The 52,146-nt window shown below is 72.0% G+C and carries 45 protein-coding genes, 1 tRNA gene and 3 pseudogenes; 27 read left to right on the forward strand and 22 right to left on the reverse strand.

Annotation, left to right across the window (positions count from 1 at the left end):
* Positions 1 to 501: 501 nt before the first annotated feature.
* Both ABVB68_RS25860 and ABVB68_RS25865 read right to left on the reverse strand, forming a co-directional pair.
* Positions 502 to 575: transfer RNA gene (locus ABVB68_RS25860), tRNA-Met, on the reverse strand.
* Between the two features lie 141 nt (positions 576 to 716).
* Positions 717 to 821 (reverse strand): annotated as a pseudogene (locus ABVB68_RS25865) (cold-shock protein); the annotation flags it as partial.
* Between the two features lie 391 nt (positions 822 to 1,212).
* Here ABVB68_RS25865 and ABVB68_RS25870 point away from each other — a divergent pair.
* Positions 1,213 to 2,439, forward strand: a complete 1,227-nt coding sequence (locus ABVB68_RS25870) for a PP2C family protein-serine/threonine phosphatase (RefSeq protein ID WP_353603525.1) — start codon at positions 1,213 to 1,215, stop codon at positions 2,437 to 2,439.
* A gap of 58 nt (positions 2,440 to 2,497) precedes the next feature.
* Here the strand turns inward: ABVB68_RS25870 and ABVB68_RS25875 are convergent.
* Together ABVB68_RS25875 and ABVB68_RS25880 are read right to left on the reverse strand one after the other, a co-directional pair.
* Positions 2,498 to 2,644 (reverse strand): annotated as a pseudogene (locus ABVB68_RS25875) (STAS domain-containing protein); the annotation flags it as partial.
* Positions 2,645 to 2,775: 131 nt separating this feature from the next.
* Entirely contained in the window at positions 2,776 to 3,681 is a 906-nt protein-coding gene (locus tag ABVB68_RS25880; RefSeq protein WP_353603526.1) for a LysR family transcriptional regulator, read from the reverse strand.
* A 137-nt stretch (positions 3,682 to 3,818) separates the two neighbouring features.
* Here ABVB68_RS25880 and ABVB68_RS25885 point away from each other — a divergent pair, with 137 nt between their 5' ends.
* The 7 genes from ABVB68_RS25885 (at position 3,819) to ABVB68_RS25920 (ending at position 12,345) form a co-directional block, all read left to right on the forward strand.
* Positions 3,819 to 4,637 (forward strand): 3'(2'),5'-bisphosphate nucleotidase CysQ, encoded by an 819-nt coding sequence (locus ABVB68_RS25885; protein WP_353603527.1) that lies wholly within the window; start codon positions 3,819 to 3,821, stop codon positions 4,635 to 4,637.
* A 42-nt stretch (positions 4,638 to 4,679) separates the two neighbouring features.
* Positions 4,680 to 5,276, forward strand: a complete 597-nt coding sequence (locus tag ABVB68_RS25890) for an NADPH-dependent F420 reductase (protein ID WP_353603528.1) — start codon at positions 4,680 to 4,682, stop codon at positions 5,274 to 5,276.
* Between the two features lie 726 nt (positions 5,277 to 6,002).
* On the forward strand, positions 6,003 to 6,527 hold the full coding sequence (locus tag ABVB68_RS25900) for a PadR family transcriptional regulator (protein ID WP_353603529.1): 525 nt from the start codon (positions 6,003 to 6,005) through the stop codon (positions 6,525 to 6,527).
* The gene (locus tag ABVB68_RS25905; protein WP_353603530.1) at positions 6,524 to 7,216 is read left to right on the forward strand and encodes an ABC transporter ATP-binding protein; all 693 of its coding nucleotides are present in this window, start codon (positions 6,524 to 6,526) and stop codon (positions 7,214 to 7,216) included. Before ABVB68_RS25900 ends, ABVB68_RS25905 begins: the two co-directional genes overlap by 4 nt.
* On the forward strand, positions 7,213 to 9,558 hold the full coding sequence (locus tag ABVB68_RS25910) for an ABC transporter permease (protein WP_353603531.1): 2,346 nt from the start codon (positions 7,213 to 7,215) through the stop codon (positions 9,556 to 9,558). Before ABVB68_RS25905 ends, ABVB68_RS25910 begins: the two co-directional genes overlap by 4 nt.
* 973 nt (positions 9,559 to 10,531) lie before the next feature.
* Entirely contained in the window at positions 10,532 to 10,711 is a 180-nt protein-coding gene (locus ABVB68_RS25915; RefSeq protein ID WP_353603532.1) for a hypothetical protein, read from the forward strand.
* Between the two features lie 74 nt (positions 10,712 to 10,785).
* Positions 10,786 to 12,345 (forward strand): AfsR/SARP family transcriptional regulator, encoded by a 1,560-nt coding sequence (locus ABVB68_RS25920; protein WP_353603533.1) that lies wholly within the window; start codon positions 10,786 to 10,788, stop codon positions 12,343 to 12,345.
* On the opposite strand, the gene ABVB68_RS25925 is transcribed toward ABVB68_RS25920, so the two are convergent.
* From ABVB68_RS25925 to ABVB68_RS25945, 5 genes are all read right to left on the reverse strand, one after another.
* Positions 12,305 to 13,699: a methylaspartate mutase gene (locus tag ABVB68_RS25925; protein WP_353603534.1), complete on the reverse strand. Its 1,395-nt coding sequence runs from the start codon at positions 13,697 to 13,699 to the stop codon at positions 12,305 to 12,307. The genes ABVB68_RS25920 and ABVB68_RS25925 overlap by 41 nt on opposite strands.
* Positions 13,696 to 14,163, reverse strand: coding sequence for a cobalamin-dependent protein (locus ABVB68_RS25930; RefSeq protein ID WP_353603535.1), 468 nt, complete (start codon positions 14,161 to 14,163; stop codon positions 13,696 to 13,698). Before ABVB68_RS25930 ends, ABVB68_RS25925 begins: the two co-directional genes overlap by 4 nt.
* 49 nt (positions 14,164 to 14,212) lie before the next feature.
* A complete protein-coding gene (locus ABVB68_RS25935) occupies positions 14,213 to 15,799 on the reverse strand; it encodes an amino acid adenylation domain-containing protein (RefSeq protein WP_353603536.1) in 1,587 nt (528 codons plus the stop codon).
* 213 nt (positions 15,800 to 16,012) lie between these two features.
* Positions 16,013 to 17,077, reverse strand: coding sequence for a hypothetical protein (locus tag ABVB68_RS25940; RefSeq protein ID WP_353603537.1), 1,065 nt, complete (start codon positions 17,075 to 17,077; stop codon positions 16,013 to 16,015).
* A 1-nt stretch (position 17,078) separates the two neighbouring features.
* Positions 17,079 to 17,345, reverse strand: a complete 267-nt coding sequence (locus tag ABVB68_RS25945) for a phosphopantetheine-binding protein (protein WP_353603538.1) — start codon at positions 17,343 to 17,345, stop codon at positions 17,079 to 17,081.
* 301 nt (positions 17,346 to 17,646) lie between these two features.
* On the opposite strand from ABVB68_RS25945, the gene ABVB68_RS25950 reads away from it, so the two are divergent.
* The gene (locus tag ABVB68_RS25950) at positions 17,647 to 18,657 is read left to right on the forward strand and encodes an aldose epimerase family protein (protein ID WP_353603539.1); all 1,011 of its coding nucleotides are present in this window, start codon (positions 17,647 to 17,649) and stop codon (positions 18,655 to 18,657) included.
* Between the two features lie 3 nt (positions 18,658 to 18,660).
* Here ABVB68_RS25950 and ABVB68_RS25955 read toward each other — a convergent pair whose 3' ends face one another.
* Positions 18,661 to 19,164, reverse strand: a complete 504-nt coding sequence (locus ABVB68_RS25955) for a hypothetical protein (RefSeq protein WP_353603540.1) — start codon at positions 19,162 to 19,164, stop codon at positions 18,661 to 18,663.
* A gap of 237 nt (positions 19,165 to 19,401) precedes the next feature.
* Between ABVB68_RS25955 and gltX the strand changes: the two genes are divergently transcribed.
* The 4 genes from gltX to ABVB68_RS25975 all read left to right on the forward strand — a co-directional run bounded on the left by gltX (position 19,402) and on the right by ABVB68_RS25975 (position 25,731).
* On the forward strand, positions 19,402 to 20,889 hold the full coding sequence (gltX, locus tag ABVB68_RS25960; RefSeq protein WP_353603541.1) for a glutamate--tRNA ligase: 1,488 nt from the start codon (positions 19,402 to 19,404) through the stop codon (positions 20,887 to 20,889).
* Between the two features lie 69 nt (positions 20,890 to 20,958).
* Positions 20,959 to 22,809: an asparagine synthase (glutamine-hydrolyzing) gene (gene asnB, locus ABVB68_RS25965; RefSeq protein ID WP_353603542.1), complete on the forward strand. Its 1,851-nt coding sequence runs from the start codon at positions 20,959 to 20,961 to the stop codon at positions 22,807 to 22,809.
* A 40-nt stretch (positions 22,810 to 22,849) separates the two neighbouring features.
* Positions 22,850 to 24,076, forward strand: a complete 1,227-nt coding sequence (locus ABVB68_RS25970) for an MFS transporter (RefSeq protein WP_353603543.1) — start codon at positions 22,850 to 22,852, stop codon at positions 24,074 to 24,076.
* Positions 24,077 to 24,141: 65 nt separating this feature from the next.
* Positions 24,142 to 25,731, forward strand: a complete 1,590-nt coding sequence (locus ABVB68_RS25975; protein ID WP_353603544.1) for a class I adenylate-forming enzyme family protein — start codon at positions 24,142 to 24,144, stop codon at positions 25,729 to 25,731.
* A 36-nt stretch (positions 25,732 to 25,767) separates the two neighbouring features.
* On the opposite strand, the gene ABVB68_RS25980 is transcribed toward ABVB68_RS25975, so the two are convergent.
* Complete coding sequence (locus ABVB68_RS25980; protein WP_353603545.1) at positions 25,768 to 28,836, reverse strand: AfsR/SARP family transcriptional regulator; 3,069 nt, start codon at positions 28,834 to 28,836, stop codon at positions 25,768 to 25,770.
* Between the two features lie 300 nt (positions 28,837 to 29,136).
* On the opposite strand from ABVB68_RS25980, the gene ABVB68_RS25985 reads away from it, so the two are divergent.
* Positions 29,137 to 29,559 (forward strand): nuclear transport factor 2 family protein, encoded by a 423-nt coding sequence (locus tag ABVB68_RS25985; protein WP_353603546.1) that lies wholly within the window; start codon positions 29,137 to 29,139, stop codon positions 29,557 to 29,559.
* On the opposite strand, the gene ABVB68_RS25990 is transcribed toward ABVB68_RS25985, so the two are convergent.
* Positions 29,514 to 30,182 (reverse strand): NUDIX domain-containing protein, encoded by a 669-nt coding sequence (locus tag ABVB68_RS25990; protein WP_353603547.1) that lies wholly within the window; start codon positions 30,180 to 30,182, stop codon positions 29,514 to 29,516. The two genes, ABVB68_RS25985 and ABVB68_RS25990, sit on opposite strands and share 46 nt — an antisense overlap.
* A 257-nt stretch (positions 30,183 to 30,439) precedes the next feature.
* Between ABVB68_RS25990 and ABVB68_RS25995 the strand changes: the two genes are divergently transcribed.
* From ABVB68_RS25995 to ABVB68_RS26035, 9 genes are all read left to right on the forward strand, one after another.
* Positions 30,440 to 31,351 (forward strand): TauD/TfdA family dioxygenase, encoded by a 912-nt coding sequence (locus ABVB68_RS25995; protein ID WP_353603548.1) that lies wholly within the window; start codon positions 30,440 to 30,442, stop codon positions 31,349 to 31,351.
* 67 nt (positions 31,352 to 31,418) lie between these two features.
* The gene (locus ABVB68_RS26000; RefSeq protein WP_353603549.1) at positions 31,419 to 32,984 is read left to right on the forward strand and encodes a pyridoxal phosphate-dependent aminotransferase; all 1,566 of its coding nucleotides are present in this window, start codon (positions 31,419 to 31,421) and stop codon (positions 32,982 to 32,984) included.
* Positions 32,981 to 33,790 carry a BtpA/SgcQ family protein gene (locus ABVB68_RS26005; protein WP_353603550.1) on the forward strand — a complete coding sequence of 270 codons (810 nt, stop codon included), beginning with the start codon at positions 32,981 to 32,983 and terminating at the stop codon, positions 33,788 to 33,790. The genes ABVB68_RS26000 and ABVB68_RS26005 overlap by 4 nt, the downstream gene beginning before the upstream one ends.
* Positions 33,787 to 34,890 carry an SIS domain-containing protein gene (locus tag ABVB68_RS26010; RefSeq protein ID WP_353603551.1) on the forward strand — a complete coding sequence of 368 codons (1,104 nt, stop codon included), beginning with the start codon at positions 33,787 to 33,789 and terminating at the stop codon, positions 34,888 to 34,890. Before ABVB68_RS26005 ends, ABVB68_RS26010 begins: the two co-directional genes overlap by 4 nt.
* A gap of 90 nt (positions 34,891 to 34,980) precedes the next feature.
* Positions 34,981 to 35,682 carry a cupin domain-containing protein gene (locus ABVB68_RS26015; RefSeq protein WP_353603552.1) on the forward strand — a complete coding sequence of 234 codons (702 nt, stop codon included), beginning with the start codon at positions 34,981 to 34,983 and terminating at the stop codon, positions 35,680 to 35,682.
* Positions 35,683 to 35,726: 44 nt separating this feature from the next.
* Complete coding sequence (locus tag ABVB68_RS26020) at positions 35,727 to 37,091, forward strand: aldehyde dehydrogenase family protein (protein ID WP_353603553.1); 1,365 nt, start codon at positions 35,727 to 35,729, stop codon at positions 37,089 to 37,091.
* A 40-nt stretch (positions 37,092 to 37,131) separates the two neighbouring features.
* Complete coding sequence (locus tag ABVB68_RS26025) at positions 37,132 to 37,458, forward strand: phosphopantetheine-binding protein (protein WP_353603554.1); 327 nt, start codon at positions 37,132 to 37,134, stop codon at positions 37,456 to 37,458.
* Positions 37,442 to 38,407: an LLM class flavin-dependent oxidoreductase gene (locus tag ABVB68_RS26030; RefSeq protein WP_353603555.1), complete on the forward strand. Its 966-nt coding sequence runs from the start codon at positions 37,442 to 37,444 to the stop codon at positions 38,405 to 38,407. Before ABVB68_RS26025 ends, ABVB68_RS26030 begins: the two co-directional genes overlap by 17 nt.
* A gap of 44 nt (positions 38,408 to 38,451) precedes the next feature.
* Positions 38,452 to 39,219, forward strand: a complete 768-nt coding sequence (locus ABVB68_RS26035; protein WP_353603556.1) for a methyltransferase domain-containing protein — start codon at positions 38,452 to 38,454, stop codon at positions 39,217 to 39,219.
* Positions 39,220 to 39,507: 288 nt separating this feature from the next.
* Here the strand turns inward: ABVB68_RS26035 and ABVB68_RS26040 are convergent, their stop codons facing one another.
* Positions 39,508 to 40,026, reverse strand: coding sequence for a peptidylprolyl isomerase (locus tag ABVB68_RS26040; RefSeq protein ID WP_353603557.1), 519 nt, complete (start codon positions 40,024 to 40,026; stop codon positions 39,508 to 39,510).
* 754 nt (positions 40,027 to 40,780) lie between these two features.
* Between ABVB68_RS26040 and ABVB68_RS26045 the strand changes: the two genes are divergently transcribed.
* On the forward strand, positions 40,781 to 41,365 hold the full coding sequence (locus tag ABVB68_RS26045) for a sigma-70 family RNA polymerase sigma factor (RefSeq protein WP_353603558.1): 585 nt from the start codon (positions 40,781 to 40,783) through the stop codon (positions 41,363 to 41,365).
* Positions 41,362 to 42,111 (forward strand): anti-sigma factor, encoded by a 750-nt coding sequence (locus ABVB68_RS26050; RefSeq protein ID WP_353603559.1) that lies wholly within the window; start codon positions 41,362 to 41,364, stop codon positions 42,109 to 42,111. Before ABVB68_RS26045 ends, ABVB68_RS26050 begins: the two co-directional genes overlap by 4 nt.
* Positions 42,112 to 42,199: 88 nt before the next feature.
* Here ABVB68_RS26050 and ABVB68_RS26055 read toward each other — a convergent pair.
* The 6 genes and pseudogenes from ABVB68_RS26055 to ABVB68_RS26080 all read right to left on the reverse strand — a co-directional run.
* Positions 42,200 to 42,460, reverse strand: a pseudogene (locus tag ABVB68_RS26055) (DUF1295 domain-containing protein); the annotation flags it as partial.
* A gap of 189 nt (positions 42,461 to 42,649) precedes the next feature.
* Positions 42,650 to 43,312, reverse strand: coding sequence for a fasciclin domain-containing protein (locus tag ABVB68_RS26060; RefSeq protein ID WP_353603571.1), 663 nt, complete (start codon positions 43,310 to 43,312; stop codon positions 42,650 to 42,652).
* Between the two features lie 103 nt (positions 43,313 to 43,415).
* On the reverse strand, positions 43,416 to 45,047 hold the full coding sequence (locus ABVB68_RS26065) for a molybdopterin-dependent oxidoreductase (RefSeq protein ID WP_353603560.1): 1,632 nt from the start codon (positions 45,045 to 45,047) through the stop codon (positions 43,416 to 43,418).
* A gap of 229 nt (positions 45,048 to 45,276) precedes the next feature.
* On the reverse strand, positions 45,277 to 45,531 hold the full coding sequence (locus ABVB68_RS26070) for a chaplin (RefSeq protein WP_353603572.1): 255 nt from the start codon (positions 45,529 to 45,531) through the stop codon (positions 45,277 to 45,279).
* Between the two features lie 312 nt (positions 45,532 to 45,843).
* Positions 45,844 to 47,022, reverse strand: a complete 1,179-nt coding sequence (locus tag ABVB68_RS26075; protein WP_353603561.1) for an MFS transporter — start codon at positions 47,020 to 47,022, stop codon at positions 45,844 to 45,846.
* The gene (locus ABVB68_RS26080) at positions 47,019 to 47,303 is read right to left on the reverse strand and encodes a Chromate resistance protein ChrB (RefSeq protein ID WP_353603562.1); all 285 of its coding nucleotides are present in this window, start codon (positions 47,301 to 47,303) and stop codon (positions 47,019 to 47,021) included. Before ABVB68_RS26080 ends, ABVB68_RS26075 begins: the two co-directional genes overlap by 4 nt.
* Positions 47,304 to 47,614: 311 nt before the next feature.
* Here ABVB68_RS26080 and ABVB68_RS26085 point away from each other — a divergent pair, with 311 nt between their 5' ends.
* Positions 47,615 to 48,820 (forward strand): permease, encoded by a 1,206-nt coding sequence (locus ABVB68_RS26085; RefSeq protein WP_353603563.1) that lies wholly within the window; start codon positions 47,615 to 47,617, stop codon positions 48,818 to 48,820.
* Between the two features lie 185 nt (positions 48,821 to 49,005).
* Here ABVB68_RS26085 and ABVB68_RS26090 read toward each other — a convergent pair whose 3' ends face one another.
* A complete protein-coding gene (locus ABVB68_RS26090; RefSeq protein ID WP_353603564.1) occupies positions 49,006 to 50,190 on the reverse strand; it encodes a CapA family protein in 1,185 nt (394 codons plus the stop codon).
* A gap of 487 nt (positions 50,191 to 50,677) precedes the next feature.
* On the opposite strand from ABVB68_RS26090, the gene ABVB68_RS26095 reads away from it, so the two are divergent.
* Entirely contained in the window at positions 50,678 to 50,851 is a 174-nt protein-coding gene (locus ABVB68_RS26095) for a CsbD family protein (protein ID WP_353603565.1), read from the forward strand.
* 133 nt (positions 50,852 to 50,984) lie between these two features.
* Here the strand turns inward: ABVB68_RS26095 and ABVB68_RS26100 are convergent, their stop codons facing one another.
* Together ABVB68_RS26100 and ABVB68_RS26110 are read right to left on the reverse strand one after the other, a co-directional pair.
* Positions 50,985 to 51,323, reverse strand: coding sequence for an STAS domain-containing protein (locus ABVB68_RS26100; RefSeq protein WP_353603566.1), 339 nt, complete (start codon positions 51,321 to 51,323; stop codon positions 50,985 to 50,987).
* A 722-nt stretch (positions 51,324 to 52,045) separates the two neighbouring features.
* On the reverse strand, positions 52,046 to 52,146 hold a 101-nt coding region (locus ABVB68_RS26110; RefSeq protein WP_353603573.1), incomplete at its 5' end, for a sigma factor-like helix-turn-helix DNA-binding protein.

A 52,146-nucleotide genomic window follows, 5' to 3' on the forward strand; every position in this document is an offset into this window, starting at 1 on the left:
CCGTGCTCGTGACCGTCTGGCATCGCATCAAGGCCGTCGGCTGTTCCTTCCGCCTCACCAACTACTGACGGCACTCTTGTCGTCCTCCGCTGTCGGGGACGCTTGAAACGTTTCAGCCGTCGCCGACACTCCGCTACTGAGCGCGGGCACCGCATCGGCGCGAGGCGGCCAGCTACTGGGATCGCGCCACTGATCGGGACGACCGAAAACCAGCCAGGAAACCAGCGATGCCCATGTCCCTGCTGTCTGTCCATGGTCGGCGGGGTCTGATCCGTCGGAGCAGCCTGCCGGCAGGACGGCAGGCTGTGCCGTGTAAACGGATTGCCGCCTTGTGTCAGACCCACGATTCCGTGAGCACGGTGGCTGAGGCGGCGTACGGCCTCGGTGCAGCCCAGTGCGTTGACGCCTTCTGCGACCGCGGTGCCCTGTTCGCCGAGAGCCAGGTCCGAACCGGCACACACGCAGTGAAGGCCCGGTGGATGCCGGGCCTTCACGTTTGAGTAGCGGGGACAGGATTTGAACCTGCGACCTCTGGGTTATGAGCCCAGCGAGCTACCGAGCTGCTCCACCCCGCGTCGGTACGGTGAACTGTACGGCACCGATCGGAATCGACCCAATCGACTTTCGCCTGTGCTCGTCGCGCTGGTCGTCATCCGCCTGCAAGGGCGGCGGCCACCTGACGCGGCGTGCGCAACCTCTCGGGCAGGTCTGCGAGGTCAGACCAGGTTGATGTTCTCGGCCTGCGGACCCTTCTGGCCCTGGGTGACGTCGAACGTCACGGCCTGGCCCTCCTGGAGCTCACGAAAGCCGGTGATCCGCAGGCCGCACGAGGCCGGTGCGCCCCACTCAGCCCGGTCGGTTGTCGTCGCAAGGCTGCCCGGCGACAACCGCCCGTCCGAGCCGGTGCCATCCCTTCCTCCGGCATCGGGACCACCTGGCAGGAAGCCCCAGGTCAGCGCCCCGCCTCTCCCCAATCGCTACATGAGGGTACGACGTCTCCCGCCAACCGGCGGATAGCGCTGGTAGCCACCTCGCGGAGTACGGATCCAGCACGCGCGAGGTCGGGAAACCCCGTGAACGTTCCCGCCGCCTGACGGTCCCGGGGCCTGCTCGTACCGATCTGGCCCGCTGTCCTGACCAGGCAGAACAGGCAGATCAGGTGAGGTTGCGCAGACTCGGGGAAGAAGGTGGGGCAACCGACAGGAGGTTGCTGTGAAGGGTGGAGACCTGGAACTGGGCGAGTTGCTGGCCGCGGCGGAAGCAGCCCCGCCCGGTGAGTCCGTCGACGTCGTGGCACACGACCTGCAGAAGCGGTTCGGTGCCGAGACCGTGTCCTTCCTGTTCGTCGACCTCATCGGCCAGCGGCTGGTACGCCTCGCCGCGGCCGGCGATGAGCCCGCCGACCCTGGCGAGCCGATCGACCTGCAGGGCAGCGTCTACGACAGCGTTCTGCAGAGCCAGCGTCAGCATGTGGAGCCGGACGGGCAGGGCGGACGGCGCGTCATCACGCCGGTCACCAACCGCGGCGACTGCATCGGCGTCCTGGAGGTGAGCCTGCAGTCCGCAGACGACACCGTGCTGCGCCAGGTCCGCGACGCGGCCCACGCGCTGGCCTACATCATCGTCACGGACCGCCGCTTCACCGATCTGTACCACCTGGGCGGGCGCACCACCGAGACCAGCCTGGCCGCGGAGATCCAGCACCAACTCCTGCCCTCGGCCCCCTGCTGCGAGGCCGCCCAGTTCACTCTGGCCGCCGGGCTGGTACCGGCCGACGACATCGGTGGGGACACCTACGACTACACCCTCGACCGCGACACCCTGCACCTGTCGATCACCGACGCGATGGGTCACGACACGAACTCCGCGCTGCTGGCCAGCTTGCTGGTCGGTGCGCTGCGGCGGGCACGTCGCAGCGGCTGTGACGCCCTCCATCAGGCCCGCCACGCGCACGAGGCCCTGCTGAGCCACGGCCGCGGCCTGGCCACCGGACAGCTGCTGTGCGTCGACCTCGAAACGGGCCTGTGCGAACTGGTCAACGCCGGCCACCCTCGGCCGCTGCTGCTGCGTGACAACGCCGTCGAAGAGGTGGAACTCGCCGTCAATCTGCCCTTCGGTGTGGCCGCGCCCACCACCTACCGCCTACAGGAACTGCACTTGCGTCCCGGGGACCGCCTGGTCCTGCTCACCGACGGCATGCAGGAGCGCGGTGCCGCGGCCGTCGACCTGGCCTCGGTTGTTCACGACACCCGCGCGCTGCACCCGCGAGAAGCCGTCCGGAGCCTGACCGCCGCGGTGCTCGACGCCTGCCATGGCAGCCTCAAGGACGACGCCACGGTCCTGCTACTGGACTGGCACGGCAATCGCAGCCGGCCGCCCGAAACCAGACCCGACCCGCAGCGAAGAGCCGCAACGGCCTACCCCCCGAGTCCCTCCTGAGAGCGCCGCCCGGTGACGCACCGCACCCCGGAGAGTGTCCTGAACGCGGCCGTTGGCCGATGCCGACCAGTCGCGTCAGACGCACCACGGACCCTTGAGCTCCCGCGATACGCAGCCACCCCTGAGCGTCGCTCACGCACCGGTGGGCGGCGACGAAGACGTTGATCCCGCTGGAGTCCATGAATGTCACGCCGCTGAGGCACGCGGGCTTCGCGACCCCGTTCAGTTTGGTCGTGCCTACCGCCGGGGGCCGGTGATCTGACGCGGGTGCACCGGCCGGCCTGCGGCGTCGAGGTGGTCGCGTGACGCATGGGTGAAGCGGCCGGACGGCGCCGCCTACGACGCTCCTCGCAGGGCGAGCGCGGTTCGCGCCAGCCCGCGCAGCCAGGCGTGGGCCTGGTCGGTGTCGTAGCGCTGATGCCACGACAGATATATGGGTGCCGACGGCAGTTCGAGCGGGAGGGGGAGCACGACGAGGCCGAGGTCGGCGACCGCGGACCGCGCGGTGGCTTCGGGGACGCTGATCAGGAGATCGGAGCCGCACGCGAACTCCAACGCGGCAGCTTCCGTGGGCGCGGTCGCCACCACGCGGCGGGTGAGGCCGAGCCGCGCGAGGGCGTCGTCGAGGGCATTGCTGAGGTTTCCGCGTCGCGAGACGGTGACGTGCTCAGCGGCGGCGTACCGCTTCGCGGTGACGGTCCTGACACGAGTGAGCGGGTGCCCCTGCCTCACCACGACGACGAGGTGGGTCTCGCCCACTTTCTCGGCACGAATGTCCGGTGCGCTCGGCCGGTTGGCGTTCGCCTCCAGATCGACCTCTCCACGCCGCAACTCGGGTGTGTCGATGCTCGATTCCGCGACGAAGCGCAACCGCACGCCCGGCGCCTGTCCGCGCACGGCCGAGAGCAGCGCGGGGCCGCCCAGGGCGACCAGGGAATCGTGCCAGCGGAGTGTGAAGGTGCGCTCCAGCGTTGCCAGATCGAGTTCACGGCTCGGTGCCAGCACCCCCTGGACCTGGTGCAGCAGCTCGTGCACCTGTTCCCGGACGGCGATCGCGTACGGCGTCGGGGTCATCGTGCGGCCGGTGCGCACCAGGATTTGATCCCCGGTGGTGCGACGGATTCGGCCCAGGCTCCGACTCATCGCGGGGGCGGTGACATGCATGCGTGCGGCCGCCCCGGCCACACTGCCCTCCTCCAGCAGCGCGTCGAGCGCGGCCAGCAGATTCAAATCCAATTGCACGCGAGTAATCCTAGCCGTGCCTGACATGCATTTGAAGTCAATCAAGGGGCTCTATACCTTCGAGACCAGGGCGCTGAACCGAGCGCACAGTCCGGCTCGAACGGCTCCATCTCCTCCTACTCACAAGGGAGTTCACCATGTCCGAAACGCTTCAGACCACTGACGTCGCCGCCTCCGACGCCGACCTGCTCGCCCAGACCGCGATCGCCGTGCGTGAGGCCGGTTCGGCGCTGCGCGAGCGCTTCGGCGAGGTGGTCCGCTACCAGACCCGCGAAGAGCTGATGCGCGCCCTTGCCGCCAACGACGACACGGCCCTCGACATCCTGCGCCCCCGCCTCACGGGCCTGCGCCCGGACGCCGGCTGGGTGGAGGACGAGCTCGACGGCGGGGCGCTGCCGCCCGGCGAATGGTGGGTCGTGGATCCGGCCGAAGGCAACGTCAACCACCTGCACGCCCTGCCGGAGTGGGCGGTGACCGCCACCCTCGTGCGAGACAACCAGCCGGTGCTCACCGCGGTCCACCTGCCGTTGACCGGCGAGACCTACACCGCGCTCACCGGCGCGGGCGCCCACCTCGACGGCCGGCCGCTGCACGTCTCCCAGACCGCGGACCTCGGCCTGAGCATCGTGGCCACCAGCCAGGCCCGGCCCGACGAGGACGAGAAAGTCGTGCGACGCGTCGGCTCCTCGATCACCGCGATGCTCTTCGACGCGCTCGTCGTGCGCACCGCCGTGCCCGCAACCCTGCACCTGACCAACGTGGCCGCCGGCCGCATCGACGCCTTCTGGCAGTTCGCCGGCGCCCGCGCGGACCTGCTCCCCGGCGCACTGCTCGTCACCGAGGCCGGCGGACAGATCTCCGACGCCCAGGGCCGCCCCTGGACCCCACAGAGCGAAAGCCTCTTGGCCGCCGCCCCGGGCGTCCACGCCCAGGCCGTCGCCACGCTCTCACGCTGACCGCGCGTCACAACCCGCGCCCACGAAAAGGACCACATCATCATGACCACGATCGCAGTTCTCGGAAACGGCCGCGTCGGCGGCAACCTGGCCACAGCCCTCACCCGGGCAGGGCATGAGGTGAGCGTCGCGGACCGCACGCCGGGCGCCGCCGCCGACGCTGCCCGGCCGGCCCGGATCGTCATCAACGCCACCCCGGGAGCCGGCTCGCCGGACCGGCTCGCCGCCCTACGGGAGGAACTGCGCGGCAAGATCCTCGTCGACGTCTCCAACGCCACCCTCGACGGACCGGACGGACTGCCCGCCGACCTGATCTACCCCGGCTCAAGCCTCGCCGAGCAACTCCAGCAAGCGCTCCCCGAAACCCGCGTCGTCAAGACCCTCAACACCATGCTGTTCCCGGTGATGACCGCGCCGGCCACGCTCACCCGGACACCGACCGCGTTCCTCTCCGGCGACGACCCGCAGGCCAAGCAAACCGTCCGTGAACTGCTCACCGACCTCGGCTGGCACCAGGAGTGGATCACCGACCTCGGCGGAATCCAGACCGCCCGCGCCACCGAGGCCGCGATCCTCTTCGTCCCGCACGTCATCCGGTCCACCGGCTTCACACCCTTCGCGATCTCGATCGCCCGCTGACCGTACGCAGCGCACCGCCACCGGCAGGCCCACATCCAGGACGGATACGACGGGGCAGCCAGGGCCGGCGATTCAGCGCGGACGGCATCACGCTGCCGCTGCTCCACTCCTGCGACTTGCAGAGATGGGAACAGTCATGCCCCCGCCACCGTCCCGCGCTCCGGGCCGCCGCCCGTGACGATCTTCTTCCACGGCGGCGGATGGGTCCTCGGAGAGCAGCGGCTGAGTGAGCTACGACGGCGTGCCTTTGCGGGGCGCACCGGTGAGATCGAGCTGCTCCGGTCGATGCAGACGTGGACCGACGTGAGCAGCGTGCTGTTCGCGCTGCTCCGCGACAGTACTGTCTACAAACCCACGTCCCACGCCTCCCTCGCACGAGCGCACCTGGTTGGCGTGACCGGGCCCCAACGCCACCTTCGACAGCCCGGACGACCTCGCCGAGTCGCGGACGGCCTGGCCGGCGGCCTTGACATGGTCTCCGAGGAGATGGCCGTGACGGTGCAAGGTCTCGGACCGCGGCTCTCCGCCCGACCGGCCGGGCGCCTCGCCGGTCGACCTACAGCTGTTCGAGGCGGGTCATGAGCAGACGAGGCAACTGACTGCCCGTTTCCGAACCGTGACGATCGGAGTTCCCGGCTCCCTCACCTGCGCTGTCATACAACCTCGTCATGAACTACACACTCTGCGTATACGCGCCGCGTATACACGGTGTGTAGAGTGCGGGTCATGTCCATCGGTCACACCCTTTTGGGGCTCCTGGAGTCCGGTCCGCGCCACGGTTACGACCTGAAGCGGGCCTTCGACGAGACGTTCGGTCACGACCGGCCGCTGCACTACGGCCAGGTCTACTCGACAATGTCGCGGCTGCTGAAGAACGGCCTCGTCGAGGTCGACGGGATCGAGGCCGGCGGCGGCCCGGAGCGCAAGCGCTACGCGATCACCGACGCCGGCATCACCGACGTGGAGCGGTGGCTCGCGGCCCCACAGAAGCCGGAGGAATACCTCCAGTCGGCCCTCTACACCAAAGTCGTCCTCGCGCTGCTCACCCAGCGGGACGCCGCCGGCATCCTGGACGTTCAACGCTCCGAACACCTGCGCACCATGCGCATCCTGACCGACCGCAAACGCAGGGGCGATCTGGCGGACCAGCTGATCTGCGACCACGCCCTGTTCCATCTGGAGGCGGACCTGCGCTGGCTGGAGCTGACCGCCGCCCGACTCGACAAACTCCGTGAGGCTGTGGCTCGATGACGACTTCTCCCCCTGGTTCCCTGCTCATCGCGCAGGACCTGCGCAAGACCTACGGGCACACCCATGCCCTCGACGGCGCCGAGTTCTCCATTTGCCCCGGCGAGGTCGTCGCCGTCATGGGCCCCTCCGGCTCCGGCAAGTCGACGTTGCTGCACTGCCTCGCAGGCATCCTGCCGCCCGACTCCGGGTCGATCATCTACAACGGGCGTGACGTGACGACGATGAGCGACGCCCAGCGCAGCGGACTGCGCCGCTCCGAGTTCGGCTTCGTGTTCCAGTTCGGGCAGCTCGTGCCGGAACTGACATGCGTGGAGAACGTCGCCCTGCCGCTCAGGCTGAACGGTGCCTCCCGCAAGGAAGCCGAGCGGGCGGCTCTCGGCTGGATGGAACGCCTGGAGGTCGACGACCTGAAGGGCAAGCGGCCCGGCGAGGTCTCCGGCGGCCAGGGCCAGCGCATCGCCGTGGCCCGCGCGCTGGTCACCGGCCCCCGGGTGCTGTTCGCCGACGAACCGACCGGCGCGCTCGACTCCTACAACGGTGAGCGCGTGATGGAACTGCTCACCGGCGCGGCCCGCTCCACCAACGCGGCCGTCGTGCTCGTCACGCACGAGGCCCGGGTGGCCGCCTACTCCGACCGCGAGGTCGTCGTACGTGACGGCAGGTCCCGGGACATGGAGCGCGCCGTATGAGTTCGCGCCAGTGGTCCAGAGACCTGGCCATGGGAGCCCGGTTCGCCGTCACCGGCGGCCGCGAGGGCTGGATCCGACTGACGCTGACAGCGGTCGGCGTCGGCCTCGGCGTGGCTCTGCTCCTGTTGTGCACCGCGATGCCCAACGTGTTCACGTCCCGCAGCACGGTGGAGGACGCCCGCTACGCCAACGTGTACGCCCGTAAGGTCCCGCCCAAGGCCGACAACACGCTCCTGATCGCCGACGCCGACACCACCTGGCACGACGACGACATCCTGGGCCGGTTCGTCGAACCCGAGGGCAGGCGGGCGCCGCTGCCGCCCGGGGTCGACCGCTTCCCGAGCAAGGGCGAGATGGTGGTCTCCCCCGCGCTCAAGGACCTGCTCGCCTCGGACGACGCGAAACTGCTGCGGGAACGGCTGCCGTACAAGATCACCGGCACGATCGGCGAGAGCGGACTGATCGGCTCGCACGAACTGGCCTACTACGCGGGCGCCTCGGGGCTGAAGCGCACGGACACCTCCCTGGTGACGCGGCTGACCAAGTTCGGCAAACCGGACGCGACGCCCGAGAAGACCGATCCTGTGCTGCTGCTCATGGTCCTGGTCGTGTTCGTGGTACTGCTGACGCCGGTCGCGGTGTTCATCGCCGCCGCCGTCCGCTTCGGCGGGGAGCGCCGCGACCGGCGCCTGGCCGCGCTGCGCCTGGTCGGCTCGGACAGCCACATGACCCGGCGGATCGCGGCGGGCGAGGCGCTGGCCGGAGCCCTGCTCGGGCTGGCGGTGGGCACCGGCTTGTTCCTGCTCGGCCGCCAGAAGCTGGGCGCCGGCGAGTTGCTGGGCGTGAGCGTCTGGCCCAGCTACCTCGACCCCACTCCCGCACTTGCCGCACTGGTCGCGGTCGCGGTGCCGGTCGCCGCGGTGCTGGTCACCCTACTCGCGATGCGCGGCGTGACCGTCGAACCCCTCGGGGTCGTGCGCGCGGCCAAGCAGCGCCGCCGCCGGCTGTGGTGGCGGCTGCTGCCGCCGCTCGCCGGCCTCGCCATGCTCTACCCGATGATCGGCCAAGGCCACAAGAACGGAAACTTCAACCAGTACCTCGTCATCGGCGGCGTCCTGATGCTGCTGATCGGCATCACCGCCCTGCTGCCCTGGGTCGTGGAGGCAGTCGTCGTCCGGCTCGGCAAGGGCTCGCTGTCCTGGCAGTTGGCCGTGCGACGGCTGCAGCTGAGCAGTGGCACGGCCGCCCGCATGGTCAACGGCATCGCCGTGGCGGTGGCCGGGGCCATCGCGCTGCAGATGCTCTTCACGGGAACGCAGAGCCAGTACACCAAGAACACCGGCAGGGACCCCAACCGGGTCCAGATGCAGGTCGCCTTCAGCGACCGCAAGCCGCTGCCCGGCATCGAGCGCGAATTCACCGGCGCCAAGGGGGTCCGGGCCGCGGTGGCCCTGGCCCGCTCCCAGTACGGGGACTCACCTCGCAACCCGGAGAACAGCAACGGCCTGACCGTGGGTAGCTGTGCCGCCCTGCGCGAGCTCGCCACACTGCCCTCCTGCAAGGACGGCGACGTGTTCATCACGCGAACGCGGGCCGGCTACTCGGACCCCAGCAACGCATCCGAAATCTCCCTGGTGAAGCCCGGTCGGCGGCTCTACATCGACCCGTCGTACGACGGCGCCGAACGCCGCCTCGAGGTGCCCTGGACCGTTCCGGCGAACATCCGGGAGGTGAACGTGCGCAAGGACTCACTGCAGGACTACACCAGTCTGCTGGTCACCCCCGCCGCCCTGCCCCGAAAGGCCGCGCCCGCGGTGTTCTCGGACGGTGTCTACCTGCGTCTGGACCCCTCGGTGCCGGACGCACGGGAGTACATACGCAACGTCGCCGCCCGCATCGACCCCCTGGCACAGACCTTCGGCTGGTCGGCGACCCACGAGGACGCCAAGTACACCTCCATCCGCACCGGCCTGTTCGTCGGCTCCGCCTTCGTGCTGGCACTGATCGGAGCGAGCCTGCTGGTCTCCCAACTGGAGCAGCTGCGCGAACGCAGGAACCTGCTCTCGGCGTTGGTCGCCTTCGGTACCCGGCGTCGCACGCTCAGCCTGTCCGTCCTGTGGCAGACAGCCCTCCCGGTCGGCCTCGGTCTCGTACTGGCCACGACGGTGGGCGTCACCCTCGGCGCAGTACTGCTGAAGATGACCCGTACACCGGTGACCATGGACTGGGCGAGCGTCCTGACCATGACCGGCGTGGGCGCGGCCGTGGTCGGCATGGTCACGCTGCTCAGCCTGCCGCCGCTGCTGCGCATGATGCGTCCAGCGGGCCTGCGCACGGAATAACCCCTCACCCATCCCGTGCAGGGGTGGGCTCCTCCTACGGGGAGGAGCCCACCCCTGCACGCAGGCAAGCCCGACCGGCGTCCGCACAGTGACCACTGCTCATGACGTGTGGATCGGCCTTCGGGACGGGACGCGGAGGGCGTACCTTCCTCGAAGCACGGGAAGCGGCATGGCACCACGCGACCCGACCGCCCCAGCACCTGAGCGCCGTACGCACCATCGCGCCAGCCATGCCGCCGGACCAGACCAGAACCCAAGGAGCTGGGGGCCTCGTCGTGCTCTCAGGTGCCACGCGCGAATCACCACCGCCGTGCACACCCTGCGGGCGCAGGACCGCGAAACCGGACATTCATGTCCGCACAAGACTCGATGGACGGCCGTGGACGGCTTCTACGACATGTGCCAGGTGGTACCCGGTGAGGGACCCAGGATGCCGGCGGCGACGAGAACGCGAAGCGGAAGGTGTGCGATCACGCTCGTTCCCATTCAGGCCCACGGTTTATCTCCAGCCGGCACCGGACCGTGCGGACGGACAGAATCGTGGTGGCGCCTTTCCGGCAGGCCCCTGTCGAGGCACGCCCGGTCAGCCGGAGACCGGCAACGCCCCGCCCCCGGCCGGTGGTCGACATGGTGTGAGCAGGACACTCCGGTCGGGCATCTCAGGAGTCAGACCCCGCCGCAGGACAGCACCCGCCCCTTCTCCTCGCCGCCACAGCCCCTCGCCCGGGCCCGCGGAAGCTGCTCAATCCCCTGTCAGAAACGCCCATCGTGAAAGCAGGGGACGACGCACACTGTCGCCACGGCCTCCGGCGAACCGGCCGTCGCCGCGCGGGACGGCATCGAGGCGTCCTTCCCTCGTGACTGACAGCAGCTGTATTCGGCGGAGATAGCGGCGTCAAAGGAACGGGATTGCAGTATCCCGTACCTTCCTTTCGAGCCAGCCGACCGCGGGGGAACAAGTGAGGGAGCAGCCATGAAGCGGAACTTCGCGGGCAGGTGCGCGTCCGTCAGGATCGCCGCCGCCGTCATCGCCACCGCCGTCGCACTGCTGGGAGCGGTGACGGCCGCCGGGACCGCCGCCAAGCCGCAGCACGTCTCCGCCGCCCGGGCCGACGACAGCCTCTTGCACTCCACCACCAACCCCTGGTCCTGAGGTAGTGGTCGTACCCGCGCCCCGGCCTCGGGTGCCGCGGCCGACGGGGTTCTCCCAGCGGAGGTGGAGTGGAAGTGGAATTCCGAATACTGGGTTCTCTCCAGGCGAGCGTGGACGGCACGCCCGTTCCGCTCGGCGGAGTGATCAAACGTCGACTGCTCGCCTGTCTGCTGCTGAACGCGAACCGGGTCGTGGCCACGCACAAGCTGCTCGACGTGCTGTGGCCGGACGAGACTCCCCGTACCGCGCGCAAAATGATCGGCAACGCCGTCCGCGGCCTGCGGCTCGACCTCGCCCAGGGGGACCCGGACACCCGGGCGTACCTGCTCACGCGTGCTCCGGGATACCAGCTGCGCGTCGATCCCCGGGCCGTGGACCTGTTCCGGTTCCGGGAAGCCGTCGAGCAGGGGCGGGCCGAGGCGAGTGCGGGCCGGCACACGGCGGCGGCCCGCACGCTGCGCGGGGCCCTCGGGCTGTGGCGGGGGGCGGCGCTGGCGGACATGGCCGAGGACGGGTTGAACTGGCCCGAACTGGCCGGTCTGGAGAGCGAGCGGCTGAGCGCCTTCGAGGAGTACGCCGAAGCCGGACTGACGGTGGGCGACCACCACGAGGTCCTGGGCCCCTTGCAGCTGGCCGTCGCCGAGAACCCGTTGCGGGAACGGCTGAGCGCCCAGCTCATGCTGGCGCTCTACCGGTGCGGCCGGCAGACCGAGGCACTGTCGGTGTTCCGGCGCATCCGGCACGAGCTCGTGGAGGAGTACGGCCTCGAACCGTCGCCTGAACTCCGGCGACTGGAACGTGCCATCCTGGAGCACGCCGACAGCCTGGACGGGCCCGCCTCCCCGGCGGTCGAGCGCCGAGGCACGCCCGAGCGCCTGAGGGTCGCGTCCCTCGTGGCACAGCAGCCGGTGGGCCGGCCGCACCCGTCCGACGCCCCCGGTGACGCGCCCGCGAGCCGCACGGTGTCGCGGATGGATCCCGACCACCGGCGGCACAGCGCGGAGCCCGGACGCAGACGGGTCAGCGTCGTCCTGCTGTGGGTCCGCCACGACCTGGCCGACGAGCACGGCGCGGACGGCGTCCAGCGGACCCTCGCGGACGCCGGGGCGGTGCTGCGGCAGGAGAGCGCCCGCTACGGGGGCGTCGTGGCATCGGCGGCGGCGCCGCTGTTCTGTGCCGTGTTCGGCGCCGACCACTCCCGCCGGGACGACGCCACCCGGGCCGTGCGCGCCGCCTTCGCCCTGTTGGAACGGCTCGGCGGCGGCCGTCCGGCGGCCGGTGCCCCGGCCGTGGAAGTGAACGTCGCCGTGGCCACCGGTGAGGCCCTGCTGGCACCCCCGGCGGCGCCGGGCGGTGTCCCGACCGTCACGGGCGGCGCGCTCGACCGGGGTTTCCGGCTGCTGACGATGGCTCCCCGGGGGCAGGTCCGGGTGTGCGAGGAGACGCGCCGGGCGACCGAGGCGTGCATCACCTACCACGTGGGTGCCGAGCCCCCCGAGGGATGGGAGGCGGTCCGTGTCCGGCCCGCCGCGGTGCACGACCTGCACGAGATGCGGCCGGCGGCGCCGGACGGCACGGACGTGCTGGGGGCTTCTACGGCCCGCTCTCGCCGAAGAGGCGCGGAAAGTGGTTGATGTCGCGCGTGACCCGCTCGACCAGGGTTCGCATGGAGTGCGCACCGTCGGCGAGCCCGAGGCCGTCGCGGTGCCGCTTCAGCGCGGCGCGGGACAGGGGCAGCGCACCGGTCACGGCGTAGCGGACGGCGCCGGAGGCGTCCCGGCAGGGCAGCACGTCACCGCGGGCGTACCGGCTCGCGCTGAAGGGGACGTCGAGCGTGCCGTCGGCGAAGGCGGTGACGACGGCACGTGCCGGGTCGGCCGCGCCGACCACCGGGGCGACCAGGTCGTCGACCTCGTCGAGCAGCCAGGCCAGTTCCTCCTCGACCCGTTCGGCGTCGACGGTGACGAAGTCCAGCAGCGGTGAGTTCGCGACCGCGGCCAGGCGCATGCCGTCGATGTTGGCCTGTGCGTCGGGGATGCCCAGCGCCTCCTGGTGGGTCTTGGTGACGAGCTTGGCCGCGCCTCCCAGCCTGGCGGTGAGCGCCCCGTGGAAGATCAGCTGCTCGGCGTGGGCCCGCCGGGCCGGGAAGACGCCCATGAACTCGTGCAGCACCGGGTAGACCTCGACGTCCGTCGGCAGGTAGCGCCGCGCCAGCTCGGGGACGGCGCGCAGCGCGGCGACGTCCTGGGCGACGTTGCCTCCCTGCGGGTAGGACACCGACAGGCAGGTGACGCCCTCGGCGGCGGCGAGGGCGGCTTCGATGACGCCGATGGCCAGGCTGATGGACGGCGGGGTCAGCACTCCGGTGAGGGTGCCGAAGAACTCGCGGTCCACGGTGAGCCCGGCGCGTGTCAGATCGCCCGTCATGGCGTCGACCTCGCGCCAGTGGGCGAGGGACTCGGCGAGCGGCACGTCCTTGCAGTAGGGGAGGTTGTAGGAGATGCCGCCGCCCTCGAAGGAGGTGGCCCCCGCGGCCATCGCGACGCGGAACAGCCGCCGGGCGTCCGGGGAGCCGTGCCGGATCTCCACCGGCACGGACACCGACTCCACGAGTTCCCGGCCGCGCCGCCAGCCGTGGGCGACCAACGGGTAGCCGTTGAGCGCGGCCGGGTCGGCGGCGGCCAGCCGGGTGGCCTCCTCGAAGCGGCCCAAGCGGGTGTGGGAGTCGATGGTGACGGTGAGGATGTCCGGCTGCGCGCCGGTGTCCAGGGCGCGCAGCAGTTCCAGCATCTCGGTGTGGCCGCCCACCCCGCACCGTGGCTGGATGGCCACCACCCGGTCCTCCACCGACCGGGCCAGGACGTCGCGGACGGTCGGCGTACCCCGGGTGCGGACGTGCCGGACGGTGTCCGCGAGCGAGGGGAGGTCCGCGTCGGCGACGTCGGCCGCGAGGCGCGCGGCTGCGGGGCGGTGCGTGTCGCGGATCATACGGCTTCGGGGAGTTGGGGCTGCGCGGCCCGCCGGGCCAGTTCGCGCAGCAACGGGAGCAGTTGGTCCAGGTCGGTCAGGATGTGGTCGACGCCGAGCCGGCGGAGCCTGTCCAGCGCGCTCGGGTCCTTGTGGCTGCCCACCGAGAGGTTGCCGCCCAGTACGACGGGGCAGGGCAGGTCGCCGGCGGCGCGGGCGGCGGGCAGGTCGCGCAGGTCGTGGTGGGCGTGCCCGTTGAGGCTGCCGATCACCACGGCGAGAACGCCGGGGTTCTCCCGCACGGTGCGGGCGAACTCCGACACGGGGGTGCAGACGCCGAGGTTGATCACGGTGTAGCCCTCGGCGCGCAGGTCGTGCGCGATGAGCTGGTTGGCCACCGCGTGCGCGTCGCTGGCCGTCACCCCCAGCACGACGACGTCGTGCGCGGGTGGTCGCGGGTCTGCTTGCGCGGGAACGTTCCGCATGGGTTTCTCCTCTCCTGGTCCGGGCCGGGACGTTGCGCCCGTACCGGCGTCACGCCCCGGGGACGGCCGTCCGCGCCTCGACGAGCGCCCTGGTGGCCTGGATGTCCCGTTTGCCGTTGGCGTTGACCTCGATCACGGGCACCATGTGCACCCGCCGCGGCACCAGTTCGCCGGGCAGCAGGGAGGCGAGCCGGGTGCGGATGTCGCGTTCCGTGGGCGGGGTCCGCGCGCCCTCCTCGTCGAGGACCACGAAGGCCTCCACCGCATCCAGGACGCCGCCGCGGATGACGTCGAACGCGGCGTCGGCGATGCCCGGCAGGGACAGTGCGTGGCGGCGCAGCTCGGCCGGTTCGAAGCGGTGGCCGCTCACCTTCAGCTGGCCGTCCTTGCGGCCGAGGTGGAGCAGCACCCTGTCGGGCAGCACCTCGACGATGTCGCCGGTGCGGTAGGACCTGCCGCCGAATTCGGGGTCGTCGAAGAAGCGGTCGCCACCGCCTCCGCCGAGGTAGCCGCGGGCGATGCCGAATCCGCTGATGATCAGCTCGCCGTGGCCGCCGACGCCGACCGGGGCGCCGCGGTCGTCCACCACGTAGGCGCCGGTGTTCCAGGCCGGCGAACCGATGGGCACGGTGGGCAGGTCGGGCAGGTCGGACACCGTGGAACGGTGGGCGCAGCAGCCGATGGTGGTCTCGGTGGGTCCGTAGTGGTTGACGACCTCCACACCGTCGAGCCGGTCGCCCATCTGCCGCAGCATGGCGGGTTCCAGGGGCTCCCCGCCGATCATCAGGCGTTTGGCGGCCGACCGGTACTCCGGCCGCAGCATCCGCTCGAACAGGCGGAAGTGGCTGGGGGTGGCCTTGATGAAGTCGTAGGGGCGGGGCCGTTCGGCGTACAGGCGCGCGTAGTCCCAGGAGCCCTCCATCATGACGATGGTGCGGCCGTGCGCCAGCGGCACCCAAAGGGTGGTGAGTGCGAGGTCGTAGCTCATGCTGGCGAACAGCGGGCAGGCGGCGCCGCCGGCGTCCGGCAGGACGTGGGTCGCCGCCCAGCCGATGTAGTTGACCAGGGAGCGGTGCTCCACCAGCACGCCCTTGGGCACTCCGGTGGAGCCGGAGGTGAAGACGACGTAGGCCAGGTCGTCGTGGCGGGGGCCGCTGTCCGGTACCGGGGCGGCGGCGTCCGGGGGCAGGTCGGGCAGGTGTGTGGTGTCCACCGTCGGGGAGCCGGAGGCGTACTCCACGGAGCCGGTGCCGTCCCAGAGGACGCAGCGGGGCCGGACCTGGTCCAGGATGAGCCGCACGCGTCCGAGGGGGTTGGTCGGGTCGATCGGCGCGTAGGCCGCGCGGTTGGCCATCACCGCGATCATCGCCGCCACCGTCTCCGCGTCGCGGCGGGCGATGACACCGATGATGTCACCGGTCTCCACGCCGCTCTCGCGCAGTCCCGCGGCGATGGACATGCTGCGTCGCCACAGTTGCCGGTAGGTGACCGTGGTCGCGCCGCACTCGAGTGCCACCGCGTCGGGTGTGGCGGCGGCGCGGCGGCCGATCAGCTCCACCACGGAGGACGCCGCCAGCCGCCGGCGTTCGCCGACGAGGGTGGCGCCCGGGAACACGCCTGCTCGGTGACCGGTCACGTGATTGCCCTTCTTCGTCTCGTGGAACGGCCCGGGTCCGCTGCGGACCGGCGCCGCTTCTTCCGGATCGGCCTGGGGCCCTTCCGATGGATCTTCGTGGAGCATGGGGCGGCGTCCGGTGCGTGCCCTCGGCGTGGGGTGGGGACGGGGCCGTGCCGTTCAGGCATGGGGGTGCCGGGCGTCGCGACGCCGCGGATATCCGTCACAAGGGCCCTACCGCCAGCCCCGGCCGGAGACACCGCGGAAGTCCCAGGCGTCGAGCCGGGTGAGGTCCGGCAGTCCGGCCGGGGCCGGTGCGGCGCCGGTCTCGCGGATCAGCAGGCTGGGAAGCGGCCGGTCCCGGGTGGGGCGGCCGGTCGGTTCGACGAACCCGGCGCCCAGGTCGGCCAGGACCTTGGCGGCCGCCTCCGGTGTGTCCCGGGTCCACATCAGCACGCGGGTGCCGGGCAGGGTCTCGTGGGCGGTGCGCACCAGGTCGGCGTAGACCTCCCCGGTGCGGGCCTCGCACTCCACGACCGTGGTCGGGGTGGGGCCGTCGTCGCCGTCCACGCCGGAGCGGTGGGCGACGAGGTAGCCCTGCGCGCGTCCCTCCTCCGACCGGGCGACGAGGTGGAAGTAGCGGGCCAGGGGGTTGGCGGCGCGCCATGCGAAGTAGGAGGCGTCGCGCGCCACCCGGACCCGGCCGTCGTCGGGCACGTCGCGGGCGACGTCGGTCATGGCGTCGAGGTCGGGGGTGCGTGCGGCGGTGATGCGCAGCCCGGAGCGCGCCCCGCGCAGGACGGGCAGGTCGTCCCAGGGGCCGTGGGGGCCGGCGCCGGTGGTCCGCGTCAGCACGGACTGTCCCCAGACGCCGACCTGCTGCCAGCCGCGGATGAGCAGCGCCGGTACGGTGCCCTGGTCGCCGAAGTCGAGCAGCCACGGGACGCCGTCGCGGCGCAGCCGCGTGAGTACCTCGTCGACCATCTCGTGGAAGAGCGGGCTGTTGCGGTGGCCGTCCGCGAGGATCGTGTCGGTCAGACAGGGCAGGGTGAAGCGGCGTCCCCGGTACTCCCAGGGGGAACCGAACACGCCGACCATGCCGACCAGTGCGGAGCCGTCGGCCGGCCCGGTGCGGGCCAGCACGGTGTAGCGGTCGTCGAGGAAGGGGTTGGCGTGGTACTTCCACTCCAGGTACGCCCGGTTGCCCGTGGCCCCTCCGGCCCACAGCCCTTCCTGGAGGGCGCAGACCTCGGCGTGGTCGGCGGGGGTGCAACCGGTGAGGGTGATGCCGGCGGCCACGTCAGGCCACCGCCTGCTTGGCGCATACGAACCGGGTGATCGAGTTCAGGGTGCGGAAGGTGTCCTGTTCGATGTCGGCGCCGGTGATGGGGATGTCGAACTCCGTCTCCAGCGCGACGAACAGCTCCAGGAACTTGGCGGAGTTGAAGACGCCGCTGTCCTTGAGGTCGTAGTCGGCCGGGACCGACTCCAGCAACAACAGGTCGCACAGGAGGGTGTGCAGGCGGTCGAACACCGCGCCCTCGGTGGGCGCAAGGCCGTCTTCCATGTCTCGTCTCACCTGTCTCGATTGGACGTGCCGCCGGGGATCGGACCGTCGCCGTGCTCCGCAAGCTAACGCCGCCGGAAAACCAGCCGGGTAACTGCGGCGCCACCCGCGGGAACTGCCGTGTCCGGCGTGCGGCGGCCCCTTGGTTACCGGCACGGTGCGGACCGCGGCGCCGCGGTTACCGCGCGGTGGGCAGGGTGCGGGGTGTTCGTGGCTACCGTCGAACGGCCGGGCCGGGCCGCCCGTCATCCCTGGGCAGACATGCACCGCGCCGCCGGTGCCGGAAGGAGTCCTTGTGGCCGTGGGTCCCCGCATAGAGCGCACCACCGTCGGTGTCGCGCCCGCCCGCGCCGGACGTCCCGCGGCGGAGGTGGAGTCGTACACGCTGGACACCGGCGCCGGGCCGGCGATGACGGTGTGGAGCTACGGCGCCACCCTCGTCGACGTCCGTGCCCGGGACCGGGAGGACCGCTACGCCAACGTCTGCGTGCGGTTGCCCGACCTCGGTGCCTACCTCGACCGCTCGCGCAATCCCTATGTCGGTGCCACCGTGGGCCGTTACTGCCGCTGTGTGGCGGGCGGTGAGTTCGACCTCGACGGCAAGCGCCACACCCTGGACCGCAACCAGGGCGCGCACCACTTGCACGGCGGTTCCGAGGGGCTCGACCGGCGCGTGTGGTCGGCGGAGGCGTCGCGGGACGGTGACGCCCTGGAGGTACGGCTGTCGGTATGCAGCCCGGACGGCGACCAGGGCTATCCCGGCGAGCTGACGGCGGGCGCGCACTACCGCGTCGGTTCCGACGGCACGCTGGTGGTCGAGTACACCGCGACCACCACGGCGCCCACCGTGGTGGGCCTGACCAACCACGCCTTCTGGAATCTCGCGGGCGGGGGCACCGTCGACGGACACCGCCTGCGGCTGGACGCGACGTACGCGGTGCGCTTCGACGCGGACCTGATCCCGCTGCCCGGCCCCGCGGAGGACGTGCGCGGCACCGCGCGGGACTTCACCGTGGAACGCCCGCTCGACGGTGTCACCGTCGACAACTGCTTCTTCGCCGGGGGCGGTCCGGTCCTCGCGGAGCTGTCGGACCCGGTCAGCGGCCGGGTGCTGCGGGTGGCCACGGACCAGCCGGCCGTCGGCGTCTACACCGGGGACTGGTTCGCCGAGCGGCCGCGCTGCGGGATCTGCCTGGAGACGGGGGCGCTGCCGGACGCGCCGAACCGTCCGGACTACCCCTCCGCGCGGCTCGACCCGGGCGAGGTGCACCGGCACCGCACCGTCTACCGCTTCGGCTGTGACACCGACTGACGGTCACGGCAGCGGGCGGTACAGGTGGGTCCGCCGCAGTCCCGCGGTGTCGCCGAACACCGTGCCGCAGCGGCGGAAGCCCAGCAGCTCCAGACAGTCCACGGTGGCCGCGAGATCGGGGTTGGCCTCGGCCCGCAGCACGTCCGCACCGCTGTCGGCGGCGAGCTTCAGGGCCCGCCGCACGCACAGCGGTCCGGCGAGCGAGGCGGCGACGACGAGGTCGGGCCGGACGGCGAGCCTGCTGAGGTAGGCGGGCGCCAGGGCCCGCGGGAAGACGTCCGGCGGTTCCTCGAAGGCCGGTACCCGGGTGAGGGTGAACATGGCGGCGGCCCGGCCGTCGCTGCGCATCAGGTGCACCATGCCGTCGCGGACCAGTGACTCGGAGGTGGCGGTGTTGCGCCGGGGCACGGGCGAGCCGTACCGCTCCCCCTGGTACCGGTCGCTCAGGCACAGCAGTTCGTGGACCTCGTCGGCGTCCGCGGCGACTTCCCAGGTGTGTGTCGTCAAGGCGCTTCCCGGCATCCTGATCTCCTCACGTCCGGACGGGTCCGCCATTGTGTCGGCCACCGCCGAACGGGTCCGGTAATCCGCGCGCACTCCCCGGTAACCGGGCCCCTCGCGGACCGCTCCCCGCCGCCGCGTGGCCGCCGGGCCCCGGCATTACCCGCCGGTGGCCCCGCCGTTACCGGCGACGGCCGCGCGGCCGGTTAAAAAGCCAGTCAGGCGACAGAAAGCGAGACCGTGATGCCCCTTCCGCAGCCCACCTCCCTGGGGGCGGCCGCGAGCGTGCGCACCAGCTTCAACCCTTCGCCCATCGGGCCGCCCAGCATCGGTCTGCTCCGTGCGGCCGTCGTCAACTGGGCGCTGGCCCGGCACCACGGTGGCCGGTTCGTGCTCCGCATCGAGGACACGGACGCGGCGACCGGCATGGCCGAGTACTACGAACCGCTGACGGAGGTGCTGCACTGGCTGGGCCTGGACTGGGACGAGGGTCCCGGCGTGGGAGGCGATCACGGGCCCTACCTCCAGAGCGAACGCCGGGAGATCCACCTGGAGGTCGCCCGCAAGCTGTTCGCGGCGGGCGAGCTGTACGAGTCGTTCTCCTCGCGGGAGGAGATCGAGGCGCGCAACGCGGCGGCCGGCCTGCCCGCGACGGCCGGGTACGACAACGGCGACCGGGAGCTGTCCGAGCGGCGCAAAGCCGCCTACCGCGCCGAGGGCCGCACCCCGGTGCTGCGGATGCGGATGCCGGACGAGGAGATCGTCTACGACGACCTGGTGCGCGGCAGGATCGTCTTCCCGTCGCGCAGCACTCCCGACCCGGTGATGGTGCGGGCCAACGGTGACCCGCTCTTCGCCCTCGCCAGTCCGGTGGACGCCGCGATGATGGGCATCACGCACAGTGTGCGCGGCGACGACCTACTGCCTTCCGTACCCCGGCAGCTGGCCGTGTGCGCGGCGCTGCAACGCATCGGGGTCAGCACCTTCACCCCCCGGTTCGGGCACATCGCCGCGGTGCTGGACTCCCGGGGCAAGAAGCTCAGCCGGGCCGTCCCCGAGGCGGAGGTGCTCGGTTACCGGGAGCGGGGATACCTCCCGGAGGCCGTCGTCAACTACCTCGCCTCGATCGGCTGGTCGCACTCCCGCGCGGGTGCCGTCTTCACCCGGCAGGAGCTGATCGAGGACTACGACGTCAGCCGCATCCGCACGCGTCCGGTCCGGCTGGACACGGCCGTCATCACCGACCTGAACGCCGCGCACCTGCGACGGATGGACACGGCCGGTTACACGGCGGCGCTGCTGCCCTTCGTGGTGCGCACCGGAGCGCTGCCGCCGAACCCCTCCCCGGACCAGCGGGAGCTGCTGGAGCGCGCCGTCCCGCTGGTGCGGGACGCCGCGAAGACGCTGGTCGAGGCGGCCGAGTCCCTGAAGTTCCTGTTCCTGCCCGACGACGGTGTGCCCGCGCACCCCGGCGACACGGATACCGTCGCGCTGGGCGAGGCCGCGGACCTCCTGGCCGGCCTGGAGGAGTGGACGGCGGACACGGTACGGCTCCGGCTGAAGGAGGGGCTGGGCACCGGTGCGCGCCGGGCGTTCGCCGCGCTGCGGATCGCCCTGACCGGGCGCCCGGTCACGCCGCCGCTGTACGAGACGCTGGCGCTACTGGGCCGCGACAGCAGCCTGCGCCGTGTCCGGTGTGCGCTCGACGCCGGGCGCTGCGCTCCCCGTTAGCCGCCCGCCGGACCTGTCACCCCGCCCACGCCCACCCCGCCCCCTCGCTTCCCCAGGGAGACAAGTGACATGTGCGGTATCGCCGGATGGGTCGCCTTCGAGCGCGACCTGAACCAGGAGCAGCCGACCCTGACGTCGATGACCGGAACCATGGCCTGCCGCGGCCCGGACGCGGTCGGCACCTGGACCGACCCCCGCGGACACGCCGCGCTCGGCCACCGGCGGCTCGCGGTCATCGACCTCGACGGCAGCACCCAGCCGATGACCCTGGACGTCCCCGCGGGCAGTCTGGCCCTGGTCTACAGCGGTGAGGTCTACAACTACCGTGAACTGCGCGCCGAGTTGCGCAACCGCGGACACACGTTCCGGACGGCCGGCGACACCGAGGTGGTGCTGCGCGGCTACCTGGAGTGGGGCGAACAGGTCGCCGACCGGCTGAACGGCATGTACGCCTTCGCCGTGTGGGACGCCCGCGCGGCGAAGCTGGTGCTGGTCCGCGACCGGCTGGGAGTCAAGCCCCTGTACTTCCAGCCGACGGCGGACGGCGTGCTGTTCGGCTCCGAGCCCAAGGCGCTGCTCGCCAATCCGCTGGCCACCCGCAACGTCGACCTGGACGGGCTGCGGGAGCTTTTCGGCTTCGTCAAGACACCGGGGCACGCGGTGTGGGCCGGGATGCGCGAGGTCCGGCCGGGCACGGTGACCACCGTCGACCACCGGGGCGTGCGCGAGCACGTCTACTGGGCGCTGTCCACCGCGGAGCACACCGACGACCTGGACACCTCCGTCGCCCGGGTGCGGGGGCTGCTGGAGGACATCGTCTCCCGCCAGCTGGTCGCCGACGTGCCGCTGTGCCTGCTGCTCTCCGGCGGACTGGACTCCAGCGCGGTGACCGCACTGGCCGCGCGGGAGCTGGGCGGCCGGGGCGGCAAGGTGCAAAGCTTCAGCGTCGACTTCGCCGGGCAGAGCGACAACTACGTACCGGACGCGGCCCGGCCCACACCGGACGCCCCCTACGTACGTGACATGGTCGCGCACGTGGGCACCGCGCACACGGACATCCTGCTGGACACCGGCTCCCTCGCCGATCCGGCCGTGCGCCGGGCGGTGGTCACCGCCCGGGACATGCCGAGCGGCACCGGTGACACGGACGTCTCCCTCTACCGGCTCTTCCACGCGGTCCGCCGGCACTCGGCGGTGGCGCTGTCCGGGGAGAGCGCCGACGAGGTGTTCGGCGGCTACCACTGGCACCGCTCCGCGGCGGCGCAGCGTGCGGGTACCTTCCCGTGGATGTCACCCGCCAACGGGGTGGCCGCGGGCAGCCAGGGCCGGGACGGCGGCGTGCTGCGGCCCGAACTGCTCGCGGCCCTCGAACTGCCCGCCTACATCGCGGACCGGTACGCCGACGCGGTGGCCGAGGTCGAACACCTGCCGGGGGACGACGAGGACACCCGTGTGCGGCGGGTCACCTCCCACCTCGGCATCACCCGGTTCATGCGCATGCTGCTGGACCGCAAGGACCGGCTGAGCATGGCCGTCGGCCTGGAGGTGCGGGTGCCGTTCTGCGACCACCGCCTGGTCGAGTACGTGCACAACGCGCCGTGGGCCGTGAAGAGCTTCGACGGCCGGGAGAAGAGCCTGTTGCGAGCGGCCGTTCGGGACCTGCTGCCCGCGTCCGTCGTCGACCGGGTGAAGAGCGCGTATCCCTCCATCCAGGACCCGGGCTACACGGCCGCGCTGCGCCGGCAGGCGAAGGAGCTCCTCGTCACGGCGGACCACCCGGTGTTCGACCTGGTCAGCAGAGCGTGGCTGGAGAACGCCGTGAACGACGGGAAGGCCCCGGCCATGCGCGGCGGGCTGGAGCGCTGTCTGAACCTCGCGGCCTGGCTCGACGTCCACCGGCCCCGGCTGCTGCTGTCCTGAACCGGCCGCTCGATCACTTGAGAAGGGTGCCTGCACACAGATGTTGCCGACCTCCGGCCCCGCGCGCCGGCTGATCGCCGCCGGGGTCCTGATGACCGCGGGCAACGGCGCGTTCCTGACCTGTTCGGCGCTGTACTTCACCCGGATCGCCGGGCTGACGCCCACCGCGATGGCGCTGGGCCTGACCATCGCGGGTGCGGTCGGCCTGCTGGCCGGCGTGCCGCTGGGGCATCTCGCCGACAGCCGGGGTCCCCGGCGCGTCGCCGTGCTGTTCATGACGCTCGACGGGCTCGCCGCGGCCGGATACCTGCTGGTCCGTTCGTTCCCGGTGTTCGTGGTGGTGGCGTGCGCGTTCACCGCGTTCCAGCGCGGGGCCCGGGCGGCGCAGCAGGCGCTCGTCGCGGGGTTGGTGGAGGGCCGGGAGGTGGTGCGGACGCAAGGGATGATCCGTTCGGCGAACAACGCCGGGATGGCGGTCGGTGCCGCGCTGGCGAGCCTCGCGCTGCACAGGGGCACCCCCACGGCGTTCGCCGTCGTCATCGGCGGGAACGCGCTGGGGTTCCTGGCCTCCGCGGCGCTGCTCGCGACCCTGCCGGCGGTGGCACCGTCACCCGCGTCGCCGCCGGGCGAGCCGAAGTGGGCGGTGCTGCGTGACGGGCCGTTCGCGCTGTTCACGGCGCTCGGGGCGGTGCTCGCTCTGCACTCGATGCTGCTCCAGATCGTGCTGCCGCTGTGGATCACCACCTACACCCGTGCCTCGACGGCGATGGTGACCGTGTTGTTCGTGCTGAACACGGTCAGCGTCGTGCTGTTCCAGGTGCGCGTCGGTTCCCGGGTGAGCACGATGCCCGGCGCGGTCCGGGCGTGCCGGACCTCGGGGCTGGTGCTGTTCGCCGCCTGTACGCTGTTCGCGCTCTCGGCGGGCGGTTCCGCCCTCACCTCGACCGTGCTGCTGCTGGCGGCGGGCGCCCTGCACGTGTGGGCCGAGATGCTGGTGTCGGCGGCGTCGTGGCACATCACCTTCACTCTCGCTCCCGCCGGCAAGCAGGGGCAGTACCAGGGGTTCGCGATGACCGGCTACGGGACGGCGATGATGCTGGCGCCCACCGTGCTGACCGTCTTGCTGATCGACTGGGGGACGCCCGGCTGGTTCGTGTTGGGTGGAGCCTTCCTGCTCGCGGCCCTGCCGACCGGCGCGGTGGTGGCCTGGGCGGAACGGTCCGGCCGCCCCGGTGCCCTGCGCGTCCCCACCCGTTCCCGAGCCTGAGCCGTCCGGCGGGGACCGTCCCACCCGGCCGGACCCGCCGCGCGTCACGAGGAGCTGCCACCACCATGACGTCCACCGACCACCTGCGCGCACACACCTACCTGGGGGCCGGCCCCGGTTTCCCCTGTTCGGTGTGGCGTACCCCGTTCGACGCGCTGCGCTTCTTCGCCCGCCGCCGGGGCGATGCGCCGCTGATCACCGCCGTGTCCCACGCCGGCACCGAGACCGTCCTCGACTACCGCACCGCCGAGGCCGCCACCCGCGCCCTCGCGGGCTGGCTGTGCGCCGAGTTCGGCGCCGGCCGGCCGGCCGTGCTCGCACTCGCCCCGGCCAACGACGTGCCGTCGGTGCTGGCACTGCTGAGCGTGTTGCGCGCCGGGTTCGGGCTGCTCGTACTCGGGCCGGCCGATCCGCCGGAGCGCCGGGCGCAGCAGATCGAGGCCGTGGGCGCGCTGGCCGTGCTGTGCCCGCCGGACACCGACGCGCCCGGTCCCGGCTGCACGGTGCTGCCCCGCTGGCAGGACGTGGCGGAGCGGGACTGGCCCCGGCCGGTGCTCGACCCGGCGGCCGACGCCCTGTACTTCGCGACGTCCGGTTCGACCGCGGCGTCGAAGCTGGTCGCCCAGTCACACGTGAACGCCGTCGCCAACGCCGAGGCGGTGCGCCGCCACCACGGTCTGGTCCCCGGTGACCGGGTGCTGGGCTGTCTGCCCGTCCACCACGTCAACGGCGCGCACTTCACGGTGCTGGGCACCATGGCGGCCGGGGCGCACACCGTGCTCGCCGAGTCGTTCTCGCCGCTGACGTACGCGAGGACGCTGCGGCGGTACCGTCCGCGTATCGCGAGTGTGGTTCCGGGGGTGCTGGAAGCGATCGTGGAGGCGTGGCGGGGCGCGGAGGTGCCCGCGGACTTCGACTACTTCGTCTCGGCGGCGGCGCCGTTGACCGCACGCACGGCACGGTCGGTCGCCGACCGGCTCGGGGCCCGGGTGCTCCAGGGCTACGGTCTCTCCGAGACCACGAACTTCTCCACCACGATGCCGACGGACCTGCCGGAGGCGGCCTACCGGCGGTTCGTGCTGGAGCCGGACATCCCGTCGGTGGGCGTGCCGGTGTACGGCAACGAGGTGGTGGTGCTCGGCGAGGACGGCCGCCCGGCGCGACCCGGTCAGGTGGGTGAGGTGTGCATGCGCGGGTTCAACGTGATGTCCGGCTACGCCGGGAACGCCGGGGCCACCGCCGACGCCTTCCGCGACGGGTGGTTCCACTCCCAGGACCTCGGCTACCGGGTGACGTACGAGGGCCGTGACTTCGTCGTGCTGACCGGCCGGCTGAAGAACATCGCCAAGGTGTCCGGGGAGACCGTCTCTCTGGAGGAGATGGACCGGGTTCTGCGCGCCCTCCCCGAGGTCCGCGACGCGGCCTGTGTCACGGTCCCGGACCGGTTCACCGGTGAGCGCATCATCGCGGCGGTGGCACTGGACGGGCCCGGGGACACCGCCGACGCGTGGGAGGCGGTGCGCTCGCGCTTCCCGCAGGCACTCCTGCCCTCGCACATCGTGCCGGTGCCGCGCATCCCGCGCACCGCGACCGGGAAGGTGTTGCGCCCGCAGCTGGCGTCGTCGCTCTCCGAGGAGCTGGGCCTGGCGCACTGACCCGCCGACGCACCGGCGGCCGCGCCGGTGCCCGGCTCACCGCTCCGCTGCCAGGTCCGCGGCGGGCAGCGTGGCCAGCAGGTCCGCAGCCCGGTTGTGTTCCTCGATCATGCCCGTGGTCGCGAACACCGCCATGGACTCGGCGAGCAGGGCGCGCGCCCCGGCCGGGTCGCCGGCCCGCCGCGCCAGGTCGGCCAGGTCCACGCGGACGGAGGCCACGCCCACCCGGTCCATGATGCCGGCGCGCAGGTCGAGCGCCCGATCGAACAGGGCGGCCGCCTGCGCCAGGTCGCCCTGGCGGGCGTGCACCCGGCCGAGGTCGAGCAGCATGTAGCCCTCGCCGATCACGTCCCGGTCGTCCCGGACGATGTTCAGGCCCTCGGTGAGCGCCTTGTTGGCGTCCTCCAGTTGCCTCCGGTGGAGGTGGAGCTGGCCGATGCGCTGGAGCACGCGGGCCTGTCCGCCCAGATAGTTCAGGTCGCGCCAGATCTCCAGCGCTTCGCCGAGTTCCGCCTCGACCCGCTGGACGTCACCCTGCCGCAGCAGGACGACCGCGCGCTGGACGATCACGGACGCCCGCGCCCAGGGCTTGGGACATCGTTCGAAGTCCGACTCCGCCTCCTGGAAGAAGCGCATCGCGGAGGCGTCGCGGCCGGAGAGCCGTTCCAGGATGCCCAGGTCCCTGCGGCACATGCCCAGGCCGTGGTGGTGTCCCAGCGTCTCGTACAGCTCCAGCGCCGCCGTCAGCGCCTTGCGCGCCTCGGGCAGGTTGCGACGGTTGAGGTGCAGCGTGCCCAGGGAGGCCAGCAGAGCCGCCTGGCCCAGGCGGTTGCCGCGGCGGCGCACTGCGGTCAGCGCCTTGCGGTGGGTGCGCGCCCAGTGGTCGAGGTAGCCGCGGGCCTCGAAGAAGGGGGCGAGACTGACGGCGAGTTCCCACGCGTAGTCGTCCTCGCCTTCCTGCACCAGGCTCTCCACCGTCAGGCTGAGGTTCTCCAGTTCGGTGTGCAGCCACTCCAGCGGTGCGGACAGGACGCTGCGGACATGCACCTCGGACGGGTGCCAGCGCGGGGCGGGTCCGTTGATCATGGTGGTCCCGAAGATGCGTTCCTGCGCCTTGGTGACCAGCAGCAGCCAGGCGCCGCTCATCCGGCGGATGGCGGCCCTGCGTTCGCTCTCGTCGGACTCCGCGAGCAGCCGGTCTCGGGCGAACAGCCGGATGATGTCGTGGAACCCGTAGCGCGGCTCCCCGGTGCCGTCGGCGCCGACGACGTCCAGCATCTGCACGTCGACCAGCGGCTCCATCAGGTCCGACGGGTAGGGGCTGGCGTCGGGGGCGTCGAGGAGGGCGCTGCCGATCCAGCCGGGGAACGTCGAGCCCTTGGTGAGGCTGAGCAGCCTCAGCAGCCTGCGGTCGGCGTCGGCGAGGTTGTCGTAGGTGACGGACAGGCTGGCCCGTACGGTCATCTGCCCGTGGGTCAGCTCGTCGAGGCGGCGGTTCTCGTCGACGAGGCGCTGCGCCATGGACGCCAGCGGCCAGTGCGGGCGGGCCGCGAGGCGGGCGGCCACGATGCGCAGCGCCAGCGGCAGTCCTCCCACGGTGGCGGCCAGTGCCTCGGCCGCCTCCTGTTCACCGCGCACCCGGTCCTCGCCGACGACCTTCTCGATCAGGTGCAGCGACTCCCGCTGGTCGAGAACGTCCAGGGTGACGCGGTGGGCACCGGGGAGCGCGGTCAGCCGTGCCTTGCTGGTGACGAGGACGCCGCAGGAGCGGCTGCCCGGCAGCAGCGGGAAAATCTGCTCCTCGCTCACCGCGTCGTCCAGGACCACCAGGATCCGCCGGTCCGCCAGCATGCTGCGGTAGGTCTCGCCCCGCTCTTCCAGGGAGTCCGGTATCGCCGGTCCGGGCAGGCCGAGTGCCCGCAGGAAGCGCCCGAGGACCTCCCGGGGCGCGAGCGGGTCCGCGCGGCCGCCGCGCAGCCGGCAGTAGAGCTGGCCGTCGGTGAAGTGGGTCTCGGCCAGCTTGTGCGCGACCCGGGTGGCGAAGGTGCTCTTGCCGATGCCCGACCGTCCGGCGATGACCACGATGCCCGTGGCCCGGTCCGGAGAGGTGCTGGTGAGTACGGACTCCACCTCGGCGATCAGGTCCTGATGGCCGACGAAGTCGGCGGTGTCCATGGGCAGTTGCCGCGGTACGTGGTCACGCTTGGCCGGAGGACGGTCGTCCGACAACGTTGTCTCCGTAGGCGCTTCCTCGATCGGCCGGACCGTGGCGGGCCGGGAGTCGGCGGCGGCCGTGGCGACCGCGGGCTGCTCCAGTCGCAGGGAAGCGTCCTCGGTGAGGATCGCCTGCTCCAGTCTGCGCAGGTCCTCGCCGGGTTCCAGGCCCAGTTCCTCCCTGAGCAGAGCGCGTCCCTCCCGGTAGGTCTCCAGCGCCTCCGCCTGCCGGCCGGAGCGGTACAGGGCGAGCATCAGCTGGCCGCGCAGCCGCTCGCGCAGCGGCTCCTCGCACACCAGGGCGGCTATCTCGGCGGTGAGCTGGTGGTGGCGGCCGAGCTCCAGTTCGAGTTCGAGGTAGTACTCGGTGGCGGTCAGCCGCTCCTCGTCGATGTGCCGGGCGACCCGGGCGAGCGCGTCGCTGGGCGTACCGTTCAGGCACGGGCCGCGCCACAGCCCGACCGCCGCGCGCAGGGCGGCGGCCGCCTCGGCGGTCCGGTGCTGCCGGGCCAGCGCGTCGGCCTCGGCCACGGCGCGCCGGAAGACGTTGAGGTCGAGGGCGGAGTCGTCGATGTGGAGGACGTAACCCGGCGCACGGGTCACGATGGTGGCCTCGGCACCGGCGCTCGCGAGAGCCTTGCGCACCCGCGACACGCAGATCTGCACCTGGGTTCGGGCCGTCTCCGGCGGCTCCTCCACCCAGAGCAGCCGGATGAGGTGGTCGACGTTCTGCAACCGCCCGCTCTCCAGCAGCAGGGCAGCGAGGAGGACCTGCTGCCGGCCCGGCGTGATGCGCACGACACCCCGGCTGTTGCTCACCACCAGGTCGCCCAGCACCTGGAAGGCGAAGCCCGCCGCCCGATCGCGAAGCTGGACCTGCGCAGCGCACATGTGACCTCCTCAACAAGCACAACACGCACAACGCGCAACACAGTTCAACACACCTGAGTGAGTGTAAGTGTCATCAGCCTGCGCAACCGAACCTGAGCACGAGCCGAACACCGCGGCACCGGAGGCGGGCCCGGCACTGACGGGCACCATCACCAAGGGTGACCGCGCTGTGGACATCGGCTGGTCGGCAGCCCACGATGCCGGTGCGATAGCGGCGAGTTAAACCGGTGTCGGATCATCACCCGGGGCGCCTCAAGGGGCGTCGCCTGCCCGTACCGCTTCCGAAAGGGCTTCCCAGTCATGAACGGTGACCTCTTGCGGATGTCGCATGCCGGTCCGGCGGTGGCGGCGGCCGGTGTGAAACACGTGCTGCTCACCTACCACTACCTGGACATCGGGGACTTCGACGGGTACGCCTCCCTCACCGAGAAGGACGTGACCCTCAGCCACCCCGGCAGCCCGCTGCGCAGCGGCCGCGAGGCGGTGCTCAACGCTCAGGCCGCACAGGCCGCTTCACCACGGCGGCACGAACTGGAGACCGTCATCGCGGCCGAGGACACGGTCGTGGTGCTGGGACGTGTGGTGGGGTGCGACCAGGAGGGCGCGGACGGCGTGGACTTCGCCGACGTGTTCACGCTGTCCGAGCAGACCCTCGTCAACGCCTGCCGCCGGTACTACTACACCCCGTCGCCGTGTGCGGTACCGGTGCCGCCCGGAAGGTAGGGTCCCCCGGCAAACCCCCGCCCGCACCGTGACGGCAGGCCCCCGCTCCGGCCGGCCGTGCGGTGCACACCCCCCAAGGCGGCTTCCGTCGCCTCCCGGTCGTCCATCTCCGCGTGTCCGGACAGAACGGCGGCCAGCGCACGGGTGTGTCCCTCGAAGGCGAGTGGCGTGACCTCGCCGAGCACACGACACGCCTGGGTCTCGCTGGTCCGCGCCGGTTCGGGCAACTCCGCCGCCGCACGTTCCGGCAGCAGCACGAACAGTTCCAGGGTGTCCCGGGTGCTGTACGCCCCGAAGAGCCGCGCGCCGCGCGCCGACGCCTCAAAGCCCGTCTCCTCGTACAGTTCCCGCACGGCCGCGTCCCGCCAGTCCTCGCCGGTCTCCACGTACCCGCCGGGCAGCGCCCACCGGCCGAGCCCCGGGGGGAGGGCGCGGCGGATCACGACGAGCCCGCGCGAACCGTCCTCCCCCGTCACGGGCTGCAGCGCGATCGCGACCGGCAGCGGATTGCGCCACTGCGTCTCCCCGCAGGCACGGCAGTCGAGCGGCCAGTCGGTACCGTCCGCGTACGCGGTGCCGCAGTACGGGCAGTGCGCGAAACGGCGCCCGTGTGTGAAACCCATGAACGCCTCACTTCCCGCCGGATGCCGGCCACGGCTCGGAGCGGCCGCCACGTTAGGCGCTCGGGAGAATGCCCTGTTAACCGGCCGGCTATCGCTGCCGGTCCGGTGGGGCACCGCTCAGTTGCCCGGCGGTTCCGGCGCTGTCCCTACAGTCGCTCCGGCGGCGTGACCACCGGCTTCGGCCCCCGCTTCGCCGGCCGCCGGAGTCCGAGTGGCCATCGGCATCCGTGTCGTACGTCCGAGCAGAGGAAACAGCCATGGAACGATCTGTCTCCGCGCCCTCAGGCGTCCTGTCCACGACGCATCCCAGTCCTGTCCGAGGGAGCTTCCGGGCGTCGCCGTCCGACCCCCACGTCGCCCTGCGGGAGCGGTTGCTGAGCAACGCGACGCCCTTGCCCGGTCCGACGGTACGGGCGCTGCCGGGCCACCGGACCGACGACGCCGACGGCCTGCATCAGGAGATCACCGAGCAGTTGTGGGGCCGGGGCCTGGCCGCCGTCCAGCTCGACGAACCACTCCCGCACGACCGCTACACCGAGCTGGGCCGCTTCCTGGGCACCGCGATACCGGAGTCCGACCCCGCGGTGCAGCCGTTCGTGCAGGGTGGTGTCGTCCTCAACCTGCGCAGCAGGCACGCGCCCACGGCGGAGGTGTCCTTGCAGCCCTTCGCCCGCAACTCGCTGAGCCTGCACTCCGAGAGCAGCGGTGCCGCGGTCGCCGACCAGCCCCGGTACATCGTGCTGATGTGCGTCGAGCCCGGTGACCGGAGCAGTTTCGCCCGGACCGTGCTGACACCGATGCGAGCGGTGGCGCGCCGGCTGTCGCCCGGCACGCTCCGGGTGCTGTCGCGCACCCGCTACCGCGACAGCCCGAAGGCGCCGCCCGTCGCGCGCCACTTGGACGGCCGGTGGGTGTTCTCCTACCGGGACTTCCTCGACCAGGAGCTGCGCTGGACGCACAGCGATCCGGACACCGACCCCGGGACGGTGAACGCGGCGCTGCGCGAGCTGCTCGCCGCCATGTACGCGCCGGACGAGGCGGCCGGTGTGCACTGGCGGCGGGGACTGCTCGTGGTGATCGACAACACCTACCACTTCCACGGCCGGACCGCCGGCGCCGCCGCGCCGCCGCAGCGGCAACGGCACCTCCAGCGCCTCCGTATCCGTTAGGACCCGGCCAGGCCGCCGCCGTCACCCGCAGGCCGTGACCCCCCACCGCACGAAGGCGGAGAAGTTGATGACACTGTTCGACTCCCTTGCCGTCCCGCGTCCCTCCCACGCGTCACCGGAGGCCCTGGCGACATCCCGGCGCACACCGCGGGCCACCGGCCTGTCCGACGCCTTCACCACCCGCATCGACGAGCGTGTGCTCGACGTGTTCGCCCGCGCCCGCCGTCCCGACGACCCCCTGGAACTGCGCGACCTGTGGCTGGGCCGGGTGGAGCACGAGCTGGGGCAGCACTCCTACCACACCGCCCTCGCCGAGATCTGGCGCGGCAGCCGCCCCCTGCGCACGGTCGAACCGGAGCAGGTGCTGTCCTCCCGGGCCACCGTCCGGTTCGTCAAGGAACTGTTCAACTGGTACTTCCGCGACGACCTGTACGGCGGGCTGCGCAACCAGGCGCAGTACCTCCTCTCCGGCGGCGCCGTCGACGAGGAGCGGTGGGGTCTGCCGCACACTCTCAAGGAGTGCATCCGCTTCGCCCTGGACCGCGACTGGTACGGCTACTCCGACTCGCGGGGACGCTACCCGGCGCGTGAGGCGATCGCCGCCTACGAGAGCGCCCGGCTCGCCGGCGTGCGCTATCTGCCGGAACACGTGGCGATGACCATGGGCGGTACCTTCGCCGTCAGCACGATCGCCGACTTCGTGCTGCACGGCGTCTCCCCGGCCACCGCACCGGCGCTGTGCGCCGTCCCCAACTACCCGCCGCTGGTGGAGACGATCGCCCGCCGGCACGGTGTGCAACTGGTGCCGCTGGACAGCGCGCACGGCCGCACCGACATCGACCCGCTCATCGAGGCCCTCACCCCCGACACACCCCTGGTGCTGCTCCAGACCGTGGGCAACCCCACCGGGGCGGCCGTCACCGAGGAGGGCCTGCGCCGCCTCGTCCGCGCGGCCTCCCCCTCCACCGTCATCGTCCTGGACGAGTGCCACGAATGGCTGGGCGAGTACGAGGAGCGTTGCGCCGAGCGCGCCGCACCCAACGTGGTCCGGGTCTCCAGCCTTTCCAAGACCTGGTCGGCACCCGGCCTCAAGGCGGGCTGGTTCCTCGCGGACCCGGCGTTCATCGCCGAGTACTACGAGTACGCCTCGTCGTCCTTCGGCGGGCCGCCCTCGTTCTTCTACACGATCGTGGAAGTGCTGGCCCGCATGGAGCGCTGGCTGATCACCGGACTGACCGAGCCCGGCACCGGCGAACTCAAGGAGTTCGAGGCGTCCTACGGGCTCGACCTGGAGAAACTGCGCCATGCCTTCCGCACCTACCGGACGGAGCGGCTACGGCGGGTGACGGACCTGACCGCGCTGCGCGACGCGGCGACCGTGCGTCTCGCGGACACCCGGGCACGGGTGCTCCGGCCGTACTTCTCCATCAACACGGCGGTGGAGCTGCCCGGTTGGGACGACTCCTACCACTGTTTCCGCGACGTGCTGCGGGAGACGGGCGTGTCGCTCTTCCCCGGCCTGCTCACCTTCGGCTTCTCCGGGTCCGTCATGCGGATCACCACCGCCCGGCCCTGGCAGGACCTGGCACCGGCCCTGGACCGGCTCGACGCGTACCTGCGGGGCGCCGCATGAGCACCTGGTACTCCCCCGGCGGCAAACAGGCGCTGATCCTCGGCATGGTGCACCTGGCGCCGCTGCCCGGCACCCCCTTCCACCGCCCCGACACCTTCCCCGAGATCCTGGACACGGCGGTGGCGTCCGCTCGGGCCCTGTACGAGGGCGGTGCCGACGGCTGCCTCGTGCAGACCGTCGACCGTGTCTACGGCGTCGCCGACGAGTCCGACCCGGCGCGCACGGCGGCGATGGGGCTGGTCGTGCGCGCGGTCACCGAGGCGACCGGCGCGGACTTCCGCGTCGGCGTCCAGATGATGCGCAACGCCACCCGGGCCTCCCTCGCCGTGGCGCGGGTGGCCGGCGGTGACTTCGTGCGGGCCGGCGCGCTGGTGGGCCAGACCCTCACCGCCCACGGCATGGTGCGGCCCGACCCGCTGGAGGTGATGGCCTACCGGCGCTCCATCGACGCGGAGGGCGTCGGCATCGTGGCGGACATCGACTCCATGCACTTCAAGTGGTTCGGTGAGGACAAGACCTGCGCGGAGGTGGCGCGCGCGGCCCGTACCGTCGGCGCCGACGCGGTGGCACTGTCCCACCCCGACGAGCGCACGGCCCTGCGCATGATCGAGTCCGTCCGGGAGGCCGTTCCGCAGCTGCCGGTGATCCTGGCCGGACACACCGACCACGGCAACGCGGCACGTCTCCTCGCCGCCGCCGACGGCGCGTTCGTGGGGACGTGCCTGGAGAGTGGGGGGTGGGGCGGCAGGGTCGACGCCGGCCGGGTGCGCCGCTATGTCGACGCCGTCCGGGAGTCCGGACGATGACACCCCCGCGCACCCGCCCGGCCCCCGCCCCCGCACCCGTCGAAGCGGAGGTGACACTGCGCCAGGCCGAGCGGCTGGCGGACGACATACGTGTGCACGCCGGTGCTTTCGACGAGCAGGCGCGGGCGCTGGCCGACACCGCGCGTCTCGCGGACGTCGAGTCGGTGGTCCTCGTCGGCGACGGGGACAGCGACCACGCGGCGCGGGCCGTGGAGATGGCGTACCGTTCCCTCGCCGGGGTGGACTGCCGGCCGGTGAGCGCACTCCCCTTCGTCCACTACTGGCGGCCGGCCGCCGGGTCCGCCGCCCGGGTGCTCACCGTCGCCGTCTCCGCCTCGGGCCGCACCCCGCCCGTCGTCCGGGCGGCGGAGCGGGCACGGGCGGACGGCACCACGGTCGTCGCCCTCACCGGGGACGCCACGAGTCCGCTGGCCCGCGCCGCGCACGGCACGCTCCACCTCGCCCTGCCGGACCAGGAGCCCTCCCCGGGCATCCGCACCTACCAGGCCAGTCTGCTCGGCGCCCTGCTGCTGGCGACGGCGCTGGGCACGGCACGCGGGCACCTGACCGGCGCCGACGCCGACCTGCTGCGCGGCGAACTGCGTGCGCTGGCCGGCCCGGTCGAGGCCACCGTGGGCGAGGCCGTCGCACGGACCCGGCCGCTCGCCGGGCGCATCGCCGACGCACCCGTGCTGACCGTGCTCGGCAGCGGGCCCTCCCACGGCACCGCCCTGTACGCGGCGGCGAAGGTGATCGAGACGTCCGGCGTCCTCGCCGTCGGACAGGACCTGGAGGAGTGGTGCCACGTCGAGCGCTTCGCCGGCCCCCGTGACCTGCCGGTACTCGTCGTGGCTCCGCCCGGCCGCAGCCTCCCGGACGCCCTCCGGGTCGCGCGGCGCGCCACCGAACTGGGCCGGCGGGTCATCGCCGTCGCCGCCCGGGACGACCTCGGCGGCTTCGACACCTCGGAGGTGCTGCCGGTCCACGGCCGGGCGCGCGAGGAGTTCTCCCCGCTGCTCCACGGACTTTTCGCCGCACCCCTCGCCTGCCACCTCGCCCGGACCCTGAACCGCACCCCGTTCGCTGCCGGGCGGCCCTGACCGGTCCGCCCCACCGACCACTCCGGCACCGTCAGGACGACCGCCGCCCGGGGCGACGACCACCGTCAACAGACCCGAAGGAAAGAGAACATGACCGAGACGACCCACCACGTACCCGTCGAGCAGGCCCTCGAAGTGCTCAGCGAGGAGCTGCACAGCCTCGCGCCGGCCGAACGGGAGGCCAAGGCGGTGGAACTGCTGACGGTCCTCGGCCGGAGCAAGGCGGCCGAGGCCGGCGCGCCGACGCCCGGGGGCACGACCGGGCGTACGCCCCTGCTGATCTGCGACTGGGCCACCGACCTCGGCCTCGACGGAACCACCCAGCAGCTCGGCATCCCCATGGCCCCGGGCCCCACCCGGGTGTCCAAGACCGCCGACGCCACCGGACGCTCGCTGCTCTCCAGCGGCCACGTCGGCGCCGACATCCTGCACGTACCGGCAGGCAGCGGCTTCGCCCCGCACACCCACCCCGGCGACCACCTGCTGTTCGTGCTGGCGGGCACCGGGACCATCGCCGTCGCCGGGGAGATCGTCGAGACGCGCCCCGGACAGGTGTACATGGTCGAGGGTGCCATCACCCACGCCGTGGGCGCGGTCACGGACCACATGATCCTGTCCGTGGGCGCCCCGCACCGCCACCTGGACAGCCCCGAGCGGCAGGAACTCACCGAGTACGCCGCGCTCCTCGGCGACCTGGGCCGGATCACCTGCCGCCTCTGCGACATCGAGGCCTCCAGCGGTGAGGAACTGGCGGCGAGGGGCTGCCCACACTCCCCTCACCGTTTCGGCTGAACGAGGGCCACCGCACGACGACGATCCCGGACAGGAGACACGCCATGCCGCACGACCGGCTCACCGTACCGGTGAGCGACCCGCGCACCGGACGGGAACGGCTCGCCGTCCCCGTCGGCCGCGCCGCCGACACCCGCGCAGCGGTGACCGCCGCGCGTGGCGCCCAGTCCGCCTGGGCCCGGCTGACCCCCCGCGAGCGGGCCCGGCGCCTGCTGCGGTTCGCGGACCTCGTGGAGGAGAACCTCGCCGCCTACGCACAGGCCGAGCAGGCCGGCACGGGCAAGCCCGCCGAGGAAGCGCGGGGTGAGGTGGAGAACTGCGCAGACCTGCTGCGGTTCTTCGCCGGCGCCCAGCGCGCCGACACCGCGCCCGCGGCCGGGCGGCGCATGCGGGGCCGGGAGAGCTGGGTACGGTGGGAACCCATCGGGGTGGTCGCCGCGATCGTGCCGTGGAACTACCCGCTGATGATGGCCGCCTGGCGGATCGCCCCGGCGCTCGCCGCCGGCAACACCGTGGTGCTCAAACCCGCGCTGACCACGCCGGACACCGCCCTGCTGCTCGCCCGGGACGCCGCCGCGACGCTGGGTCCGGACGTGCTGGTGACCCTGCCGGGCGACCGCGAGACCGGGCGGCTGCTGGTCGGCGAGGACGTCGACGCCGTGGCGTTCACCGGCAGCGAGGCGGGCGGCCAGGACGTCGTGGTCCGCGCGGCACTGCGCCGGGTCAGCCTGGAACTGGGCGGCAACTGTCCCGCGCTGGTGCTGCCGGACGCGCCCGGGGACACCTGTGCGGCACTGGTGCGGGCCGTCACCTACAACGCCGGTCAGAGCTGTGCGGCGCCGGCGCGGGTCATCACCCTGCGGGAGAACCACGACCGGGTCGTCGAGGGGCTGGCCAAGGCGATGGGCGACCGGCGCGCCGGAGCGGACTTCGGACCGCTCAACAACGCCGACCAGGCGGCACGCTACGACCGCATCCTCGACAGCAGCGGGGCGGGCGTCGACCACGTCGCGGACGTCGCCCCGCGGCCGGGCGAGGAGCACGGCTTCTGGCGGCCCGGCCGGATCCTCGCCGATCTGGCCCCCGACGACCCGGCCGTCACCCAGGAGGTGTTCGGCCCGGTGCTGACCGTGCAGGCGGCACGGGACGTCGAGGAGGCGGTGACCCTGGCCAACTCCGTGCGGCAGGCGCTCGCCGCGAGCGTCTGGGGCTCGGACACCTCCACGGTGCTCGCCGTCGCCGACGAGGTGGACGCCGGGGAGGTCTGGGTCAACTGCCACCTGGACCAGACCGCCGAACTGCCGCACGGCGGACGCGGCAGTTCGGGCCACGGCACGGACATGAGCGTCCTCGCCCTGAGCGAGTACCAGCGTCCCAAGACCGTCACCGTGAGCCTCGACCGGCGCTGAGACCGACGCGCCGAGCGCGCCGACGAAGGAGAAGAGGACCATGGGCCTTCCGCAGACCGAACGGACCGACGACGAGGTGTACGCGAGCGTCCGTGACCTCGTCACCCGCCAGTTGCCCCCCGACGCCGGCCCCCTCACGCCGGCCCTCCCGCTGCACGAGGCCGGACTGACCTCCCTGGGCACCGTCGCGACGATGGTGGCCATCGAGACCGAGTTCGATGTCACCTTCCCCGAGGAGCTGGTCGCCCCGGCGACCTTCCACGATCTGACCAGCCTGACCAGCGCGGTCACATCGATGCTGGCGGCCCGGAAGGCCGCGGCGGACGCCCAGGGGACCGGTGCGGGGGCCGATGATGCCGTCGCCTGAGCCGGCCGTCAGGTTCGGGGTCCACTCCGGACAGCAGTACGAGACGTACGGCGACATCCTGGCGCTGTGGCAGCGGGCCGAGGAGCTGGGCTACGACTGGTGCTCGGTCTTCGACCACCTGCGTCCGCCCATGGGCGGCCCGGACGGTCCGTGCTTCGAGGGCACCACCCTGCTCACCGCGCTGACCGCCCGGACCCGGAGGATCCGCGGCGCCCTCATGGTCGCGCCGGTCGCGTGGCGTCACCCGGCGATGCTGGCCGCGGTGGCCGCGACCATCGACCACGTCAGCGGCGGACGGGTGGAACTGGGCATAGGCGTCGGCGGCGCCGACCTGGCGCACGACCAGTACGGCTTCCCGCGGCTGCCCCGCGCCGAGCGGCTGAAGCTGCTGGAGGAGACCGCCGCCGTCCTGCGGGGCCTGTGGTCGGGTGAGCGGTTCTCCTACACCGGCGGACACGTCCGCATCACCGACGGGTACTGCCGGCCCGCACCGGTGCAGTCCCGGCTGCCGCTCGTCGTGGGCGGTGCGAGCGCACCCGTCCTCGACGTGGTCGCCAGACACGGCGACGTGTGGAACAGCCTGCTCACGGACCCGGAGCGGTACCACCGACGCACCGAGCTGCTGGCGGACGCGTGTGAGCGGGCGGGCCGCGACCCGGCCGAGGTCCGCCGCTCGATGACCTTCCGCGCCCTGCTCGTCGAGGACCCGGCGGAGCTGCCGGGCAGGCTCGACAGGCTGCGTGCGGTCTACCCGCCCGATTCCCCGGTGTGGCCCGAGTACCTGGTGTTCGGCACGCCCGAGCAGTGCGTCGAGGCCCTGCTGCCCTACCGCGACCTGGGCGTCACCGACTTCGCGCTGGGCCTGCGCCCACCGGTGGACTGGGACACGCTCACGCTCTTCGCCGAGCGCGTCGTCCCGCGGCTGCGTCCCCCCGCCGTCCCGGCGTGAACCGACCACTCCGCCCACCCCACGAACCACGTCAGGAGAACCCCGTGGCCAACTACTACTCCGAGGGCTTCGCCGCCTTCTTCGACACCAGTTACACCGGCTGGGTCAACCGCTTCTCGCCGAAGCTGGTGGCACACCTGGCGGAGGTGTCCGGGGGTGACCGCACGGCCGCGGACATCTGCTGCGGCACCGGCGTGACCGCCGGGTACTTCCTCGACGGCGGCTGGACGCTGTACGGGGTGGACGGCTCCAAGGCGATGCTCGACCTCGCGCGGACCCGGCACGCCGCGCGCATCGAGGACGGCGGACTGACCCTGATCGAGTCCGACGCCCGCACCTTCGAGCTGCCCGCCGGGGTCTCCGCCTGCGTCAGCCTCGACGGCGCTCTCAACCACCTCCCCTCCACCGACGACCTGCGGCAGTGCTTCGCCTCGGTGGCGGCCGCGCTGAAGCCGGGCGGCGAGTTCGTCTTCGACCTGTACGAGCAGTCGCACTTCCTGCACTGGAACCACGTCACACTCACCGACACCTCCGAGTCGATCGTGGTCAAGCGCGGTGTCTGGGACACCGAGACCCGCCGCGGCATGCTGCGCGTCTCCGGGGCCCACGGCACCGGGAAGCGGGTCCAGCGGGTGGACCAGACCCTCACCAGTTGGTACTTCGACCCTGCCGACGTCACCGGGGCGCTGCGGGCGGCGGGCCTGGAGCCGCTGCCGCACGGTTTCGGCGGCGCCGACCTCAAGTGCGACTCCGGCTCCTGCTCACGGACCGAGGTCCCCTGCCGCACGGTCTACCGCGCCCGCAAGTCCTGACCTACGGCTCCCGGGGCACCGGCTTCGAGCGGACCTGTGGGAGGAGACAACCGCATATCACGCGGGGCGTCCGGCTAGCTGGTGGTTCCCGTCCGGGCGGACCGCGTGTCTGTCGCGCCGAGTACGGCCTTCCGCGGCCACCGGGACCGAGGCGGGACGGTCCCTACCACCTGTGCCAGGTGGTACCCGGTGAGAGACCGACCATCAGGACCGGAGCGTCTTCTGGCCCGTCAAAGCGGTATCGCAGGGTGTTCGGTGGTGTGTCACTCACGCCCCAAACCCCTCTCTTCAGGGCCGGCAGGACGGCCGGACGCTGAGCAGTTCGGTCCGCAGCACGGGCGTGCCGTCGACAGGCGCCGGGTCCTGCGCAGTTGGCTCGATTCCGCCGGCAGCGATCTTGTCGAGGGTCTTCAGGCCGGCGGCACCGACCGTGCCGAACACCGTGTAGTTCGGTCGCAGCGCGGAGTCGCCGTAGACGACGAAGAACTGCGAACCGTTCGTGTTCGGCCCGGCGTTGGCCATCGCCAGCAGACCGCGCCCGTAAAGGCGACGGACTCCGGTCGGGTCGCTCGGCGCCGGCGGCAGGTCCACCGGCAGCTCGTCCTTGTACTGGTACCCCGGCCCGCCCTCGCCGGTGCCGGTCGGGTCGCCGCACTGCAGGACCTTCAGCGTCGGATACGCCGTCAGTCGATGGCACACCGTACGGTCGTAGAACCGGTGCCGCGCCAGGTGCAGGAAGCTCTGGACCGTGCACGGCGCCTGCGCGCGGTCCAGACGCAGCGGGAGCGGGCCCTGGCTGGTCGGCACAGCCAGGTCGACCGTGCCGTGGCCGGGGGTGTGTCGCGGGTCGGGCGGCAGGGGAACCGGCCGCGCCGCCGGCTCGCTCGGTGTCTGGGTGTACTGGCACGGACCGTGCGTGGTTCGCGGCGGGGCATCGGAAGCGGAGGCGGTGGTGCCGCCCCCGGACACGACCAACGCTGCTGCCGCCCATGCGGTCATGAGAGCTCGGTTCATCCTGCACACCCTCCAAAAGATCGTCAGATGTCGGAGCGGTCGCAGTCTAGAGCGCGTCCCGGCCGGCGAGTACCCGTCCGCGAGCCACATCCGCTCCCCTCTTGACCGACCGCACGACGACGTCCCCTGGACCCGAGCCGGTTCGGTGAGCCACGCGCGTCAATATGCGGGCACACGTGGCAGGTTGCATCACCTGGATCAAGTAGTCGCGGCCATTCTCCGAACGCCGTGCACCGGTCGAGCTCTCCGCGGTCGTGAAAGGAGCGTGGCGTCAAACCGAAATCGTCATCGGCCTGATCCCCACGAGCTCCGCAGCCTTGTTCTATACGACGAGCGGGCAGCCCAGTGGTGCTCCCATTGACTCAGCTCATCTGCACGGCGGTACCCGTCTCTGTTTCACCGGCCGGCCATGGATCAGCCAAGAGACAGCGGAACTGTAAATCGTCCTCATTTTCCACTGCCACAATTCGCTCGACCAATCCGCAGTTCGCGTGGCCCCGGATTACACGGGGGTGCCCCGTCCTGTCACGCTCACGGGAGGATTATCGTGAAGGAACCTGTGCATATCGGGCCACGTCCGTCTGCGAAGCCTGACCTTCAGCACCTGCTGCAGGAGGTGGCGCTGGGCGATCAGGAGGCGTTCGCCGCGGTCTACGATGCCGTGGCCGGCTCCGTCCTCGGTGTCGCCCGGGCAGTCCTGCGCGACCAGGCGCAGTCGGAGGAGGTGGCCCAGGACGTGCTGGTGGAGGTATGGCGCACGGCCCCTCGCTACCGGCCCGAACGCGGCACGGCCATCAACTGGATCCTCACACTCGCCCACCGGCGGGCCGTGGACCGCGTCCGGTCGGTGGAGGCCGCGGCGGCCCGTGACACCAAGGCCGCTCTGCTCGAGCATCAACCGGCCTACGACGAGGTGACCGAGCAGGTCGAGACCCGGCTGGAGCAGGAGCAGGTGCGACGCTGCCTGCGCACCCTGACCGAGCTGCAGCGCCAGTCGGTCACTCTCGCCTACTACCGGGGCCTGACCTACCGGGAGGTCGCCGAGGCACTGGCGCTGCCGCTGGGCACAGTCAAGACCCGACTGCGTGACGGACTGATCCGGCTGAGGGACTGCCTGGGGGTGGCCGTATGAAAACGACCGATCTGCACACTCTGACGGGCGCCTATGCGCTGCACGCACTCGACGGCGAAGAGGACGCCGCCTTCGAGCGTCACCTGGCCGCGTGCGACGCGTGTGATCAGGAGGTCGCGGAGTTCACGGCTGCCGCCGGCCGCCTGGCCCTGGCCTCCACGGTGCGCGCGCGCCCGGCCATGCGAGAGCACGTCCTGCAGCGCATCACCACGGTGCGCCAGGTGCCCCCCGGTGCCGTCGCCCTGGAGCGGGTGCGCCGTGGCGTACGGCGCGGACGCGGCCTGACCCGTTGGGCGCTGGCCGCCAGTGTGGCCGCCGCGGCCGCCTTGGGCGGGACCGCGGTATGGCAGTACGAACGTGCCCAGGAGGCTCGGCTCGATGCCGCGCAGGCGCAACGGCACGCCGAGGACCTGGCGGGAGTGCTGGCCGCGCCCGACGCCAGGTCTCGTTCGACGCGGGTGGCGGGTGGTGCGGGAACGCTGGTGGTCTCCGCCGGCCGGGACCGGGCCGTGTTCGTGGCGTCCGGTATGGCGGCACCGCCGCGCGGCGAGGTGTATCAGCTGTGGTTCGCCGACGGCGGGAAGATGCGCTCGGCCGGCCTGCTGGACCCCGGCCGCAGCAGCCAGGCCGTGCTCATGCAGGGCGCGGTCGACGGTGCCTCGGGCATCGGTATCACGGTGGAGCCGGCCGGTGGTTCGAAGCAGCCGACCTCGACGCCGGTCGCCCTGCTCGGCGTGCCGACGTGACGCATGTGAGTGGGGGAGCCCGCCGTCAGCCGGGCTCCCCCACTCGTTCGCCGGTCTCAGCGTGGTGGCCGTGGGAAGAAGGCGCTGGTGCGGGCTGGGCGTCACCGACCGCCTCGAAGAACGGTCCGACGGCCCGGACGGCCGTGCCGGCCCACGCGAGGGCGGACAGCGGCCGGGTCAAGTACTGAGCCGCCTGCACCGGCCAGGACACCAGCCACACCAGGACTCCCCTGCAGCAGGTAGATCGTCCGCAGGGCGTTCAGGTTCCGGCTGCTGCGCGCGCGGGCCAGCACCGCCTCGTACCGAGGGTCTCGCCGTGGCCGCCGCCCCGGCGGGCCCTGTGCACCGACGGATGAACGGCAAGGGCGGAGGGCTGGTCCGCAGGCCTTGAGGTCTGCGAACCAGCCCTCCGAGGAGGGGCGTCCGCCAGGCCCTGCCGGTCGGGCGGCTGGCGGACGCCCGGGCACGGAGAACGCGCGTCGGCCGGTCGCTCCCGTCGAGGCGACCGGCCGGGGCGCGTCCCCGGCCCGCTGTGGTGTCAGCTCTTGGGCATGAGAACGGTGTCGATGATGTAGACGTTGGCGTTGGCGGTCCTGACGTTGCCGCAGACCACCTTCGCCGAGTCGTCGACCGTGTAGGACTCGCCCGAGCCGGAGGTCGTCACCTTCGACTTCTCCAGCGTGTCGAACGAGCCGTTCCGAAGGTCCTCGGGGGTGAGCTTCTGGCCGACGACGTGGTAGGTGAGGATCTTCGTCAGCTGGGCCTTGTCGTTCAGGACCTTGTCCAGGGTGGCCTTCGGGAGCTTCTTGAAGGCGTCGTCGGTCGGCGCGAACACGGTGATGTTCCGGGCGTTGTTGAGGGTGTCGACCAGGCCGGCCTTCTTCACCGCGCTCACGAGGGTGGACAAGGCCGGGTTGTGGGAGGCGGCGGTGGCCACCGGGTCCTTGGCCATGCCGTCGAAGGAGCCGGCACCGTTCTTCGGCACGGCCGAACAGGCGGGGCCGAAGGGCTGGTCCAGGCCGCTCGCGGAGGCGGTCGAGCCGCCCATGTCGTCGCCGCCCTTGGTGGCCGGAGCCGGCGCCTTGCCGGAGGCGTCGGACTTGCCCGAGTCGCTGCTGCCGCTGGAGCAGGCAGTCAGAGCCAGGGGCAGCACGGCAGCGGCGGCGAGGAGACCGGTGGTGCGACGGATACGGGTGTTCATCATGTTCTCCTGTTGAACGTCGCAGCGGTCTGCTGCGTTCGGGGGTGTCACGGAAAGGCGGTTCCCAAAGGGCACGGGGCCCTTGGTCATGGGGCGGGGGTGGTCAGTCGACGGTCACGACCACGGAGTGCCATCCGCTGGCGCCGTCGGGAATGGTGCGGGTGCGTTCGTCCGTCTGCGGGGAGCCGGTGCGGTCGGTGGCGCGCACGGTGAGGGTGTGGCCGCCCGTGGTGGCCTGCCAGGGAAGCGACCACTGTCGCCAGGTGTCGCGGGTGTCCTCGGCAGCCAAGTGAGCCTGCTGCCAGGGGCCGTCGTCGATGCGGACCTCGACCTTGTCGATGCCGCGGTGCTGGGCCCAGGCGACCCCGGCCACCATCACCGTGCCGGCCTTGGGCCGGGCGAACGGCTTGGGAGTGTCGATCCGCGATGCGGACCTGACCGGGGCCTTGCGGGCCCAGCCGCGCTTCACCCAGTACGGGTCGTAGGCATCGAAGGTGGTGAGCTCGATGTCCTCGATCCACTTGCAGGCCGAGACGAAGCCGTACAGGCCCGGGACGACCATCCGGACCGGGAAGCCGTGCTCGAAGGGCAGCGGTTCGCCGTTCATGCCGAGGGCGAGCATCGCGTCGCGGCCGTCCATGACGTCCTCGACGGGGCTGCCGATCGTCATGCCGTCCACCGACCGGGACACCAACTGGTCCGCCCGGCCGCCGCGGGACGGAGGCTTCACCCCGCACTCGGCAAGCAGGTCGGCCAGTCGTACCCCGATCCAGCGGGCGTTGCCCACGTACGGGCCGCCGACCTCGTTGGAGACACAGGTCAGCGTGATGTCCCGCTCGATCAGCTCCCTGCGCAGCAGGTGGTCGAAGGAATAGCTGCCCGGACGTGCCACGCCCTTGCCGTGGATACGCAGCCGCCAGGCCGTGGCATCCACCTTGGGCACCACCAACGCGGTGTCCACCCGGTAGAAGTCCTCGTTCGGGGTGACGAAGGGGCTGATCCCGGCGACACGCAGCGCGGCCCTCTTCGGTACCGGTTGCGCCGGTGACCCAGGATCCGGCAGCACGACCTTGCCGCGCGAGGCGACCGCGTCCTGGCCGCGCGAGGCGTTCAGTGACCGGCCGACCGCGCCCACCACGGCAGAGGCCGCTGCCGCGGAGGCGGCCGCGAAGACGAACCCCCGCCGGTCCCACCCCGCGGATGCCGACAGACCGTAACCCGCTTCCTCGGTCGTCAACTCCTGCGCCGACGCCGGCAATCGCCTCACCGCGGTCAGGCGAACCACCAGAACGTACAGGAGCAGAGCCCCTGCGACGGCTCCCACGACGGAGGGCAGCGCGTCCGTGAGGCTGGAGGAGTCGGGTCGGCTGACGGCGGCCGCCGCCCCGACGGCCCCGAAGAGAAGGACCCCGGCGGTTCCGACCCGCAGGAACCGTACTGCCAGCACACCGAGCACCAGGGACAGCACGGCCAGCACGGCCAGGATGCCGAGCTGCAGGACGAGCTTGTCGTCGGTGCCGAAGTGACGGACGGCCCAGTCCTTCACCGGAGCGGGCGTCGCGTCGATGGACGCGCCACCCACCGCGACGACCGGACTCGACTGCGGACGCACCGCAGCCGCGACCAGCTCGGCCACCGCCAGCGCGGCGAAGCCGGCCAGCGCCCCGCTCAGCGCACCCAGCGCCAGACGGGTCAGACCCGGCCGTACTCGCTGATCCTTCTCTTCGTCCCTCACGCAGGGAATCCGGTTCTGCCCGCCGGGCGGATTGGTCCCAGACCTGATCAGGTGAAAAGAGATCCCGGACCAATCCTGCACGCATTCCGCAACGGATTACCCGGTTGAACGCCGGCGGGCGTCACCGTCACTGCTGCACCGGGAACTCGGGCAAAAGCCGGTCCGAGGGTGCCTGGACAGCAGCCCAAGTGCCGCCCTCGGACAGGCCCCCGCCGGGGCGACTGCGGCGTCACATACCCGCGTTGGCGCAGGCGTTCCCGAAGCCCGGGTTCAACAGGCCGATCACGTCGACCGTGTTGCCGCAGGCATTGACCGGGATGTCGATCGGAACCTGCAGCACATTGCCGGACAGCACGCCGGGCGAACCGACCGCAGCCCCCCGCGCGCCGCTGTCGGCCGACGCAACCGCCGCGCCTCCGACCACCACCGCGCCCGCAGCGGCCACCAGACCGGCACTCCGCATCACCCGAGACGGCAGACACATCATGTTCGCTTTCCCTTCCTCCGCGTTGCGGCGGCAGCCGCCGCCGACCAGCCGCGTCCCGCGACCAGGCATGCGTAATCCGCTGCCACCATGGGCGCAGACTGCTCAACGCGGCCCGGATCACCCGATCGCGCCACACCGCGCGGCGGCGGCGCAGCCTGTCGGGTCTGCGCGGTCCATCGCGGGCAAGTCGTCTCATCCGGCTGTCCCGGTCGAGCGTCCGTCGGGACGCGCCCCTTCAGGGCAGCCGCACAGGCGGGGCCGAACAGCCGGGCCGCATGCAAGGGTGACCGCAGCCTGCCGGGCCGGGTGTCACCCGCCCAGGGGGCGCCGGCGTACGAGGACGATCAGCGGCCCGGTCGCGAGCAGGACGGCGAGCACCGCGTAGCCGTGCGTGAGAGTGGTGAGCGTGGCGACCGCGGCGACGAGCAACGGCCCGCCGGCATCGCCGAGTTCGCGTCCGAGTTCGGCTGCGCCCATGGTCTGGCCGAGTCGTTCGGCGGGGGTGGTGGCCGCCAGGGCGACGAAGCCGAGCGGGGTGATCAGGCCGGTGCCGACGCCGATCATGGCCGCGCCCAGGAGCACGCCCGGCAGGCCGGGCAGCATGGCGCAGCCCAGTCCGGCGGCGATGACCAGCAGTCCCGCGGTGATACCCGCCCGCGTCGTGAGGCGTCCGTCGTCCAGCGCGCGCCCCGCCCACGGCTGGACGACGGCCGCGCAGGCGGCGAGCAGGGACACGGCGGCGCCGGTGGCGATCGTGCCCAGCCCGGCGGCCCGGCCGGAGACGGGCAGGAAGCCCACGCCGACGGAGAGAGCGGCGGTCGCCGCGGCGAGGGCGGCGGTCGGGGCGAGGAACGCCGGGTCCGTCAGGCGCCGGGCCAGATCGAGCACGGTCTGCCGGGTCCTGGGCAGCGGCACCACGACGGGCACGGCGAGGGCCGCCCACACCGCGACGGCGGCGCCCAGCACCGCCAGAACCGCGAAGAGCAGCCGCAGTCCCCCGGCCCACACGAGAACCCCGCCGAGCAGCGGGCCGAGGGTGTAGCCGATGGACTTGAAGAAGCCGTACGAACCGAACGCCCGGCCGTGCTTGGCCGCCGGGTTGAGCCTGGCGACCAGGGCGGAGGCCGACGGCGAGAAGGCGGAGGCGGCGGCTCCCTGGCCGAGGCGGGCCGCCCACAGCCAGCCGGGGCTGTCCGCGACGACGTACACGGCGGAGGCGGCGGTGAAGGCCACGAGCCCGCCCAGCAGCACCGGGCGGGCGCCGACGCGGTCGGCGATCGTGCCGAAGACCGGCTTGAGCAGCACCTCGGCACCGTCGTACAGGGCGAGCAGGCTGCCGAGCACCATCAGCGAGGTCACCGCGTCCCGGGAGGAACCGCCGAGGTTGGCGGCGATGCCGTGGGCGCCGAAGGCGGTGGTGAACCCGGCCGCGTACAGGGGCCACATCTGCCGGGCGGGCGCCGTGGGTGCCGTCGCCGACGCGGTCATCGCTCCTGCTCCGGCATCTCGCGCAGGGCACGGAGGACCCGCTCCGGGTGATCCCTGCAGCAGGCCTTGGCCGGCCCCAGGCACTCAGCGGCCTGGGCGGTCACACGGCTGACGCCGTCCGCGAGGACCGGCGCCTCGGGCAGCGCCCATACGCCCTGGCACGGCGAGAGCGCACCGATCCCGCGCGGCTCCCGCCCCAGCACGACTCGATGCCGGGACGGCTCCGCGGCCGGCGTGATCACGAGGACGAGCCGGGGATTCCCCGGTCCGGTATCTGTCACGCCATGGAATGTAGCGGGGCCACCCGCCTTCGCCCTCGCCCGACCACCGAGGTCACCGGTGACAGCGGCGGCCCGGCCCGCCCTTCCACGCCGATCTGCCCGCCTGGCGCCGGCGGCCGTTCCTCCGGTTCGAGACCGGTGGCAGGCCCCGCACCGCCGCCCCGACCCTGCGCGTCGGCTGACGACTGGCGGCGGTACCACCGCACACGGACACGCGCCGCCGTCCGTCCTTCCGGCCTTACGGGCGAGCCGGCCGTCGGCGCCGCGTGTCCGTGGCCCGTACGCCGCTCCGGAAGGGGAAGGCTTCACAGATGCACGCCGTCCTGCACGCACTGTCCATCACCGGATCCATGACCTGGGAGATCACCTGGGCCCTGATCCTGGGCTTCGCCCTGTCCGCCGTCGTCCAGGCGGTGGTCCGCAAGTCCACGATCGTCTCGCTCCTCGGCGACGACCGGCCCCGCACCCTCGCCGTCGCCGCCGGCCTCGGCGCCGCCTCCTCCTCGTGCTCCTACGCCGCGGTGGCGCTGGCGCGTTCCCTGTTCCGCAAGGGCGCCAACTTCACCGCCGCGATGGCCTTCGAGATCGCCTCCACCAACCTCGTCGTCGAACTCGGTGTGATCCTGGCGCTGTTGATGGGCTGGCAGTTCACCGCCGCCGAATTCGTGGGCGGCCCGGTCATGATCGTCGTGCTGGCCGTGCTGTTCCGCCTCCTGCTGCGCGACGACCTGCTGCGCCAGGCCCGCGAGCAGGCCGAGAGGGGGCTGGCCGGGTCGATGGAAGGCCACGCCGCGATGGACATGTCCGTCCGGCGCGAAGGCTCCTTCATCCGTCGGCTGCTCTCCCCCGAAGGGTTCACCGCCACCGCGCACGTCTTCGTCATGGAGTGGGCGGCGATCCTGCGCGACCTCGTCCTCGGCCTGCTCATCGCCGGCGCCATCGCCGCCTGGGTGCCCGACTCGTTCTGGCGCGCCTTCTTCTTCGACGGCCACCCGCTCGCGGCCAAGCTGTGGGGCCCCCTCATCGGCCCGTTGGTGGCGATCGCGTCGTTCGTGTGCTCCATCGGCAACGTGCCGCTGGCGGTGGTGTTGTGGAAGGGCGGCATCAGTTTCGGCGGCGTGGTGGCGTTCATCTTCGCCGACCTGCTGATCCTGCCGATCCTGAACATCTACCGGAAGTACTACGGCGCCAGGATGGCGCTCTTCCTCCTGGGCACCTTCTACGTCGCGATGGTCATCGCCGGGTACGTCGTCGAGTTCGCCTTCGGCGGCCTCGGCCTCGTGCCCGACCGCGGCCACGCGAAGATCCCCATGGAAGGCGTCTCCTGGAACTACACCACCTGGCTCAACATCGCCTTCCTCCTCCTGGCCGCCGTCCTCCTCGTGCGGTTCCTCCGCACCGGCGGGCTGTCCATGCTCCGCATGATGGGCGGGTCACCGGAGACCGGGCACGATCACGACGACCACTCACAGCACAGGCCTTCAGCGGGGGGTGGGCACGGCGAGCGGCACCACTGAGGGTTGCGACGCCCTTCCCCCCGCGGCGGGCCCGGAAGGGGTGCCGCCGGTGCGGCGGCATGTGCGCGGGTGCGTCCGACGCCTGTCGGCGAGGTGTTGCGTCACCACGCTTGGTCGCGTTCGACGGGGCCGACCGTACGCGACGTTCGTCGCGGGGCGCTTACGCGACGGTCGTGGCGGGGCGCTCAGTCGTACGGGCGCTGAATCGTACCGTCCGCCGAGATGCGGGCGGCATGCGAGCCGAAGTCCTCCTCCGACACGCTTGACACGAGGTCGATCGCCTCACCGCCCGGCTCCGGCGTGCCGGGCTCCACGAGCCGGGTCGGGCGCAGGTGTCCGGACACGTAGGTGCCGTCGGCGCGGAGAGTGACCTGTAGCACGCCGCTGGTCGAGAGTGCGCCGCCGAGGCCGAGCACCTCGTAGGCGGCGAAGTTGCCCAGGCTGTAGGCGATGAGCCGGCCCTTGTAGAACTCCATTCCCCGCATCACGTGCGGGCCGCTACCCACCACGAGGTCGGCGCCGGCGTCGATCACCGCATGACTGAAGCGGTAACTGTCGCCGCGGTCCTCGCCGAGGAAGTACTCGGTGCCGGGCTCCACGTGGGTGCGGTCCGAGCCCTCCGCACCGGCGTGCATCGTGACGATCACGAGGTCCGCCATCCGTGCGGCGCGGGCGGTGAGCCGCTTGGCGGCCGGAATGTCCGTGAGGTCGTTCGACCCCCGGTCGGGAGCGAACCCGATCAGTGCCACCCGGATGCCGTGGACCCGCTGGATGGTGATCTGGCCCAGCCGGCCGGTGAACGGCAGGTTCACGGACCGCAGGGCGGCGAACGTCTCGCGCCGCCCCTCCGCCCCGAAGTCGTCGATGTGGTTGTTCGCCACGTTCATGACCGTGAAGCCGGCCTTCTTGAACCAGCGGCCGTAGGACGGCGGAGCGTGGAACGCGAAGCAGTTCGGGCTGTCGTTGTCGTCGCACTTGCCGGAGCCGCCGGTGGTGAGTGTGCCCTCCAGGTTCCCGAGCACCACATCGCCGGTGAGCAGGTCGTCGACGGGGTCGAAGAACGAGGCGCCGCCGTCCGGAGGCAGGGCGTCCGGCAGCGAGCCCATCACGACGTCCCCCACGGAAGCGATCCGCACATCGCTCGCCGGGCGCGGCGGCGCCGGTGCACCGGAGACCGTGAGCCCGGTCGTCCGCCGGGGGAACTCGGCGCCACCGGTGGGGGCGGCGCCGTCGGGGCCGGCACGGAACACGCACGCCGCGGCCACCACCGCACCGGCTCCGACCAGGCCGAGAGTGAAGAGGAGGTGACGGCGCACCGCCGTCAGCCGCTCGCGCCGCTGCTGGGGACTGTGTCCGCCGGACCTGATCACCGGCTCATGCTACGAAGCAGGCGCCCATCCTCCTCGCAGGCCGTTCACGGCGTGTCCCGACGTCCTTCCCTCAGGCGCTCGTGGCCGCGTCCTCGAACCGAGGAGACGGGGCCGCGCCGTCATGGCCGAGGAAACCGTGTCCGGCCGGAACCGGCCTCACGCACCGCGGCGCCGCTCGGCGGCCGCTTTCGACCGCCGCGGGAACGCGGGCCGGCCATGGCCCTGTAGTCGGACAATGGCCGTCGGGCCCGGCGGCAACACTGGTCGCAGCGCCCAGCGTCGACCGGACCCGCCCGCGCAGACCACGCCGGCGACGGCGGCCCACGAGCTCACCAGCGCGGGTGTGTTCCGGCTATTACCTGTGAGCCGCCGTATGCCTCGCGCTTACTCCTTCACTTCGCGACTCTGCCTTGTTTGCACAGGAAATGCCGGGGCACGAGGGGGTTACCGCGAAAGTGGCATCCACGCTTATGAGGAGGCGCATTCCATGACTGCCGGCGAGAAGGCCAAGGCGAAGACCGAACAGGCCGAGGGCAAGGTCAAGGAGGCCGCGGGAAGCGCCGTCGGGAACGACCGTATGGCCGCCGAAGGCCAGGCGCAGAAGAGCACCGGCGACGCCCGCGAGGCCAAGGAAAAGGCCAAGGACGCGCTCAAGCACTGACATCGGTCCCCGCACTTGTCCAAGGGCCTTCCCGCACCTTTTGCGGGAAGGCCCTTTTCATCGCACTGCTCCCTCAACTTGCCCTGTCGGCCCAGGCGTTCCTCGTCGCCGGCATGGGTGCGCCGTCCTGTCGTCAGGGTTGGGTGGCGGTGTCGCTGTCCGGGTGGACGGTGAAGACCTGGTCGAGGCCGACGATGCGCAGGATACGCAGCGTGTGGGCCGGTACGGCCGCGAGCGCGAGGTCCGCCTGTGCGGCCTGGGCGTGGTTGTGGGCGGCTATCAGGGCGCTGAGGCCGCTGGAATCGCAGAATGCCATACCGCTCAGATCCAGGACGAGGCGCTGGCCCGGCCGGAGGGGCACCGTGGCGATCAGGTCGCGCAGTTCTTCGGCGGTGAAGTAGTCGAGCTCACCGACGATTTCCAGAACGGGACCGGTGGCAGCGTCTCGGGCGGTGATCTTCAGTGGGCTCATCAGTCGCTTCTCGTCTGCGGGTCGGGGGCTGGGGCGCCGAGGGCGAGCAGGGCGGTGCGTTCGTCGAGGCCGTGTCCGAAGGATCTCAGCAGACCCGTCAGTGCCTCGATCAGGGCGGGCGGAGGCCTGCCGGCAGGGCCGACGGCGTACGCCGGCAGAGCCTCGTCCCGAACAGGCCGGTGCGGTCATCGCCGGTGCGGGCCCCGAGAGGGCGGCCGCACCGGCAGTCTTTCAGGCCGCGCCCGGTATTCCTAGAAGGTTCCGAATCCTCCACGTTCCGTTCAACGCCTTCACATGGCGACTCACAGCGGACCCGTGTTTTCTGCGCAGTCTGCTGCGGCCGTGCACCGGAAATCGGCGTTCGGCGCCTGCGGGAAAGCGGGCCCAAGTCGGTTGGTGTCGCGGTAGGTCGGCAGGGCGGCTCTTGCCGATCCGGATCATCGAGTCTCATTGCCGGCGGGGTGTCGCGGTGCGGCGGCGGCGGGGGAAGCCGCCATGCCCGCGGGGTCCGCCGGGCGCCGTGAAGGCCGCCGTGTGTGCGGCGTTCACCGGGCAACGTGAAGCCTGCCATGCCTGCGGCGTTCACCGGGCAACGTGAAGCCCGCCATGGCTGCGGCGTTCACCGGGCAACGTGAAGCCCGCCATGGCTGCCGCGTTCGCCGGACAACGTGAAGCCCGCCGTGTGTGCGGCGGGCTTCACGGTGGCGCGGTCGGTGTGGGGTTCAGTGCTGGGTGAGCATGCCTTCGCGCAGGCGGGCCAGGGTGCGGGACAGCAGCCGGGAGACGTGCATCTGGGAGACGCCGAGGCGTTCGCCGATCTGGG

Source organism: Streptomyces sp. NPDC096012 (genome assembly GCF_040426375.1).
Classification (GTDB): Bacteria; Actinomycetota; Actinomycetes; order Streptomycetales; family Streptomycetaceae; genus Streptomyces.

What these genes read in the sequence shown, in the direction of transcription:
- ABVB68_RS26085 (WP_353603563.1), top strand. Translation starts at nt 47,615, where the DNA reads ATGCACGCCGTCCTGCACGCACTGTCCATCACCGGATCCATGACCTGG.
- ABVB68_RS26015 (WP_353603552.1), top strand. Translation starts at nt 34,981, where the DNA reads ATGACCGAGACGACCCACCACGTACCCGTCGAGCAGGCCCTCGAAGTG.
- ABVB68_RS25975 (WP_353603544.1), top strand. Translation starts at nt 24,142, where the DNA reads ATGACGTCCACCGACCACCTGCGCGCACACACCTACCTGGGGGCCGGC.
- ABVB68_RS26010 (WP_353603551.1), top strand. Translation starts at nt 33,787, where the DNA reads ATGACACCCCCGCGCACCCGCCCGGCCCCCGCCCCCGCACCCGTCGAA.
- ABVB68_RS26020 (WP_353603553.1), top strand. Translation starts at nt 35,727, where the DNA reads ATGCCGCACGACCGGCTCACCGTACCGGTGAGCGACCCGCGCACCGGA.
- ABVB68_RS25885 (WP_353603527.1), top strand. Translation starts at nt 3,819, where the DNA reads ATGTCCGAAACGCTTCAGACCACTGACGTCGCCGCCTCCGACGCCGAC.
- ABVB68_RS26025 (WP_353603554.1), top strand. Translation starts at nt 37,132, where the DNA reads ATGGGCCTTCCGCAGACCGAACGGACCGACGACGAGGTGTACGCGAGC.
- ABVB68_RS25910 (WP_353603531.1), top strand. Translation starts at nt 7,213, where the DNA reads ATGAGTTCGCGCCAGTGGTCCAGAGACCTGGCCATGGGAGCCCGGTTC.
- ABVB68_RS25900 (WP_353603529.1), top strand. Translation starts at nt 6,003, where the DNA reads ATGTCCATCGGTCACACCCTTTTGGGGCTCCTGGAGTCCGGTCCGCGC.
- ABVB68_RS26050 (WP_353603559.1), top strand. Translation starts at nt 41,362, where the DNA reads ATGAAAACGACCGATCTGCACACTCTGACGGGCGCCTATGCGCTGCAC.
- ABVB68_RS26075 (WP_353603561.1), bottom strand. Translation starts at nt 47,022, where the DNA reads ATGACCGCGTCGGCGACGGCACCCACGGCGCCCGCCCGGCAGATGTGG.
- ABVB68_RS26000 (WP_353603549.1), top strand. Translation starts at nt 31,419, where the DNA reads ATGACACTGTTCGACTCCCTTGCCGTCCCGCGTCCCTCCCACGCGTCA.
- ABVB68_RS26070 (WP_353603572.1), bottom strand. Translation starts at nt 45,531, where the DNA reads ATGTGTCTGCCGTCTCGGGTGATGCGGAGTGCCGGTCTGGTGGCCGCT.
- ABVB68_RS25915 (WP_353603532.1), top strand. Translation starts at nt 10,532, where the DNA reads ATGAAGCGGAACTTCGCGGGCAGGTGCGCGTCCGTCAGGATCGCCGCC.
- ABVB68_RS25945 (WP_353603538.1), bottom strand. Translation starts at nt 17,345, where the DNA reads ATGGAAGACGGCCTTGCGCCCACCGAGGGCGCGGTGTTCGACCGCCTG.
- ABVB68_RS25980 (WP_353603545.1), bottom strand. Translation starts at nt 28,836, where the DNA reads ATGTGCGCTGCGCAGGTCCAGCTTCGCGATCGGGCGGCGGGCTTCGCC.
- ABVB68_RS26005 (WP_353603550.1), top strand. Translation starts at nt 32,981, where the DNA reads ATGAGCACCTGGTACTCCCCCGGCGGCAAACAGGCGCTGATCCTCGGC.
- ABVB68_RS25995 (WP_353603548.1), top strand. Translation starts at nt 30,440, where the DNA reads ATGGAACGATCTGTCTCCGCGCCCTCAGGCGTCCTGTCCACGACGCAT.
- ABVB68_RS25985 (WP_353603546.1), top strand. Translation starts at nt 29,137, where the DNA reads ATGAACGGTGACCTCTTGCGGATGTCGCATGCCGGTCCGGCGGTGGCG.
- gltX (WP_353603541.1), top strand. Translation starts at nt 19,402, where the DNA reads ATGCCCCTTCCGCAGCCCACCTCCCTGGGGGCGGCCGCGAGCGTGCGC.
- ABVB68_RS26095 (WP_353603565.1), top strand. Translation starts at nt 50,678, where the DNA reads ATGACTGCCGGCGAGAAGGCCAAGGCGAAGACCGAACAGGCCGAGGGC.
- ABVB68_RS25930 (WP_353603535.1), bottom strand. Translation starts at nt 14,163, where the DNA reads ATGCGGAACGTTCCCGCGCAAGCAGACCCGCGACCACCCGCGCACGAC.
- ABVB68_RS26030 (WP_353603555.1), top strand. Translation starts at nt 37,442, where the DNA reads ATGATGCCGTCGCCTGAGCCGGCCGTCAGGTTCGGGGTCCACTCCGGA.
- asnB (WP_353603542.1), top strand. Translation starts at nt 20,959, where the DNA reads ATGTGCGGTATCGCCGGATGGGTCGCCTTCGAGCGCGACCTGAACCAG.
- ABVB68_RS25890 (WP_353603528.1), top strand. Translation starts at nt 4,680, where the DNA reads ATGACCACGATCGCAGTTCTCGGAAACGGCCGCGTCGGCGGCAACCTG.
- ABVB68_RS25905 (WP_353603530.1), top strand. Translation starts at nt 6,524, where the DNA reads ATGACGACTTCTCCCCCTGGTTCCCTGCTCATCGCGCAGGACCTGCGC.
- ABVB68_RS25970 (WP_353603543.1), top strand. Translation starts at nt 22,850, where the DNA reads ATGTTGCCGACCTCCGGCCCCGCGCGCCGGCTGATCGCCGCCGGGGTC.
- ABVB68_RS26100 (WP_353603566.1), bottom strand. Translation starts at nt 51,323, where the DNA reads ATGAGCCCACTGAAGATCACCGCCCGAGACGCTGCCACCGGTCCCGTT.
- ABVB68_RS25925 (WP_353603534.1), bottom strand. Translation starts at nt 13,699, where the DNA reads ATGATCCGCGACACGCACCGCCCCGCAGCCGCGCGCCTCGCGGCCGAC.
- ABVB68_RS25990 (WP_353603547.1), bottom strand. Translation starts at nt 30,182, where the DNA reads ATGGGTTTCACACACGGGCGCCGTTTCGCGCACTGCCCGTACTGCGGC.
- ABVB68_RS26060 (WP_353603571.1), bottom strand. Translation starts at nt 43,312, where the DNA reads ATGAACACCCGTATCCGTCGCACCACCGGTCTCCTCGCCGCCGCTGCC.